Consider the following 56110-nt stretch of genomic DNA (forward strand, 5'->3'; position numbering starts at 1 on the left):
GGTCAGCCGGAAGGCGCCGCCGCGGTCGTCGAACATGACGGTGGCGACGGGAAGCCCGGCGGGCAGGGGCAGCGGGGGCCGCCCGCACAGGACCACCGGCGCGCCCGTCGCGGCCATCCGCGCCAGGCGGGCTGCGAGTGCGCGGGTGTGCTCGGGTTCCTCGACGGCGCCGCCGGTCAGGACCACCCCGCCGGCCCGCTGGCCCTCCAGGAGGGCCAGGTAGGCGAGCTCGGCGGCCGGATCCCCCTCGGTGTTGCAGACGACGGACAGACGGCGGGCATCGCCCCGGCCGCCGGGTGCCAGGGCGCGCTGGAAGGAACCGGCGAGGATGCCGAAGAAGCTGTCGGCGACGTCGTGGACGAGGACTCCGACGAGGTCCGAGGTGGCGGCGGCAAGGGCCCGCGCAGGGCCGTTGGCGATGTAGCCGAGGTCCTCGACCGCCTGCTCCACCCGTGTCCTGGTGGCGCCCGCCACCGGGTATCCGCCGTTGAGTACGCGCGAGACCGTCGCGGGCGAAACGCCCGCTTGTGCCGCGACTTCGGCGAGTGTCACCGCCATCTGAACCCCTCCTCCCGGTCTCTTCCCGTCCGTCCCGGGTCATCGTCTCATCCGGTGCGTGGAGCTCCATCTTCCCCGATCGTGCAAGCGCTTTCTATCACCCGTAAGATTCTTGTACCGCCGTGTTGTGCGGGCCTAGCCTGAAGGGAGTGAAAGCGCTTTCTATTGTGTCTCTCACGACGGGGACGGCGTAGGAGCACGCCCCGGCACCGACCGACCGCACACGAAGTGAAGGAGGGGGCACCGTGAAGCGCAGGACGATGAAGATCGCCATGAACGGCGTCACCGGGCGGATGGGATACCGCCAGCACCTGGTCCGCTCCCTGCTCGCGCTGCGCGAGCAAGGAGGGCTCGATCTCGGCGACGGCTCCGTGCTGTGGCCGGAGCCGGTGCTGGTCGGGCGCCGTGAGGCGGCCCTGCGGGCCATCGCCGAGCGGCACGGGCTGGAGCACGTCAGCACGGACCTGACCGCCGTGCTGGCCGATCCCGAGATCGAGATCTACTTCGACGCGCAGGTCACCAGCGCCCGCGAGGCGGCCGTCCGGCAGGCCGTGGCGGCCGGCAAGCACGTCTACTGCGAGAAGCCGACCGCCCTGACCTTCGCGTCCTCGCTGGAGCTGGCCCGGCTGGCCGCGGCGGCCGGGATCAAACACGGAGTGGTGCAGGACAAGCTGTTCCTGCCGGGCCTGCTGAAGCTCAAGAGACTTGTCGACGGCGGCTTCTTCGGCGAGATCCTCTCCGTGCGCGGGGAGTTCGGCTACTGGGTGTTCGAAGGCGACTGGCAGCCCGCCCAGCGGCCCTCGTGGAACTACCGGAGGCAGGACGGCGGCGGCATCGTCGCCGACATGTTCCCGCACTGGGACTACCTGCTCCACGAGCTGTTCGGCCGGGTCCGCAGCGTGCAGGCGCTGACGCGCACCCACATCGGCCGCCGCTGGGACGAGGAGGGCAAGCCCTACGAGGCCACCGCCGACGACGCGGCGTACGGGATCTTCGAACTGGAGGGCGGCGCGGTCGCTCAGATCAACTCCTCCTGGGCGGTCCGGGTCCACCGCGACGAGCTGGTGGAGTTCCAGGTCGACGGGACGCACGGCTCGGCGGTCGCCGGGCTGCGCGGATGCCGGATCCAGCACCGCACGGCGACGCCGAAACCGGTGTGGAATCCCGACCTGCCCCTGACCGAGCGGTTCCGCGACCAGTGGCAGGAGGTTCCGGACAACAGCCCCGCCGACAACGGATTCAAGGCCCAGTGGGAGCTGTTCCTGCGCCATGTCGTCCTGGACGAGCCCTGGCAGTGGGACCTGCTGGCGGGGGCCCGCGGGGTGCAGCTGGCCGACCTCGGGCTGCGCTCCAGCGCGCAGGGCCGCCGGCTCGCGGTACCGGAGGTGGCGCTGTGAGCATCCGGCTTCCGTCGGCAGAGGGCGGGTTCCGTCTCCACACCCCGGTCACCGCTCCGCTGGCGCCACTGGGCCGCGGTCCCGCCCGCAGCCGCGTCTTCTATGCCGCCGCGCACGTGGTCGCCGATCCGCTCGCCGCCTCCGCCGACGCGGGACCGGTGATCGACTGGGAGACCACACTGGCCTTCCGGCGCCGGCTGTGGGCCCAGGGCCTCGGGGTCGCCGAGGCCATGGACACGGCGCAGCGCGGGATGGGCCTGGACTGGCCGGCCGCCGCGGAGCTGATCCGCCGGTCGGCCGCCGAGGCCCGGTCGGTGGGCGGCCGGATCGTCAGCGGCGCGGGCAGCGACCAGCTGGCTCCGGACACGGTCCATTCCCTGGCCGCCGTCACCGCGGCGTACGAGGAGCAGCTGGCGCACGTCGAGGCCTGCGGGTCGGGGGCCGTGCTGATGGCCTCGCGCGCCCTGGCGGCGACGGCGCGCGGCCCGGAGGACTACCTCGAGGTCTACGGCGCCCTGCTGCGTCAGAGCGCGCGGCCGGTGGTGCTCCACTGGCTGGGCCCGATGTTCGACCCCGCCCTGGAGGGGTACTGGGGGCACGAGGACCCGGACGAGGCCACGGACGTCTTCCTGAAGATCGTCTCCGAGTGTCCGGAGAAGGTCGACGGAGTCAAGGTCTCGTTGCTCGACGCGGAGCGTGAGGTGGACATCCGGCGCCGGCTGCCGGCGGGCGTGCGCTGCTACACGGGCGACGACTTCCACTATCCGGAGCTGATCGCCGGGGACGGCGGGCTGTCCAGCGACGCCCTCCTGGGGATCTTCGATCCGATCGCCCCGATCGCGGCGCGGGCCGCGATCGCCCTCGACCGGGACGACCGCGCGGGGTTCCGGGAAGTCCTGGATCCCACCGTTGCACTCTCACGGCACCTGTTCGCACCGCCCACCCGGTTCTACAAGACGGGCGTCGTCCTGCTGGCCTGGCTGGCGGGCCACCAGGGGCACTTCACGATGGTGGGCGGCCTGCACTCGGCCCGGTCGCTCCCCCATCTGGCAACCGCCTACGAACTGGCCGACGACCTCGGCTTGTTCCCCGATCCGGAGCGCGCCGAGGCCCGGATGCGCCAGTTGCTCGCCCTGCACGGGGTGACGTCGTGAGCCGGGCTCCGGCGCCGGACCGGTTCAGCCTGAACCAGGAGACGATCCGTCAGTGGTCGCTGCCCGAGCTGGTCGCCGGGTGCACGGCGGCCGGAGTCGGCGCGGTCGGGCTGTGGCGCGATCCGGTGCGGCGGTTCGGGGTGCGGGAGAGCGCCAAGCTGGTGGCCGGGGCCGGTCTGCGGGTCAGCTCGCTGTGCCGAGGTGGCTTCTTCACCGCCGCGGACCCGGCGGGACGCACGGCCGCCCTGGAGGACAACCGCCGGGCCGTGGAGGAAGCCGCCGAGCTGGGGGCCGGGGCGCTGGTCCTGGTCTCGGGCGGTCTGCCGGACGGGGACCGGGATCTTCCGGGGGCCCGGCTGCGCATCGCCGACATCCTGGGCGAGCTGGCCCCGTACGCCGCGGCGCACGGGGTGCGTCTGGGGATCGAGCCCCTGCACCCGATGTACGCGGCGGACCGCTGTGTGGTCTCCACCCTCGGTCAGGCCCTGGACATCGCCGAGCTGTTCCCGGCGTCACAGGTGGGGGTCGTCGTCGACTCGTACCACCTGTGGTGGGACGAGCGGCTGCCCTCCGACGTACGGCGGGCGGGCCGGGCGGGGCGGATCGTGTCCGTCCAGGTCGCCGACTGGGTGACGCCGCTGCCCGAGGGCGTAGTGCTCGGCCGGGGACAGCTGGGTGACGGGTCGATCGACCTGCGGGCCTTCCGGGAACTGACCGATGCCGCCGGGTACCGGGGTCCGGTGGAAGTGGAGATCTTCCATCCGGGGCTCTGGGCCCGGGACGGCGAAGAGGTGCTGGGGGAGGTGATCGACCGCTACCGCGAGCACGTCGCTTGAGGGGGGACGCGGCAGCAGAGCGGTGCCCGAGGGCGGGCGCGGGGAAGCACGGGGCGGTGGAGAGGCACGGGGGCCGAGGGGAACCGGAAGCGTTTCGGTCGAAGGAGACTGCGATGACAGATGTGTGGAGCCGCCGCGCCTTTCTCACGGCGGTGGGCGGGGGTGTGGTTCTCATCGGCACACCGGCCTTCCAGGCGATCGCCGGGACGGTCACCCCGGTACACGACGCCATGCGCACGGTGTGGCGGGGCCTCGTCCTGGGGACCGCGTTCTCCGCCACCGCGGCGCCGTTCCGGACCCGGCTGGCGAAGCTCGGCGCACAGGCCGGCCAGTGGCGGTCCTCGATGGCTCCGGCCGCCGGTTCGCTCTGGCCCGACCAGGTCTTCACCACGGATCCCGAGTGGATGGCCCAGAGCTACTACCGGCTCAGAGGGATGGCGGAGGCGTACGTCCGGCCCGGTACCGGGCTCACCGGTGACGCCGGGCTGCGTACGGCCCTGCTGTCAGGGCTGGACCACATGCACGCCCAGGTCTACAACGCCTCCCGGGTGCGGTACGGAAACTGGTGGTGCTGGCAGATCGGCGCTCCGCAGGCCCTGCTCGACATCTGTGTCCTCCTGTACGGCGAGTTGCCGGCCGCCCGGCTCGCCGACTACTGCGCCGCCGTGGACCACTTCGTGCCGGACTCCGCCGTCGCCTCCTACACGGGGACCAGCACCGGAGCGAACCGGGTGGACCTCTGCCGGGTGCTGGCCCTGCGCGGGGTGGTCGGCGGGGACGACGCGAAGATCGCCCTGGCCAGGGACGCCCTCTCGCCGGTCTTCCCGTTCGTCACGGCCGGTGACGGGCTCTACCGTGACGGCTCCTTCATCCAGCACACCTACGTCGCCTACACCGGCTCGTACGGGTCGGTCATGCTGGGTGGCCTGGGCATGCTGTTCGGCCTGTTGAAGGGGACGGCCTGGGAGGTGACCGATCCGGGCTCCCGGATCGTCCTCGACGCCGTCGAGCACGCGTGGGCACCGTTCCTGTTCAACGGACTGGTGATGGACGCGGTGTCGGGCCGGGCCCCGAGCCGGGGCGTCCAAGTGGCCGATCCCCTGCGGGTGCAGCTGGACGACCACACCCGCGGGCACTCCGTACTCGCCGCGATCCTGCTGCTCTCCGAGGGCGCGAGCAGCGCCGAACGGATCCGCTGGCGAGGGCTGGTGAAGGGCTGGGCCGCTCGGGACTACTACAGCCCCCCGCTGGCCGACACCACGCAGCCCCTGTCCGCGCTGGCCCGGCTCGCCGCGGTCGCGGCGGACGCCTCGGTCGCGGCCGAGGCCGAGCCGGTAGCTCACCGGTTGTTCCCGTCGATGGACCGTGCCGTGCACCGGCGGCCGGGCTGGGCGGCCTCGCTGTCCATGGCATCGAAGCGGATCACCCACTACGAGACGGGCAACGGCGAGAACCTGCGCGGCTGGCACACCGGGAGCGGCATGCTCTGCTGGTGGGGTTCCGCCTCCGGCAACGGCCAGTACTCGGACGCCTTCTGGCCCACGGTCGATCCGTACCGGCTGCCCGGGACCACCGTCTCGCGCAAGGTGCTCGCCGACGGCGCGGGCGGCGACTGGGGGGCCTCACGGCCGGATGCGACGTGGGTGGGCGGCACGACCGACGGGGAGTTCGCCTCGGTGGGCCAGCACCTCAAGGGGCTGGGGAGCACGCTCACGGCGCGCAAGTCGTGGTTCTTCCTCGACGACACCGTGGTCTGCCTGGGCGCCGGGATCGGTGCCACGGACGGCGCGGCCGTCGACTCGGTCATCGACAACCGGAATCTGGGGGTGGCCGGCACCCACGCGCTGACCGTCGGCGGCACGCTCCAGCCGGGCACGCTGGGCTGGAGCGCGTCCTTCCCCGGCCCCGGCTGGGCCCATCTGGCGGGCTTCGGCGGGTATGTGATGTCGGGCCCGGGGACGTTCAGGGCACTGCGGGAGGCCCGCAGCGGCAGCTGGAGCGACATCAACCGGAGCGCTTCCACCACGGCCCTGACCCGGCGCTATCTGACCGTCTGGTACGACCACGGGACGGATCCGGCCGGCGGGAGTTACGTCTACCAGATGATGCCGGGAGCCACGGCGGCCCAGACCTCGGCCCGGGCCGCGGCGCCGGCATGGCTCACGGTGCTCGCCAACGGCACGACCGCCCAGGGTGTCGCGGTCGGCTCCCTCGGCTTCACCGGGGTCAACTTCTGGCAGGCCGGGACGGTCGGCACGCTGCAGGCGGGCGCGCCCTGTTCGGTGACGGTGCGCGAGCGGGGCGACGGAACGGCGGTGCTCTGCGTCGCGGACCCGACGCGGACGCTGACCTCGCTGACCGTGACGTGGAACAGACCCGTCACACACGTGCTGTCCCGGGCGGCGAGCGTGGTCTCGGAGTCCACGGGGTCACGGCTCCAGCTCGGGTTCGGCGATCTGAGCTCCCTGGCCGGAGCCTCCCAGGAGGTGGTGGTGCGGCCGGCGTGACCCCCGGGCCCGGCGCGGGGGCAGGGCGGTAGATGCACAGGCCATGGGGTGACATAACGTGCACTCCATGGATCAGGAGCACATTACCGGGGACGGCGAAGGCGCGGGCAGGAGGCGGTTCCTCGCCCTGGCGACGGGGGCGGCGGCCACCGCCGCGGGGCTGGCTGCCGTGGCCGGCTGCGCCGACGGGGACACCGGAAAGGCGGACGGGGCGGGTCCGGGCCAGAGCCCGAAGCCGTCCGGCTCGCCGGAGCAGGACGGGCCGCGCGGCTTCGACGTCAAGGCCGAGAACGCCCGGCCGGGACATGCCGACTGGCACGTGGCCAAGGCCGGGCCGGCGCGGGCCATCGAGGGGTTCGCCGACAAGGCCAGCGTCCTGCCCGGCGAGTCCTTCGGCCTGCACGTCTCCACCACCGCGCCCCGGTTCACCGTCTCCGCCTACCGCATGGGCTGGTACGGCGGCGCCCGCGCCCGCCTGGTCTGGCGTTCCGAAGCACTGCCCGGGGTACGCCAGCCCGACCACACCGTGGACGCGGCGACGCGCATGGTCCGCACCCGGTGGACCCGTAGCGCCACCGTCGAGACCAAGGACTGGCCCGAGGGCTGCTACCTGCTGCGGCTCGACGCGCAGGGCGGCGAGGGCCAGCGCTTCGTCCCCGTCACGGTGCGGTCCGCCGCCACGACGGGACGTACGGTCGTCGTCAACGCGGTGGCCACCTGGCAGGCGTACAACCGGTGGGGCGGCTACGGCAGCTACGACGGCCCCAGCGGCGGGTACGCCTCGCGCTCGCTGGCCGTGACCTTCGACCGGCCCTACGAGTACGACGACGGCGCCGGCCTGTTCCTCGTCTACGAGGCTCCGCTGCTCGCGCTCGCCGAGCGGCTCGGCATACCCCTCGCATACGCCACCACCACCGACGTGGCCCGTGAGAAGCGGCTGCTCGAGGGCGCGTCGGCGGTGCTTTCGCTCGGGCACGACGAATACTGGTCGCCGGAGCAGCGCGCCCACTTCACGGCCGCCCGGGACGCCGGCACCAACATCGCGATCCTCGGGGCGAACTGCTGCTACCGCCGGATCCGGCTGGAGGCCTCCGACCTCGGACCGGACCGCACCCTGGTCTGCTACAAGTCCTCCTACGACCAGGACCCCGCCTTCAAACGCGGTCACCCGGCCACGGTCGACTTCCGCTCGCCGCCCGCCGCGGACCCCGAAAGTTCCCTGCTCGGCGTGATCTACGACGGATACCCGGTGGACGCCCCGTACGTCGTGACCAACCCGGGCCACTGGCTCTTCGAAGGCACCGCGGCGAAGGCGGGCGACCGCTTCGCGCACCTCGTCGGCGTGGAATACGACAAGGTCGACACCGGATTCCCGACCCCTCGCCCGCTCGAGATCCTGGCCCACTCCCCCGTGGTCTGCGACGGCCGCCCCAGCCACCAGGACACGGCGTACTACACCGTGCCGAGCGGCGCGGGCGTCTTCGCCACCGGAACCATGCGCTGGGTGGAGGCCCTCGACGCGACGGGCGACGGCAGCAGCGGAGCCCATCACGGGCTGGACGCGCGCTCGGGCGCCCTGACCACCAAGGTGACGGAGAACCTGCTGCGCGTCTTCGCGGCCGGCCCGGCCGGGCGCACGCATCCGGCGCAGGACAACGTGAAGGCCGTCTACGGGAGTCCGGGCGCGGGCTCGTGAGGCCGACCGGGCCACCCTTACGCACTGGACTCCGCCCGTAAGGGGTGTTTAGGATCATGTCGCGGCATCGCGTGTCGGTCACCGACTGGGTGAGACATGGAGGTGCCGGGACATGCCTTTCGGAGGCATCCAACCATGGCGATACAGCTGAACCACACGATCATCCCCTCCCGTGACAACCGGGAGTCCGCCGAGTTCCTGGCCTACGTCCTGGGGCTCGAGGTCGGAGCCCCCTGGGGGCCCTTCATCCCCGTCGACACCGCCAACGGCGTCACCCTGGACTTCGCGACCGTCCCGGCCGAGTCCATCACCGCACAGCACTACGCGTTCCTGGTCTCCGAGGCCGAGTTCGACGAGGCCTTCGCGAAGATCGAACGGGCGAGGCTCACCTACTACGCCGACCCGCACGGCCTGCGTCCCGGCGAGATCAACCACAACGACGGCGGGCGCGGCGTCTACTTCGCGGACCCCTCGGGCCACGGGATGGAACTGATCACCCGCCCGTACGGCGGCTTCAAGGAATAGGCAGGACGGGGCGAGGACGCAGCGGGTGACCGCTGCGTCCTCGGCCCCGGCCCCGCCCCGGCCCCGGCCGCCCCGCCGTCAGTAACCCGGCCGTTTCCCGTCCCGCGGCAGGTAGACGATGTTCGGCGCACCCGTCGTGGGGTGGGGCCCGATGCGGGTGCGGACCCCGTACACCTCGGTCAGCAGGGGTTCCGTCAGTACCTCCGCGGGCGTGCCCGAGGCCGCGACACGGCCGCCCGCCAGGACGTACACGCGGTCGCAGTACAGCGCCGCGAGGTTGAGATCGTGCAGGACCAGGAGGGCGGTGGCGGGCAGGTCGCGGACCAGCCCCAGGATCTCCAACTGGTAGCGGATGTCCAGGTGGTTCGTCGGTTCGTCCAGGGCGAGGAGGACCGGGTCCTGGACGAGGGCGCGGGCCACCAGGGCGCGCTGGCGCTCGCCGCCCGAGAGCTCGTCGAACCGGCGTCCCGCCAGGGCGCCCGCGCCGAGGGTGTCCAGGGCCTCGGCGACGCGACGACCGTCCTCGGGGCCGTCCTGCTCCCAGAAACGCTTGTGCGGGCTCCGCCCCATGGCCACCACTTCGCGCACGGTCAGCCCGAAGGTGCCGGCGGCGTCCTGGGGCACGACCGCCACCCGCCGCGCGCGGTCCTTCACGCTGAGCGAGGCCGCGTCCGCCCCGTCGAGCACCACGCGCCCGCCGCTCGGACGCAGGGCGCCGTACACGCAGCGCAGCAGCGTCGTCTTGCCGCTGCCGTTGGGACCGACCACGCCGATCGTCTCGCCGGGGCGGGCGGTGAGGTCGATCCCGCGCAGCAGCGGCTGCCCGTCGATCTCGTAACGCACCGCCTCGACGGCGAGTTCCACCGGACGGGCCGTCATCCCGCGATCCCCTCGGTTCGGGTGGAGCGGCGCAGCATCCACAGGAAGAACGGCCCGCCGACCAGCGCCGTGACCACGCCGACAGGGATCTCCTCCGGCGCTGCCGCGGTACGGGCGGCCAGGTCGGCCAGGGTCAGGAACACCGCGCCGCCGAGCGCGGCGACGGGCAGCAGCGACCGGTGCCCGGCGCCGACGACCATCCGTGCGGCGTGCGGGACCATCAGCCCGACGAAGCCGATCGCCCCGCTGGAGGCCACCAGCACCCCGATGACGAGCGAGGCGAGGACGAACACGGCGGCCCGGAACCGGCCGGTGTCCAGGCCGAGCGTGTGCGCGCCCTCCTCCCCCGCGAGCAGCAGGTCGAGCGGCCGGGCCAGGGCGATGAGCAGGCCGGTGCCGACGAGCAGTGCGGCGGCGGGCAGGGCCAGTTCTTCCCAGCGGGCCCCGCCGAGGCCGCCCAGCGTCCAGAACAGCACGCTGCGCATCTGGTCGGGATGTGCGGCCAGCACCAGGACCAGGCTCGTCAGGGCGGAGAGGACGTACTGGACGGCGACTCCGGCGAGGATCAGCCGGCCCGTGGTCATCGCCCCACCGCGCCGGGCCATCGCGTGGACGGCGACGAGCGCGCCCGTCGACCCGGCGAAGGCGGCGAGCGGCAGGGCGGCCCCGCCCGCGAATCCGAGGACCCCGGCGCCGAAGACGATCACCAGCACCGCGCCGGCCGAGGCCCCGGAGGAGGCTCCGAGCAGGAAGGGGTCGGCGAGCGGGTTGCGGACGAGTGCCTGCAGCACGGTGCCGGAGACGGCGAGCCCGGCGCCGACGACGGCCCCGAGCAGCACGCGCGGCATCCGGACGTCCCACACGATGGCCGCGTAAGCTCCTCGGCCCGGTCCCGGTCCCGCCCCCGGTCCTGGCCCCTGGCCCGCGCCCGGTCCGCCGAGCACGATGTCGAGCACCTGGCCCGGGGGGATCCGGACCGGCCCCAGGGCCAGCCCGGCCACGGCCGACACCACCAGTGCGGCGGCGAGCACGGCCAGGACGACCGGCGTACGGGTGAGCGCGCGGGCGAGCCGGCGCCTCACGCGGCGTCGGGGTGCAGCTGGGCACCCAGGGATTCGACGGCGCCGGCCACGCGCACGCCGAGTACGGCGGAGGACAGCGGGAGCACGACGAACCGCCGGTTCTTGACGGCGGGAACCTGCGCGAGCGCCGGGTCGTTCAGCAGGCGCTGCTTCTTCGCTTCGACGGTGGTGCCGCCGTAGTCGTAGATGAGGACGACCTCGGGCTTCCGCTCGATGACCTTTTCCCACGACACGTCACCGAAGGTGTCCTGGAGGTCGGCGAACACGTTCGTCCCGCCCGCCAGCGAGACGATCTCGTTGCCGATGCCGTTTCCTCCCGAGGTGAAGGCGGAGGCATCGCCGGAGTCGTAGGCGAAGACCGTCGGCCTGGCCTTGTCCTTCACCCGTCCGGTGACGGCGTCGATGCGGCGCTGCTCCTGCGCGATGAGCTCCTCGCCGCGCTCGGGCACTCCGAAGGTCCGGGCCACCTCGGTGATCTCGGTCTTGAGCTGGTCCAGCCCGACGGGCCCTTCGGTGCAGTACTCCACGCTGAGGCGTGAGTTGATCCCGCTCTCGGCGAGCACCTGGCGGTCCCGGCCCTGCGCCTTGTCGAAGGCGCTGGAGTAACCCCCGTACACGAAATCGGGGTTGGCGCCGAGGAGGACTTCCTTGGAGGGATATTCCTTCGCCAGCACCTTGATCTTGTCGTACGCGGGCCGGTAGTCGGGCAGTACGGCGTCGTCGAGGTAGGCGGTCCCGGCCATCTTCTCCTCGAGCCCGAGGGCGAGGAGGAGCTCGGTGGCGTGCTGGTTCATCGCCACCGCGCGCCGCGGCGGCGCCTGGTAGGTGCTGCTGACACCGCAGTTGGTGACGGTGTACGGATACCCGGGTGCGGCGGGCGCCCCGGCCGCCGCGTCCTCCGCTCCGGGCGATCCTCCGCAGGCGGTCACGGACATCAGGAACGAGACGGGCACGAGCGCGCGCAGGAGGGCGCGGGGGTACGACGACATGACGAAGCCTCTCCGGGGGATCCGCGTCCCCTGGTCGAACGGAAAAGGCGGTGCGTCAGTGTCTGACTCCCGGATCCCCCGCGGGGGAGGTCCGGTCACAGTGGCGGGACCGCACCGGATTCGCACCGGTTTCCTGTCCTGCACCGCCTGAAGAGCTCATCCCAGTCTGCCAGACGGACGATCATCACCGGCCGGGAAGTCGCGTACCCGTTCTGCTGGCCGCCGCCGGCCCGTGGGCCTTCATTCGTGATGCGAGTGCAACTCCGTTACCACAAAGGCGGCTTCATCAGGCCGATACGTCCAACTGCTCGCGCCGGGGCCGCCCTCGAACCTCTCGGCACGGGGCTTCCCCGGGCGTAGGATGCGTCACGTCGCCTATCCCGGAGCAGCCGATGGCGTGCAACCCCCCGGCCCTCGATGTGCAGTCGGTCGCCGAGCTCTACTCGCAACTCTCCGGCGTGCTCGCTGGATTCGCGCTCACGGCGGTCTTCATCGTCATTTCCCACTATCTCGGCGAGGGCGTGCCGACGGGCCGACGGCAAGAGGCGCTCGACCAAGCCCTTCCCGCGCTCCTCGCGGCCCTGCTCGGGCTGATCTTCAGCTCGCTCACCTACTGCGCCGTCGCGGCCGATGGGGACAACCACGGCCGGGCGCTGTTCGAGCACGTCGTGGCCGGCGTCGGTTTCGCCGTCGCCGCGGCACTGCTCGTCCTGGCCACCGTCCTGCTCGTCGAGGGCGTCCTGCCCTACGACCCCGTCCACTACGCGCGGCGCCTCCTCGGGCAGTGCGCGCCCCTGCCGATCTTCGCGCTCCTGTCGAACGGCGCGTACGCCTACGGCAAGGCGTACAACGACGGGAAGGCCCCCGGCTGGCTGGGCGCCCTCATCGTCCTGCTGCTGTCCTTGGTGCTCGCCGCTTCCGTCCTGGGCTACGCGGCGTACGGCCGTCCCCGTCTGGACAGGATCCGCGTGACCGGTGGCGGGGTCACCCGGACGATCGCGGTGAGCGGACTGTCGATCGTGACCGTGTGCCTGCTGAGCGTCGTGACCACCATGGGCATCACCGGCACGGGCTGCTCCGTGCCCGTCGGTGCCGTCGTCGCCGCCCTGCTCGTCGGGTTCCTCGCCGCCCTCGGCCTGTCCATCTGGCTCTTCGTCACCCGCCCGGTCCGCCCCCCGGACCCGGCCCCGGCTCCCCCACAGACACCAGCGCCGACACCAGCACCTGGGCCTGGGCCTGCGTGATGCCGTGATGCCGTGATGGCCGTGATCAACGCCCCTGGAGCGCGACCCGGTAGAAGACCTTTCCGTCGTGGGGCACCGCACCCAGCGCCTCGTAGAACCCGAGAGCCGGCGGGTTGTCGGTGTCGGCCGTCCACTCGACCCGCGAGCAACCGGCCGCGACCGCCTCGTTCTTGAGGCCCGCCATGAGCGCTCCGGCCACGCCACGGCGACGGGCGGACTCCCGGACGTAGAGCTCCTTGAGGAACAGGGAGGTCCCGGCGCCGGACGCCGGCCACAGGAAGGTGTACGAGGCGAAGCCCAGGACGCCGTCGTCATCGCGGGCCAGGAGGACCGTCGCGGCCGGCCGGTCGCCGAACAGGGCGCGCCGGATCTGTCCGGGGTCGCCGGGAGTCGGCTTCCCGCCGTAATAGGCCGCTATCTCTCCGAGCACCACGGAGATGATGTCCACGTCCCGCTCGGTCGCCTGCTCGATCCGCACTGCTGCCCCTCTCGCCAAAGGGCAGCGCCAACACCCCGCGCAGCGCCCGTACCCACCTCCGACACCGTCCGTGCCTCGGGAACCCTAACCGTCGCCTCCCCCGGACGGTAGGTGATCAATGCAGGCCTGGGCAGGCCGGGCCGTCTGGCGGACACCGCCGCTGCCGGGACCACCGATCGATGCGACGGCCGCCGCGACCCTCCCCCACCCCTCGGTGATGGAGCCGTCGTGCCGCACCCCGGGGCGGCGAGGCCGCCACATGCGGAATCTTCGCTGTCATATGCCTATCGGCTCTCGGATCCGCGTGCCTATGGTGTGGCTCCGGAACCTCCCGGGCGCATCTCCCTCCCGGCTCCCCACGGGAGGGTTGCCGCGCGTCCGGGCCCGCGCGGGCCCGGACGGGGGCGGATCATCCCGGGCCGTGCACCGTCTGGAGGTGTCCGGTCTTGCCCACCGTGAGGACGACCCGCTCGGTCTTGCCCAGCGCCGCCAGGACCAGCCACACGACGCCCCAGAGCAGGCAGGTGAGGAAGGTCAGAAGGGCGTGCAGGACGTGATTGACCTCCTTGTCGCGCCTGAGCACAGCCTGCGACGGGGACCGTGACTCGACTTGCCAGCCGTTGGCGACGTACTGATTCACCGCCCAGTCGAGGATGACCGTCCGGCGTTCGTCGTCCAGCGGCCCGCAGGCCGGCGAGAAGAGCAGTTCGGGGGGCGGTCCCGAAGGCGGCCCCCAGCGCTGCCACCTGTCAAGCTTGCGCATCGGCCTCGCCTCCCCATTCGTCGGGTCCGCCGCCCACCCAGCGGACCGGCCCGTCCTCGGACAGGTCGACGCCCTCGAGGCCGGCGCGGCGCAGGAACTCGCTGACGTCCGCCGACGAGAAGGCGCGGCCGAGGTCCGCGTCCACGCCTAGCACGTGCGCGGAAACCTTCCGCCCGCCCTTCGGCGATACGGGATGGATGACGATCTCCGCCTCATCGGCCATACGTCCAGGGTGCGACGAGCCGGTCACTCCAGCACGCCGGGGGCCGGATCCGGCCAGCGGAACGAGGGCAGACAGCTGATCGGCCAGGCCGCGCAGGGCCGCGCGTCCGGGGCGGACCGGCGCCCCGGACGACCGCCGATCGATGTCGGAAAACAGCGATGCCCAGATGAGAGGAAGGCTCTCACCTGGGCGTTCTACAGATGTGGCTGTTCGACGTGGCAGGGGTGGCAGGAGTCGAACCTGCGGCATCTGGTTTTGGAGACCAGCGCTCTGACCAGCTGAGCTACACCCCTTCGGCGAGACCAACCATGTCACGGCGAGCGCCGAAGATCCACTGAATTCGGGGGTCAGTCGCGGGGAAATTCTTCGCGAATCAGGGCTCCGGAGGAACGGATCCAGTTGACGAGCGGACCTTCCCCGCTGGTCAGGGCGATATCGAGGGCGCTCGGTCCGTCACAGCCGATCCAGCGGATGTCCGTATCTTGAGACATGCGATATCGAGCAGTGGACAGTTGGGTGGGGGCGGGCGCCGGGTTCGAGCAGTCGGACCACTCCCGGTCGGCCGGAATGCCCGGGCGTACAAGGGAGTTGAGCAGGTCATGAATCAAGGCCCGGCACCCCGCTCCCTGTCCGACGACGCCCTCTCCGAACTGCTGAGCGCTCAGCAGTTCGGCATCCTCGCCACCAACAAGAGCAGTGGCCATCCTCATCTCACCACCATGCTCTACGCCTGGGACGCCGGCGCGCGCATCGTGCGGTTCTCCACCACCGCCGACCGCATCAAGGTCAGGCAACTCCGCCGTGACCCGCGCGCGGCCGTGCACGTCCAGGGCGGCGACGTGTGGTCGTTCGCCGTCGCCGAGGGCGAGGCCGACGTATCCGGGATCACGACCACACCGGGGGACGCTGTCGGGCGTGAGCTGCTCGCGATGGTGCCCCGGGCCGCGAGGCCGCAGGACGAGGACGCGTTCTTGGAGCAGCTGGTCGCCGAGCGCCGGGTGGTCATCCGGCTGAAGGTGTCCCGGCTGTACGGGACGGCACTCGACATCAACGGCTGAGGAGCCCTCTCACATGGCGGGCCGACGGGTAGGCGTCCGGTTCGGCACGTCCCGTTCGGCGCGCGGGAAGGAGCCGGGTGGCGACCGGGGGCAGGCTGATCCGGCGACCGAGCAAGGGCAAGCGGTCGCCCCCGCCCGGAACGCTCCGTAGCGCGGACCGGCGCCGCCGCCCCCTTGACCGAGCCTGGTCCAGACCAATAGTTTCCGCATGCACAGCGCACGCGCCCCGGCACCACTCACCGCATCCGTAAGGAAGCCCATGCGCCGCAGCATGCTCGGCAGGCTGGCCGTTGCCGCCTGCTCCCTCTCCCTGCTGACCGCCTTCGCTCCCGCCCACGAGGACTCCGGGCGCGAGGACTCCGGGCACGACCGCTCGTACAAGAAGGTCGGCTACTTCACCCAGTGGGGCGTCTACGGACGGGACTTCCAGGTCCAGGATCTGGAGAAGAACGGCAGCGCGAGCAAGCTCACGCACATCAACTACGCCTTCGGCAACATCGGTTCGGACGGGAAGTGCTTCACCGGGAACGTTCCCGGTGAAGCCGACGCGTGGGCCGACTACGTCCGTCCGCTGGACGCGGAGAACTCCGTGGACGGTGTCGCCGACGACTGGGTGCAGCCGCTCGCCGGCAACTTCAACCAGCTGCGCGAGCTGAAGGCCAAGCACCCAGGCCTCAAGGTGTTGCTCTCGCTGGGTGGTTGGAGCTGGTCCACGCACTTCTCCGACGCCGCACTCACCCCGGCCTCGCGCAAGGCGCTCGTCGCGTCCTGCATCGACCTGTACATCAAGGGAAATCTCCCGCAGGACGGCAGTCGCGGCGGCGCGGGTGCGGCTGCCGGGATCTTCGACGGGTTCGACATCGACTGGGAATGGCCCGGCTCGGCAGGTGACACCGACACCCCCTACCGTCCCGAGGACAAGAAGAATTTCGCGGCCCTGGTGAGCGAGTTCCGCACGCAGCTCGACGCCTACGCCCGGGGCCAGAAGCGCAAGTCCACGTACGAGCTGTCCGCCTTCGTCCCGACCGCCCCCGCCAAGATCGACGCGGGCTTCGACGTCCGCCGGATCATGCGCGACCTCGACTTCGTCACCCTCCAGGGGTACGACTTCCACGTCTCCGGAGAGCCGAAGACGTCTCAGCAGTCCGCGCTGCACGCCCGGGGCGACTTCAGTGTCGAGGGCACGGTGGAGGCCTGGGAGCGCCGCGGCGCGCCCGCCCACAAACTGGTGATGGGCATGCCGTTCTACGGGCAGGGCTGGACCGGCGTGAGCGGCGGCGGGGACGGCATGGGGCAGCCCGCGACGGGTCCGGCTCCGGCCGCGTGGGCGTCCGGGTACGCCGACTACAAGGAGTTGAAGCAGCTTGCGGGCAACGGGAGCTACCAACTCTTCCGCGACCGGCGCAATGGCCACGCCTGGCTGTTCGACGGCTCCACGCTCTGGACCTACGACGACCCGCAGGTGCTGCGCGCCAAGACCCGCTACATCCGTGAAGAGGGCCTCGGCGGCGCGATGTTCTGGTCCCTGGACGCGGACACCGCCGACGGCGAGCTGTTGACGGCCGTCGATCAGGGTCTGCGCGGCCACTGACCACAAACGGATCGTCCCGGCGGCGCTCCCACACGTACGCTCGCCCGCATGAAGAACTCGACGGTACGGGCCGTCAACGCGCTCACCACCCGCTGGGCCGGGCACGCGGTGGCGGAAGGCGCCGGCACCGTGTTCACGGCCGCCGGTGTCTGGCCGCTGCTGGCCCTCCTGGCCGACGGCGCCGACGGACCGGCCCGCGCCGAACTCTCACAGGCCCTCGGCATACCCGCCCCTGCGGCCGCCGAGGCCGCCCGTGAACTGCTGGCCGCACTGGGCGGCGTACGCGGCCTGAGCGCGGCCACGGGCCTGTGGGCGCGGCAGGACCTCCCGCTGGAGCAGACCTGGACGGCGCGACTCCCGGCCGGTACCCGAGGCGCCCTGAACGGCGACGGCGACACCGACCGCAAAGCCCTGGACGCCTGGGTCGCCGACCGCACCGGCGGGTTGATCGAGAGGATGCCGGTCCACCTCGACCAGGAAACCCTCCTCGTGCTCGCCTCCGCGCTGGCATTGCGCCTGCGCTGGATCCGGCCCTTCCACTCGTTCCCCACCCTGCCCGACGCGGGCCCCTGGGCCGATCGCCCGCTGCTCGGTCTGTACCGCAGCACGTCCATCCTGGACCGGGTCCGCGTCGCACACGCGCCGACCGGTCCGGTGACCCTGCTGGAAGTGGTGGGCGACGGCGGCGTGGACGTGCACCTGGTCCTGGGCGAGCCGCAGGCCCCGCCGGGCCAGACCCTTCAGGCCGGCGTCGCGGCCGTCACCCGGGCCATCGCCTCGACGGGCGCGAGCATGCTCCCCGAGGGGAACCCGGGACCGGGTCTGCACATCGGCACGATGGGCTCACCGGAACGCCAACACTGCCTGGACATCGAGACGGTGGCTTTCGCCGTGAGCGCGGAGCACGATCTCCTCTCCCCCGCCGAGCCGTTCGGCCTGGCGAGCGCCTCGGACAAGCGGACCGGGCACTTCCCCGGCATCAGCAGCGCGGACCTGGCCGTCGGGACGGCCCGGCAGTCGGCCGTGGCCCGCTTCCACGCGGAGGGCTTCGAGGCCGCCGCGGTGACGGCCGTGTCCGCGGCCGGGGCCGGCGGCGCCCCCCGCACGCGGTTCCGCGTCCGCCACGCCCAGGTGGCCTTTCTCCGCCCGTTCGGCTTCCTCGCGGTCCACCGTTCCTCCCGGCTGGTGCTCGCCGCGGGCTGGGTGACGGAACCCACCGCCCACGTCGAGGAGGAATACACGGAAGAGGAGAAGTACGCCGAGGAGAAGTACGCGGACGAGAACTACGCCGAGGACGGCTTCCGGGAGCCCGCTACCCTCACCGGATGACTTACGGGATGACTTCCTCCGACCGGATCACCGCCGCCGACTCCGGCAGCTGGCAGCTCGGTGACCTCACCGTCCGCCGCATCGGCTTCGGCGCGATGCGGCTCACGCACCTCGCCGACGGCTCCCCCAGCGACCGGGACCGGGTGACCGGGGTGCTGAGGCGGGCCGTCGAGCTCGGGGTCAACCACATCGACACCGCCGCGTTCTACTTCTCCGCGACCCGCTCCGCCAACGAGCTCGTCAACCGGGCCCTCGCCCCCTACGCCGACGACCTGGTCATCACCACCAAGGTCGGTCCGGGCCGCGATCCGTCCGGGGAGTGGTGGTGGGCCACGCCCGGGCAGCTGCGCGGGCAGGTCGAGGAGAACCTGCGCCAGTTGGGCCGCGACCACCTGGACGTCGTCAACCTGCGCGTCCCGCGTCAGGCGGAGACCGGTTCGATAGCCGAGCACTTCGGGGCACTCGCCGAGCTGCGCACCGCCGGTCTGATCCGTCATCTGGGCGTGTCCAACGTACGGCCGGACCACCTCGCCGAGGCCCGTGCCATCGCGCCCGTGGTGTGCGTGCAGAACGCCTACGGGATCGGCTCCCCGGCCGAGGAGCACGCCTTCCTCGACGCGTGCGGCGAGCAGGGCATCGCCTTCGTGCCGTTCTTCGCGATCGCGGGCGCGGGAAGGGAAGCCGGAGCGGTCGCGGAGGACGGCGAGACCGTACGCGAACTCGCCCTGGTCCACGGCGTGTCACCGGCCCAGCTGCGCCTCGCGTGGACGCTGAGCCGGGGATCGCACGTACTGGCCATCCCGGGCACCGGCAACCCTGGTCACCTGGTCGAGAACGTCGCCGCCGGCGCGCTGCGGCTGTCGGCCGAGGAGATCGCACGGCTCGAAGCGGCGTAGACCGGCGGTACGGAGCGCGCGCCGTCCTCGGGCAGGGCGACACCGCACCCTTGGCGCCGGGCCCGGACCCCGGCCTGGGACCGGGTCACCGTGGCGGCGGCCGGACCGCCGCACCCGTCCCTCCGCTCACGCCCTCACCTCTCCGGCGCCGGGGGCGTCGGCCCGGTGTGCGGCGGCCAGGGCCGCCGTCTCGGTGAAGGCGGGCACACATCCGGTGCCCCCTCGGCCGGACACGGAGAGGGAGGCGGCCGCCACGCCGTAGGCCACGGCGTCCGCGAGGGTGTCGCCCAAGGCGAGCCGGGCGGTGGCCGTGCCGGTGAAACAGTCACCGGCTCCGGTCGCATCGACCGGGTCCGGATTGGCGGGGACCGGGTGGTACGTCACGCCCGCGCCCTCGTCCACGAGCAGCCGGTCGGAGCCCGCCGTCACCACGACCGTACGGGCGCCCAGTGCCCGGTAGCGGACCGCGGCCTCGACCGGGTCGGTGGTGTCGACCATGGCCAGCGCGTCCGCCGGGCATGACGTCTTCAGCAGCCCGGTCAGCGGGGCGATGCGGGCGAGCAGGGCGCGGGCCTCGCTCCGACCGGTGAGCCGGGAGCGGAAGTTGGGGTCGTAGGAGAGGTGTCCGCCGGCCGCGTGCACGGTCCCGGCGGCGGCCAGCACGGCGTCACGGCTGCTCGACGACAGGGCGCCGGTGATCCCGCTGGTGATGAGGGCCTTGCATCCGGTGAGCAACTCCCCCCAGGAGTCGACGTGTTCGATGGAAAGGGTGGAACCGGCGCTGCCGGTGCGCCAGTACACGAACGCGCGGTCGCCCTCGGTGTCGGCGCACAAAAGATAGGCGCCGTTGGGACGCGGGGACCGGCGTACGTGGGAGACGTCCACACCGAGTCCGGCGGCGCGGGCCAGCAGCGGAGCGCTCAGCTCGTCGTCGCCCACGACGGCGAGCAGGGCGGTGCGGGCTCCGGCGGCGACGGCCGCGGCCGCGGCGTTGAGGGCGTCCCCGGAGTAGGAGATGCGGGCGGGCGTACCGTCGGCGGCGTCACGCAGGGCGGTCTCGGCGTGGATCTCGACGAGCACCTCCCCGAGGACGAGGACGTCGTACCCCTCGGGGGCGGGGGACAGGGCGGGCGGCGCGATCCGGGTCACGGCCGGCGCTCCTCGCCGGTACCGGCGACCGCGCCGGCGCTCAGGCCCGCACCCGCACCGGTGCCCGTACGCGCGCATGCCCCGCAGCAGGGCCCCGCCAGACCGGCGAAGACGGCCGCCAGTTCAACCGGGTCGGCCGGCAGGCCGTTGCCTATGCCGACGGCTGCGGCGCCGGCGGCGAGCCACTCGCGCACCTCACCCGGTCCGATGCCACCGGTCGGGACGATCAGGGCGTCGGGGAGGACGGCCTTGAGCGAGCGGATGAACCGCGGGCCGCCGACATGCGCGGGGAAGACCTTCGCGGCGCCCGAGGAGCGGACGGCGGAGGCGATCTCACCGGGTGTGAAGCCCCCTTCGATGAAGACGGCCCCGCGCTCCGACGCCACGGCGCGCACCTCCGGAGCGGGGTAGGGGGAGACGAGGAAGGCGGCGCCCGCGTCGAGGGCGGCCCTCGCGTCCTCGGCGGTGGTGACGGTGCCGAGGCCGATGAGGGCGGGACGGCCGTGCGCGTCGGAGAGCGGCGCCGTGCGGGCGACGGCCCCGGCCCATCCGGGGGTGGAGGTGGTGAGTTCGACCACGCGGCAACCGGCGGCGAGCAGGGCGGTGGTGTGGCGGACGGCCTCGTCGGCATCGGCGTCGCGAAGGACCGGCAGCAGGCGCTGCGCGGTGATGGCCGCGTACGGGTGACAGGACAAGGAGCCCTCCAATTGTTCCACGTAATGGAACTTGGTATCGTGTAACGGAACTTCCCTCGCAGACCCTACCCACCTTTGGAGAGCGCGCGCCCATGGACGGACGAAGCTCGCAGGACGTGGAGGCCGAGGGCGCCGTGCGGGGCGGCAGGACCTCCGCGGCCGGCTCGGCACTGGAGAAGTCGATGCGCATCCTCGAGGCGGTGGCCGCGCCCGGCGGCCCCCACCGCCTCACGGACGTGACGGCGGCGGCCGAGGTCCCGAAATCGAGCACCTTCCGCATCCTGGCCTCGCTGATCGAGCAGGGCTTCGTACGCTCCGAGGGCGAGAGCCGCTACGGGGTCGGCCCCCGGCTCCGGGGACTGTCCGCCCTGGTCACCGGCGGGGAGCCGGCCGGCATCGAACAGATCCTGCGGGAACTCCAGCAGGCCACGGGGCAGACGGTCCACCTGGCCCTGCACAGCGGGGAAACCATCACCTACATCCGGAAGCTGGAGGGCGACCAGCCCTTCCGGACCGCCTCGCGCATCGGCATGCGGATGCCGCTGCACACGACGGCGATCGGCAAGAGCGTCCTGGCCCACCTGCCGGACGACGAGGCAGGCGAGCTGCTCGCCGCCACCGGGCTGCCGCGCCGCACGCCGAGGACGCTGACGACGCGGCAGGCGCTGGACGCCGAGCTGGACGCCGTACGGGCGCAGGGGTTCGCGGTGGACGACGAGGAGAACGAGGCGACCATCCGCTGCATCGGCGCCGCGGTCCTGGGGCCAGGGGGCCGGCCGCTCGGCGGCGTCAGCGTCACCACGGTCACGTTCCTCGTCTCCCGCGAGGAGATCGAGACCTACGCGGCCCACCTGCGCGCGGCCGCACAGGCGCTGGCCCCGCTGCTCTGAACCCGCGAACAGCGGACCTCCGACCCCAGACCCGGCACCCGGCACCCGGCACCCATACACCCCTGCACCCCTGCACCCGACGTCACGGGTCCCGCGGTGACGCGTCCTCGCGTCCGGCCGGGCCGGCCGGCCGACCCGGGTCGGTCAGCCGCTCCCGGTCGGCGAGCCGCTCCCCGTCCACCGGCGCGGCCGCCTCCGTGGCCCGAGTCCCGTCCCCCGTCCCGGCCAGCAACGCGCGGGCGGTCCGCAGGTGCCGGTGTCCCGGTTCCAGGACGGACCGGGACCGCTCCAGCACACCGGTCAGGAGCGTGCGGGCCTCACCGGTCCGGCCCTGGGCGAGCAGGGCGCGGGCCCATTCCAGCCGGGAGTAGAACACGTGCGGGTGGTCCTCGCCGAGCACCCGCGTCCGGTCGGCCGTGAGCGCCGCCCAGGCCTCGGCCGCCTCGGCGCCGCGTCCGGCCCGTCCGGCCAGCGCGGCCAGGCTCCCGCGGACGGCGAGCGTGTGCGGATCGTCGGGCCCGATCCCCTCGGCGGACTCCGCCCCGGCCAGCAGCTGCGCCAGCTCCCGCTCGGCATCCGCCGGATCGCCCGGCCGGAACCAGATCAGGCTGCGCCGGGTCGCCAGCACCTGCGGGTGGTTCGGGCCGTGGACGCGCAGCCGGTCGGCCAGCAGTGCCTCCAACTGGACGGCCGCCGCGCGGGGATCGCCGCCCTCACCGGTGAAGTAGGCCAGCTGGTGCCGGGCCGCCAGGGTGTCCGGATGGTCGGGTCCCAGCACGTCGCGGGCGTCCGCGAGCAGCTCGGCGAACCGGGCGGCGGCCGCCCGGTGGTCCCCGGACTCACCGACGAAAAAGGCGAGTTGATGCCGGGCGGCCAGGGTCTCGGGGTGCCTGGGTCCGAGCCGGTCCGTACGCCGCCGGGCGATCCCGGCCAGGTCGGCAGCGGCCCGGCGCGGTTGCCCGGAGTCCCCGATGGCGATGGTCAGCGGCAGTTCGGCTCCGGGGACCCCGCCGCGCAGGGCGAGGCCGAGGGCTTCGACGGCGCGCGCGAGCCGGCCGTCCTGGTGGGCGACGAGCCCCATGTCGTAGGCGTCGGCGGGCTCCACCCGGGCGAGCAGCCCACGCCACAGGTGGTCGGGCACCGGGCCGTGACCCGGCGCGTTCAACAGGTAGTCGAACGCGGTGAACCCGGTGCCGTAGTTGCCGATGAGGAGCCCGCTCGTGGCGTAGGCGGCGGCGCAGGCCCAGTCCATCGCCTCCGCGAAGGGTTCGGGCTGGAGGTCTCCGCCGCCGCGGGCCTCCAGGTAGGGGACGTGCAGCGCGCGCAGCCATGCACGGCTCACCGGGCGCCGCAATCCGGCCCGGCGGCAGTCGACCGCCGCCGCGACCACGGCGGCGCCGCGCGGATTGGCTCCCGGCGCCCAGCCGTTCTCCCAGGAGGCCAGCAGTTCGGGCCCGGCCGCCAGCACCTCGGCGACCCCGAACCTCTCCCCCGCGCGCAGTGCGGCCCCGATCCGCGGATCGTCCTGGTGGGCCGCGGCCCGGCGGCGCTCGCCCGGGGACCAGTGCCGGGGCAGCCGGATCACGGCGGCCTGGTGGAGCAGGTCGCGCTGGGCCCGCCAGGCGTCCCGGTCGGAGCCGGTCAGCCGGCTCTCCTCGCGTGCGTCGTAGCGCCGGAATTCCTGGACCCGCATCGTGGCGATGACCACCGCCGTGCGCAGGGAGGCGAGTTGTACGGCGGTGAGGCCGCCCGCGCCGAGGTAGTCCTCCAGGTCGTCGAGCCAGAGCACGGCGCGCCGTCGTCGCAGGCAGATCCGTACCGCCTCGGGCAGTGCGGCGCGGGAGAGGGGACGGACGAACGCGGACCGGGGGTAGCGGGTGCGTGCCACCTCGTAGGCGAGCCGGGTCTTGCCCGCCGTGGACTCCCCGACCACCAGGACGAAGCGGGCTTCCTCGAGTGCGGCGTGCAGCCGCGGTTCGGCGTCGCGTTCTATGTACGCGGGCGGCGTGGGCGATGCCTCGGCCGGGTGGGATCCGGCCAGTTCGGGCCGGTCCACGTGGCGCAGCAGCGGAATGCGGCCGCCGGCCGTGCGCAGCACCTCCGCGACGCCCTGCGCGTCGGCGCCCTCCTCGGGCGGTCGCATCCGCTCGGCCACCAGCCCGGACAAGGTGGTGACGGCCGCGCCGATCCCGGCGGCCCAGGGCCCCGAGGTCCACACCGTCGCCAGGGCCACCGCACCCGCGCCGAGCCCGACCGCGCCGAGGTATCCGACCCAGCCCCGCGCCCGGCCGGATCCCCATAAGAGCAACGCCGACATGACCGCCCCCCAGCCGTCCCGCGGGAGTCCCATTGTCCTCGCGAACCGGCATCCCGGTAACCCGGGGGACGTACTGCGGTGCGGTGTCCGACAGGGGCGCCGGTCCGCGGCGCACCCGAGCCCTGCGGCGGGTTCCGTACGGTCCGGGGGTCAGTAGGTGACGAAGACACGGCGGGCCGGGCCGTCCACCCGGATGCGGCCACCGACCGGGATCACGAGTTGCGGATCGGTGTGGCCCAGGTCGACGTCGAACACGGCCATGATGTCGGGTGCGTACGCGCGCAGGACCCGCAGGACGGCCTCGCGCTGCTCGCCGCGGAAGCGCTCGCGCTCCTCGGCGCCGAGCCGGTTCTCGAACGACCAGCTCTTCGCGCGGCCCATGAGGAGGGCGGGGAACTGGCGCAGGAGCCCGCGCTCGCCCATGCAGCGCAGGATCCGGTAGACCTCCTGGGCGCTCGGCATCTCCTCGGAGGTCTCCAGGAAGAGCACGTCGCCGGCGTGGGCGTCGGCGTCCCGCGCGACCCGGCCGGCCATCAGGAGCCAGGAAAGGATCTCCAGGTTGCCGCCCCAGCTGATGCCCTCGACCACCCGGTCGGGCTGGTGCCAGGTCCAGCCGGCCGCCGGCACCAGTTCCGGTTCGGCGTCGAAGGTGCGCGGGTCGTCCCAGGGGCCGTTGACGTCGCCGCTGGTTCCGGCCGCGGTGAGCTCGTACTCCCCCGAGGTGAACAGCGCCTTGCGCAGGGACTCCTCGGTCATCGGGTGCATCGCGCCGGGCCGGCCGAACTCGACCATCACCGAGCCGCCGTGGTAGCCGACGATCCCCAGGTCCCGGAGGAACAGCAGCAGGTTGGTGTTGTCGCTGTGGCCGAAGAAGGGCTTCGGGTTGGCGCGCAGGAGTGCGCCGTCGAGGTGCGGGAGGACGGTGATCTGGTCGTCGCCGCCGATGGTGGCCAGCACCGCTTTGATGTCGGGATCCGCGAAGGCCTCGTGGATGTCGGCGGCCCGCTCCTCGGGCGTCGCGCCCGTCTTCCGGGTCGTCGGGTACTCCACCACCCGCAGCCCGAACTCCTCCCGGAGCCTGCGCAGTCCCAGCTCGTAGGGCTGCGGGAACAGCCCGGGCAGCCCTGCGGAAGGCGAGAGCACGGCCACCCTGTCACCGGGTCGGGGCTTGGCCGGACTGCGGGGAGGGAGTGCGGGTGCGGGAGTCATTCCGCGAGCGTAGGAGACCGGCGGCCGCCGCCGAAACGGTTTACGGCGGCGGCCGGCGCGGGCGGTGTCAGACCGCGGCGATCGGTCCCCGCGCCGCCTTGACCCGCTGCATCGCGGTCAGCTTGCGCACGAAGAGGACGGCGAGCACGGCGGCTCCGAAGGTCGTCAGGTCCGCCATCGCCGCGAAGAGGTCGGCGTCACGGACCGCCTCGGCCGTCTCGGCGGCCAGGGACTTCCGGGAGGAGAGGAAGTCGAGCGTCCGGCCGCCGACGAAGGTCAGCCACCAGGCGATCACCAGGGCGCCCGAGGTCGGGCGGTACGAGCCGTCGGGCGCGTGCTGGGTGCTGGCGTCCCAGATCTCCCGCGCCGTCCGGTACGGGAAGAAGAGGTTCGCGAGCGGAACGAACCAGCCGCCGACGGCCCAGCCGGTGGACTGGCTGAAGCCGTCGGGGCGGAACACCTGGCCGTTGCAGCGGACCCGGTAGAACCAGACGAGGAAGACCACGGCCGTCGCCAGGCCGGTGAGGAGCTGCCAGGCACCGATCGGAACGAGGGAGGAGTCGGCCACTTCGAGGCTTTCCCTCACGGAGTCCCGGGGATCGGCCACGAGGTCGCCCCTCAGCTTCCAGGCGTACAGCCCGATCCCTGACGCGGCGAGGGCAAGTGCGGCGCACACGCAGAGCAGCGCGGTCAGGGCCGTCGCCAGACCCTGCGGTGAACGCAGGACGTCGATGAACTGCGGCGGCTGTGGCTGCGTGTACGGGTGCGGCTGCGGGTGCGGCTGCGGGCGTGAAGACGGGCTCGCGGATGGACCGGGCGCGTTGAAAGACATGACGAAGTACCCCCCACGGGAACGTTTGCGGCCGTGTGCCACGGCTACGGGCCCGTCGGGGGCGACCCCGGCCGAGCCGCCCCAAGGTATGTCATGCCCCTGCTGGAAGCCCGACACCTGTCGGTTGCGGAAGCGAACGGCTCCCCTGTGTCCCGACGCACGGCGACCGGGCGTGCACCCTCGATGGCTCCCTATACTTCCCTATCAATCCTTAACCGCACCTTCTTGGGGTAGTGTTCGTCGGTATGGAGAACGATGGAGGGACCGGATCCGAGCTCTATTCGGTCGGTGAGGTCGCCGAGCGGCTGGGGCTGCACGTGCGGACCGTGCGGGGTTACGTCCGCGACGGCCGGCTGAAGGCCGTCCGCATCGGCAAGCAGTACCGGATCAGCCGCGCGGACTTCGAAGCCCTGACCAGCCTGCCGTCCGAGGGTCCCGGCGCCGGGGGCGGGGCCGGGGGCGGCCCGGGGGCCGGCGCGCCGCTGGGCCAGGTGGAGGTGTCGAGCATCGTGCAGATCGACACGATCGACCCGGACGCCGCGAGCCGGCTCGCCACCCTCGTCACGGCGAGCGCCCAGTCACCACGGGACACTCCGACACCACTGCGCGTCCAGACCCTCTACGACAAGGAGCGCGCCCGCATGAAGATCGTGATCCTCGGCGATGCCGTCACTTCCGCCGAGTTGCTCCATCTGATCGACGGCCTGCTCGGACCGGGCAACGGCATGGGCGGGGCGGCCCGCCGTGGCTGACCTCCTCGTGGAGCACCACGGCGTTCCGGTGATCGTCTGCGCCGCCGACGGCCCGCCCGTCGCCACCGTGCAGGACGCCCTCGACCAGCTGATCGGCAGTGCCTTCCACCGGGCCGAGGTGGTCGCCGTCCCCGCGGAGCGGTTCGACGACGCGTTCTTCGACCTCAGCAGCGGCCTGGCCGGGGCGATCATGCAGAAGTGCGTGAACTACCGGATCCGCCTGGTGGTCCTCGGCGACATCACGCACCGCCTGCGGGCCGGCTCCGCCCTCTCCGACCTCGTCCGCGAAGCGAACCGGGGCCGGCACGTCTGGTTCCTCCCCGACGTCGAATCGCTCGTCGTTCGACTGGCCCCGGAGGCACCCGGGAGTTCATACTCCGGATAAGTGTTATCGGGGTCCCTCTCGACGGTCTCCCAGGTATTGGGCATCATCGACCGCCGGTACGGACAGGGACTTCCACTATGAGCACTCAGCACACGGCAGAGCTGGTCGCCGCGGCCCGCGCGGGCGATCCCCGCGCGCAGGACGACCTCGTCAGCGCGCATCTGCCGCTCGTCTACAACATCGTCGGGCGGGCCCTGAACGGGTCCGTCGACGTGGACGACGTGGTCCAGGACACCATGCTCCGCGCACTCGACGGACTGGGCGGCCTGCGCGACGACCACAGCTTCCGGTCCTGGCTGGTCGCCATCGCCATGAACCGCGTGCGCGCCCACTGGCAGGCCCGCAGGAGCGCGCCGGGCGAGAGCGGCCTGGAGGCCGCCTGGGACCTGGCCGATCCGGGCGCCGACTTCGTGGACCTGACGGTCGTACGGCTCCAGCTGGAGGGCCAGCGGCGCGAGACGGCCCGCGCCACGCGCTGGCTGGAACCCGAGGACCGGGCGCTGCTGTCCCTGTGGTGGCTGGAGTGCGCCGGGGAGCTGACGCGTGCGGACGTGGCGGCGGCCCTGGAGCTGTCCCCGCAGCACACCGCGGTACGGGTGCAGCGGATGAAGGCGCAGCTGGAGTCGGCCCGGGTGGTGGAGCGGGCGCTCGCCACGCAGCCGCCGTGTGAGGGTCTGCGGTCCGTGGCCGCGGGCTGGGACGGCCTGCCCTCTGCTCTGTGGCGCAAGCGAATAGCCCGGCACGCCCGCGAGTGCCTGCGGTGCTCGGGGCTGTGGAACGGTCTGCTGCCGGCCGAGGGCCTGCTGGCCGGGCTGGCGCTGGTACCGGTCTCGATGGCTCTCCTCGCGGGCGTACGGTCGGCCGCCGCGGCCGGTTTCGCGCCCGTGGGCCTGGCCTCCGCCCTACCGGGTGACGTCTCGGGCTCCGCGGGCCCGGCAGGTTCGGGCGATCCCGTCGTGGGCTTCCAGGCCGAGGCGGGCACCGGCCCGGACGCCGGCGCGGGCGCCGACACGGGCGGGGAGGCGAGCCGCGCCTCGTTGCGCAAGCAGCGCCGCACCCGCGGCCGCCGCCGGGTGGTCGGCGGTGCGGTGCTCGCCGCCTGTGTGGTGGGCGGCGGACTGACGTACCTCGGCACGCGGCCCGGCACCGCGGCCCCCGAGGCGCCGCCGGCCGCGCTCGTAGCGCCCGAGTCGGGCATCGCGCTGCCCCCCGAGTCACCCTCGCCCGCGGCGAGCCCGTCGGAATCCGCCTCCCCCAGCCCGAGCGCCAGCCCGAGTCCGGCGCCGAGCCCCACGCCGACACCCACCCCCAGTGCGAAGCCGACCCCGAAGTCGACTCCGCCCAAGCCCCCGGCGCCCGCGCCCGCTCCGGGCGGCGGCGGCCAGGCGGCCCAGGTGATCGCGCTGGTCAACTCCGAGCGCGCCGCCGCCGGCTGCGGGCCGCTCAAGGAGGACGCGCAGCTGCGTACGGCCGCCCAGGGCCACTCCGACGACATGGCGAGCCGGGACTTCTTCTCGCACACCAACCCCGACGGCGCCGACCCGGGGAAGCGGACGACCGCCGCCGGGTACCGCTGGTCCACGTACGGCGAGAACATCGCTCGGGGCCAGCAGACCCCGCAGCAGGTCATGGACTCATGGATGAAGAGCCAGGGACACCGCGAGAACATACTCAACTGCTCGTTCAAGGACATCGGCGTGGGCATCCACCAGGGCCCCGGAGGTCCGTGGTGGACGCAGAACTTCGGAGCCCGGATGTAGCGCCGCGCACCGTGCGCACTCGAGCCCGCCTCGAGTCCCCCTCGCGTCCCGCCCACACTCCCGCTCGGGCGCCCGTACTCCCGCCCGTCCGCCGCGCGGACGAATCCCCCGCCTGATTCAAAACCGGGGCAAGATAGGGGCTGGAACCAAACGGGCAGATCAGGGGGAGGTGACGCGCATGGCCAGGAAGAAGCTCCGCCCGCACCAGCGCGAGGCCGTCGACGCCGTGGTGCGGGCGCTGGAGCTGGCCGCCGGGCGCCTGGTCCCCCAGTCCGGGCTCCGGACCCAGGTCATCATGGCGACGGGCTCCGGCAAGTCGCTGGTCGCCGTGCACGCGGCGGAGGAGCTGCGGACCGGACGGGTGCTGGTCCTGGTCCCCTCCCTCGACCTGCTCGTGCAGACCGCGGCGGCCTGGCGCGAGGGTGGCCGGACCGGACGCGCCTTCGCCGTGTGCTCCCTGCGCGGCGAGGACGCCGGGGTGCCCACCACCACCGATCCGGCCGAACTCGCCCGCTGGGCGGGCCTCCCGGTGGACCGGGTGACGGTGTTCGCCACGTACGCCTCGCTGGGTCTGGGCACCATCGAGCGCGCCCACCGGGAGGGCCTGCCGGGCTGGGACCTGATCGTGGTCGACGAGGCGCACCGGACCTCCGGGCGGATCGGCAAGCCGTGGGCGGTGGTGCACGACAACACCCGGATCCCGGCCGTCCGGCGGCTGTACATGACGGCCACCCCGCGGGTCTGGCAGGACGGTGAGGACGCGGACTACCCGGAGGACACCGCGGGCGCCGCGGGTACCGCGGGCGGCGCGGCGGCCGAGGGCGGAGCGCAGGCCGAGGGCGGAGCGGCCAGGACGCGCGGCCGGGGCGATCTGGTCGCCTCCATGGAGGACGACCCGGCCGGGCCGTTCGGCGCCCGCTGCTACACCCTCACCCTCTCGGAGGCCATCGACCGGGGCATCTGCGCGCCGTACCGGGTGGTCTGCGTGGACGTCAGCGATCCCGAGTTCCAGGCGGCCGTACTGCTCGGCCCGGACGGGCGCTCCGACGCGGTGCGGGGGGTCCGGCTCGCGGCCCTGCAGACGGCGCTGGTGAAGGCGGCCGTCGACCAGGGCTTCCGGCGCACCCTCGTCTTCCACCACCTGACCAAGGAGGCCGAGGCCTTCGCGGCCGGGCTGCCCGCGGTGGCCGCGCGGCTGCGGGCCACGAGCTGGGCGCCCCGGCCGGTGTACCCCCGTACCGTCTGGGCGGACTGGCTGTGCGGGCAGCACACCGCGGCGCACCGGCGCCGGGTCCTGGGCGCCTTCGCGGACGACAAGATCGCCGACAAGGCGTTCCTCGGCAGTGTCCGGGTGCTGGGCGAGGGAGTGGACACCAAGGAATGCGACTCGGTCTTCTGGGCCGACGTACGGGGTTCCATGCCCGACCTGGTCCAGGCGGTCGGCAGGGCGCTGCGCGTACGGCCCGGCGAGGGCAAGGTCGCGTCCCTGGTGGTGCCGGTGCTGCTGGGGCCGGGCGAGTCCCCCGAGACGATGCTGTCCTCACGGGCGTACGGGGACCTCGCACGGCTGCTGGAGGCCCTGCGCGCCCACGACACGCGGCTCGTCGAGGCCCTGGCGCAGCCTCAGGCGCAGAGCCGTCGCGCGGCGCAGGGCGCGGGCGGGGTGGGGACCGCGGGCGCCTCCGGTCTGCGCGGCGGCGCCGAGGCGCTGCTCAGCTTCTCCGTGCCGCGCGATCCGGCGCTGCTGGCGGCCTTCGTCCGGCTGCGCGTCCTGCACCCGGAACACGAGCACTGGCGGCGGGGCGTGGAAGCGGCCCGGCTGTACGCGGCGGCGAACGGGGACCTGAAGGTGCCGTTCGCGTTCAAGGTGCCCGCGGCCGGCGGAGCCGTGGATACCGGCCGGGCTGTCGGCGCGGCCGGGGCGGCCGGAGCTCCGGGGACGGTCGGGGCTGCCGGGACGGAAGGGGTTGTTGAGGCCGCCGCAGTCGGGGGCGCCGGACCGCGGTGGCCGCCCGGGCTCGCCCGGTTCCCCCTCGGCCAGTGGATCGCGGACGTGCGACGTACGTACCGGCGCGGCGCGCTGGGCCGGGAACGGGCGGCCCAGCTCGACGCTCTGGGCATGGTGTGGAACCACTTCGACGTGGCCTTCGAGGAGGGCCTCGCGGCGGCCCGGGGCTGGGCGGAGGAACACGGGCACCTGCTGCCCCCGGTGGACGCCGTCTGGCGGGGCGCCCCGGTCGGGGTCTGGGTCAAGAACCAGCGGGCGGCGGCCCGCCGCGAAGGGCCCGGCGCCCTGTCGGAGGAGCGCCGGGAGGCGCTGGAGGCCATCGACGCGTCCTGGTGCCCGGCCTGGGAGATCTCCTGGCAGCGGGCCTTCCACCTGACCCGCGTGCACCTGGACGCGGGCGGCCGGCTGCCGGAGGGACCCGGCGAGGCCGTCGTCCAGGGGGAGGACCTCGGCGTGTGGCTGCGCGGGCAGCGGCAGTCCTGGGAGCGGCTGAGCTGGTCCCAGCGGTGGTTGCTGGAACACGCCCTCGGGGTGACTCCGGCCGGGGACGCGGACCGGCCACGGCCCCGGGTGGGCCATGCCGCGGCGTGGGCGGCCCATCTGGAGGCGGCCCGGCAGTTCCACGGCCGCGAGCGGCACCTGCGGGTGCCCCGGAACCATGTCGAGCGGGTCGGCGACCGGGAGCTGCGCCTCGGCGCCTGGATCGCCAACCAGCGCTCCCGCGCCGCCTCCCTCACCGAGGCGCGGGCGCGGGCGCTCACCGAGCTGGGGATGCGCTGGTCGGCGCCGTCGGCCCGGGCGTCCTGACGCACGCGCTTCCCGAGGCCCGGACGCCACGCCGCCCCGCCACCCGCACCGTCTCTTCCGGACCTTGCCCGCGGCGCCTGGCACCGCCGACAAGGCCGGCAAGGCCGGCAAGATCCGAAGGGGACGGCCTGTGGCGGTCCGGTCAGTGGTGGAAACCGGACCGGGGCTCGGTGGCCGGTACCGGCTGCGGGGTCGCCGTCAGGTGCTCCACGGCCCGGCGCAGGTCGGAGACGAGCAGGGCGATCTGGTCCCGGGTCACCCCGTGCCGGACCAGGACGCGTTGGATGACCGTGTCCTCCTGGTCCGCCGGCAGCGGGTACGAGGGCACCTGCCAGCCCCGCATCCGCAGCCGGTCGGAGAGGTCGTACAGGCTGAAGCCGGCGCCCGCCGGGTCGGCGAGCCGGTACGACACGGCGGGCAGCGCGCCCTGGCCGTCGTACAGGAGGGTGAAGGGACCCATCGCCTCGATCTCGCGGGCCAGGTACTGGGCGGTGTCGGCGCAGGCCTGCTGGACCCTGCGGTAGCCGCCCTTGCCCAGGCGCAGGAACAGGTAGTACTGGGCGATGATCTCGCCGCCGGGGCGGGAGAAGTTGAGGGCGAAGGTCGGCATGTCCCCGCCGAGGTAGTCCACGGAGAAGACCAGGTCGGCCGGGAGCAGGTCGGCGGTGCGCCAGACGATCCAGCCGACGCCGAGCGGGGCGAGGCCGTACTTGTGCCCGGAGGTGTTGACGGAGGCCACGCGCGGCAGCCGGAAGTCCCAGACCACGTCCGGGTGGAGGAAGGGCGCGACGAGGCCGCCGCTGGCCGCGTCCACGTGGATCGGCACGTCCCAGCCCTGCTCGGCCTGGATCCGGTCGAGCTCGGCGGCGATCTCGGCCACGGGCTCGTAGACACAGGTGTAGGTGACGCCGAGGATGGCGACGACGCCGATGGTGTTCTCGTCCACGTGGGCGGCGAGCTGCTCGGGGCGCAGGCCGGTGGCGCCGGGCTCCAGGGGGATCTGACGGAGCTCGACGTCGAAGTAGCGGGCGAACTTCTCCCAGCAGATCTGGACCGGCCCGCACACCAGGTTGGGCCGGTCGGTCGACAGGCCGGCGGCGCGGCGGCGTTCCCGCCAGCGCCATTTGAGGGCGAGGCCGCCGAGCATCGCCGCCTCGCTGGAACCGGTGGTGGAGCAGCCGGTGCCGGTGGTACCGGCCGGGGCGTTCCACAGGTCCGCGAGGATGTTGACGCAGCGGGCCTCGATCTCGGCGGTCTGCGGGTACTCGTCCTTGTCGATCATGTTCTTGTCGAGGCACTCGTTCATCAGCCGGTGGACGCCGTCGTCCGACCAGGTGGTGCAGAACGTGGCCAGGTTCTGGGCCGCGTTGCCGTCGAGGAGCAGTTCGTTGTGCAGGAGCTGGTAGACCACCTCGGAGGGTGAGTGGTCGTCAGGCATCCGGTACTTGGGGAGGATTTCGTCGCTGAGTGCGGACGCGAAGACGTCCGTATCGGCGTCGTGGGCACGTGCGTCCTTCGTCTCATGCAGGGCCATACGGGGACTATAAGGGACATAACCCTCCGAAGTGAGATGCGATGGTGCGGGCGGGACGCGGGGGGCGGCCGCGGGAAGGGGCAGGGGGAGCCGCGGACGCCGGCACGGGCGGTTGGTGGACGGGGGTCCCGGAAGGATCGGTTCCGGCCGCGCCTTCCGGCCGACTCCGCGGTGTGACCCCCTCCACGCGTCCCCGGCATGCCCGAAAGATCTTTTGTCAGTTAAGCTTTTCGGCGTAGGTCTTCCCGTTCGGGCCACTGGAGCCGGTCCGGACGGGAAGATCATCCAACTGGTTCGACAGGCAACTTATCCGCGCATGTCCGGATAGCGGCTGTCGGCTCTCCGCGCCCTGATACCTCTCGGGCCATGAACAAGATCACCCGCCGGCAGGCCTTGAGTGCCACTGCCGGCGCACTCAGCCTCCTCGGCCTCGCCGGCGCCACCGCGCACGCGGCCGTCACCGACTCCCGTCCCGCCGCCCCCGCCACCCCCACGGGAACGGTCGACGAGGTCTACCTGGGCCGCCGCATCCGCATAACCCCCGCCTCGGGCGGCGGTGGCCACCACGGCGGACACCACTCCGCCGGCCTGCCGACCGTCTCCATAGACGGCCGCGAACTGCACGTGATGCGGAACGCCGACGGCACGTGGATCAGCGTGGTCAACCACTACGAGACGTTCTCCGACCCGCTCCCGCTCGCCCGCGCCGCGGTGCGCGAACTCCAGGGCGCCGCACTCGTCCCGATGGGCGGCATGTGATGACGATCCGCAAGAACCAGGCCTCGCTCACCTCCGAGGAGAAGCGGGCCTTCACCGACGCACTGCTGGAACTGAAGCGCACCGGCCGCTACGACCGCTTCGTCACGACCCACAACGGCTTCATCATGGGGGACACCGACTCCGGCGACCGGGTCGGCCACCGCTCCCCCTCCTTCCTGCCCTGGCACCGCCGGTTTCTGCTGGAGTTCGAGGCGGCTCTGCAGGCGGTGGATCCGACGGTGGCCCTTCCGTACTGGGACTGGACCGTGGACCGGACCGCCCGCTCCTCCCTCTGGGCCGCCGACTTCCTCGGCGGCACCGGGCGGGCCCGCGACGGACAGGTGCTCGACGGGCCGTTCGCGTACGCGACGGGCAAGTGGGAGGTAGTTGTACGGGTCGACGGGCGCTCCTACCTGCGGCGCGCGCTCGGCACCGGCGTGGCCCAGCTGCCGACCCGCGCCGAGGTGGACGCCGTCCTCGCGATGCCGGTCTACGACGCGGCGCCCTGGAACAGCTCCTCGAGCGGTTTCCGCAACCACCTCGAGGGCTGGCGCGGGGCCAACCTGCACAACCGGGTCCACGTGTGGGTGGGCGGCCAGATGGCCACCGGGGTCTCCCCCAACGACCCGGTGTTCTGGATGCACCACGCCTACATCGACAAGCTGTGGGCCGAATGGCAGGCGCTGCACCCGCAGTCCACGTACCTGCCCGCCGCCGGCACCCCGAACGTGGTGGACCTCCACGACACCATGCGGCCGTGGAACGACGTGACCCCGGCCGACATGCTGGACCACCGCAAGTTCTACACCTTCGACACCGAGCCGGCCCCGGCCGGAGCCGCCGCCAGCCAGCGGTAGTGCAGTTCGGGGCGGCCGACCTGGCCGTACCGGGGGGCCCGGGCCGCACGGCCCGTGTCCACCAGGTGCTCCAGGTACCGGCGGGCGGTGATCCGGGAGATCCCGGCCGCCTCGGCCGCCCCGGCCGCGGTCAGCCCCTCGGGGGCCGCCCGCAGCAGCGCGGCGACCCGGTCCAGGGTCGGTGCGCCGATCCCCTTGGGCAGCTCGGCCGGGCCGGGTGCGCGCAGGGCCGCCATGGTCCGGTCCACATCGTCCTGACCGGCCGCCTCGCCCGCCGCCGACGCCCGGAACTCGGCGTAGCGCAGCAGCCGTTCGCGCAGGGTCGGGAAGGCGAAGGGCTTCAGCACGTACTGCACCACCCCGAGCGAGACGCTCTCGCGGACCACGGCCAGGTCCCGCGCCGAGGTCACCACGATCACGTCGGCCGGATGGCCCGCGGCCCGCAGGCCGCGCGCGAAGCGCAGCCCGTGGCCGTCGGGCAGGGTGAGGTCGAGCAGCAGCAGGTCGATCCGGGTCCGTTCCAGCACGCGGGTGGCCCCGGCGAGCGAGTGGACCGCCGCGACGGCCGTGAATCCGGGCACCCGGGCGACGTACAGCGCGTGCGCGTCGGCGGCGACGGGGTCGTCCTCCACCACCAGGACCCGCACCTCGGACGTGCTCACGCGTCCGCCTCCTCTCGCGCCGGTAGCCTCACGGTGAACCGCACGCCTCCGTCCGGCAGTTGCTCGGCCACGGCGCTGCCGCCGTGCCGGTGGGCCACCTGGCGCACCAGGGCGAGGCCGAGGCCGCGCCCCTCGCCCTTGCCGGACCAGCCGCGCCGGAACACGTCCACCCCTTCGGGGAGCCCGGGGCCGTTGTCGGCCACCCGGAGCAGCAGCCCCCGGCCGCCGGGTCCGTCGGGGCGGACGGTGACGGCGATGCGGCCGCCGGGAACGCCGGTGAGCGCGTCGGCCGCGTTGTCGACGAGGTTGCCGAGGACGGTGACGAGGTCCCGCGCGGGCGGGCCGCCGGGTCCGGCCTCGATCACCCCGCTGTCCGGGGTGACGACGAGCTCCACGCCCCGTTCGTGGGCCTGGGCGGCCTTGCCGAGCAGCAGGGCCACGAGCACGGGCTCGCCGACGGCGGCCATCACCTCGTCCGTGAGGGCCTGCGCCAGGGTGAGTTCGGCGGTGGCGAACTCCACCGCTTCCCCGCTGCGGCCGAGTTCGATGAGCGAGACCACGGTGTGCAGCCGGTTGGCCGCCTCGTGGGCCTGCGCGCGCAGTGCCTGGGTGAATTCCCGCTCGTGGTCCAACTCCCCTGTCAGCGCCTGGAGTTCGGTGTGGTCGCGCAGGGTGACCACGGTGCCCCGGCGGCCGCCGCCCGCGACGGGCGCGCTGTTGACCACGAGCACCCGGTCGGCGGTCAGGTGCACCTCGTCCACCCGGGGGCGGTCGGCGAGCAGGGCCCCGGTGAGCGGGGCGGGCAGGCCGAGGTCGGCGATGCCGGTTCCCTTGATCTCACCGGGCAGGCCGAGGAGTTCGCGCCCCGCGTCGTTGACGAGGGTGATCCTGCGCTGACCGTCGAGCATCAGCAGCCCTTCGCGGACTCCGTGCAGGGCCGCCTGGTGGTAGTCGTACATCCGGCTCAGCTCGCCGGCGTTCATCCCGTGGGTGTGGCGGCGCAGCCGGGCGTTGACCACGTACGTGCCCGCCCCGCCCAGCGCGAGGGCTCCGCCGGCCACCCAGGCGAGGGCGGAGAGCTGTGCGGCGAGCCGGGCGCTGACCGCGCGGACGGTGATCCCGGCGGCGACCAGGCCGACGACCCGGCCCCCGTCCACGAGCGGGGTGACCACGCGGATGGAGGGCCCGAGGGTCCCGGTGTAGGTCTCGCTGAAGGTCTCGCCGCGCAGGGCGGGGGCGGTGTTGCCGAGGAAGCGCTCGCCGATGCGGCGGGGATCGGGATGGGTCCAGCGCCGGCCGTCCGGGGCCATGATCGTCACGAAGTCCACGCCGGCATCGGCTCGGACCTGCTCCGCATAGGGCTGCAGGGCCGCGGAGGGCTGCGGGGCCGCGGAGGGCCACGTCGACGCGGAGGGGCCTGCTCCGGCCCCCTGCCCCGTCGCCGCCCGCACGGCGTCGCGCACCGACGGGGAGTCGGCGACCGCGCGGGCCACGGCGCCGGCCTGGCGCCGGGCCGCGTCCTCGGCCTGGCCTCGGGCGGTCGCGTACGCGAAGACGGCGCACCCGGCGACGACCACGGCGACCAGCACCACCTGCATGGCGAAGAGCTGGCCGGCGAGGCTGCGCGGCGGCCGGGGGAAGCGGAACATGGCGCTCAGTGTGCACCCGGGCGTGAACTCTATGAACGCAAGGGTGACCGGGGTCACAGCGGTGCGCGATGGTCCTCCCGGGACGCCTTCACCACCGGGAGGCGAAGAGCACCATCAGGAGGCATCGTGGCCGCCAGGCGCGACAAGACGCACTATCTGTACATCGCGGTGATCGGCGCGGTGCTGCTCGGCATCGCCGTCGGCTTCGCCGCTCCCGGCGTGGCCGTGGAGCTGAAGCCGCTGGGCACCGGCTTCGTCAACCTCATCAAGATGATGATCTCGCCCGTGATCTTCTGCACGATCGTGCTCGGCATCGGCTCGGTCCGCAAGGCCGCCAAGGTCGGCGCGGTGGGCGGACTGGCGCTCGGTTACTTCATGGTCATGTCGACGGTGGCACTGGCGATCGGACTGCTGGTCGGTAACCTCCTGGATCCGGGCAGCGGGCTGCACCTGACGGAGGCCGCCCGTCATGCGGGTGAGCTCCAGGCGAAGGCGGGCGGCGCGAAGAGCACTCCCGAGTTCCTGCTGGGGATCATCCCGACCACCATGGTGTCGGCCTTCACCGGCGGCGAGGTGCTCCAGACCCTGCTGGTGGCGCTGCTGTGCGGGTTCGCGCTCCAGGCGATGGGCAAGGCCGGCGAGCCGGTGCTGCGAGGGATCGGACACCTGCAGAAGCTGGTGTTCCGGGTGCTCGCGATGATCATGTGGGCGGCGCCGGTGGGTGCCTTCGGCGCGATCGCGGCGGTGGTCGGCGCCACCGGCATGGACGCCCTGAAGTCCCTGGCCGTCATCATGATCGGCTTCTACACGACGTGCCTGCTCTTCGTGTTCGTGGTGCTGGGCACGCTGCTCAGGGTGTGTACGGGGATCAGTGTCTTCTCCCTGCTGCGCTACCTGGGCCGGGAGTTCCTGCTGATCCTGTCCACCTCCTCCTCGGAGTCGGCGCTGCCGAGGCTGATCGCGAAGATGGAACACGTCGGGGTGTCGCGGCCGGTGGTCGGGATCACGGTCCCGACGGGCTACTCCTTCAACCTGGACGGGACCGCGATCTACCTGACGATGTCCTCGCTCTTCGTCGCGGAGGCGATGGGCAAACCCCTCGCACTGGGCGAGCAGGTCTCGCTGCTCCTGTTCATGATCGTGGCCTCCAAGGGCGCGGCCGGGGTGACGGGCGCCGGTCTGGCCACGCTCGCCGGCGGACTGCAGTCGCACCGGCCTGAACTCGTCGACGGCGTCGGCCTGATCGTGGGCATCGACCGCTTCATGAGCGAGGCGCGGGCCATGACGAACTTCGCGGGCAACGCGATCGCAACCGTGCTGATCGGGACCTGGACGAAGGAGTTCGACCGGGCCCGCGCCACCGAAGTCCTCGCGGGCCGCTTGCCGTTCGACGAGACCACGCTCACCGACGAAGGGCACGGGGAGACGACCACCGTCCCCGCCCAGCCGGAAGGCGTCAAGGACGGCGTACCCGCCTAGCGGTCGCGTCCGGAAGGACGGCCGGGCCGGGCTCGCCCCCACGGTGCCCAGCCCGGCCGCTGTCGACACCTCGATCACATAGGTGATTTCCGGCCAACCGTCGATGACCGGTCGTGCGGTAAAAGGTACTTCCGTACCGGGGCAGGCTTCTGACATCTTGCGTCCACCACTCGTTTCGTACGGCCCTGTAGGTGCCACCCGCACCGCGGGGCCGTCTTCGGAGGACGCATTGATACCCCACATATCCAGCCGACCTCGACGCACCCTCGTGCTGGCCGCCGCCCTCGGCGCCCTGGCCTTCGGCGCACCGGCGGCGCTCGCCGGCACGGCGCCCGTCTCCCCGGCCGGCGTCCCGGTCACCTCCGCACCCGCCAAGGCCCAGGCCGCGGCGCCGACTTCCCAGAGTGCGACCTGGGCTGCCGGCACCCGCGCCTACCTGGTGATCACCGCCGCCGGTGACAGCTCCGCCGTCCGCTCCGCGGTCGCGGCGAACGGCGGCACCGTCTTCTCGTACTTCGACTCCATCGGCGTGATCGTCGCCCACTCGTCCTCCTCAGCCTTCGCCACCACCATGCGCGGGGTCAGCGGGGTCCAGAAGGTCGGCGCGACGCGCACCTCGGACGTCCCGGCCGATGCCTACAACCCGGCGCTGCCCGCCAACCCGGCGCAGTCGACGACCCCTACGGGCGAGCCCGTACGCGTCGACATGAGCCAGATCAAGGCCGACCAGGCCTGGGCCGTGACCACCGGCTCGGCCTCCGTCAAGGTCGGCATCCTGGACACCGGTGTGGACGACCAGCACCAGGACCTGGCGCCGAACTTCGACGCCGCCGACTCCGCGTCCTGCGCGTACGGCAAGCCGGACACCCGGGTCGGCGCCTGGCGTGACGTGGACACCCACGGCACGCACGTCGCGGGCACGGTGGCCGCCGCCAAGAACGGCAAGGGCGTCGTGGGCGTGGCCCCGGGCGTGAAGATCGCCTCGGTCCGTGTGGCCGAGCCGGGCAACTCCTTCTTCTTCGCCGAGAACACCATCTGCGCCTTCGTGTGGTCCGGCGACCACGGCTTCAAGGTCACCAACAACAGCTATTACACGGACCCGTGGCAGTTCAACTGCCCGGACAACATCGACCAGGCCGCCATCATCGAGGGCGTCAAGCGCGCCCAGGAGTACGCGGAGAGCAAGGGCTCGCTCCAGGTCGCCGCGGCGGGCAACGAGGACTACGACCTCGCCCACAAGACCACCGACTCCGCGAGCCCCAACGACTCGACCCCGACCACCCGCACCATCACCAACGCCTGCCTCGACATCCCGACCGAGCTCCCGGGCGTGGTCACGGTCGCGGCCAACGGCACCGGTGTCACCAAGGCCTCGTTCTCCAACTTCGGCCAGGGCGTCATCGACGTCGCGGCGCCGGGCAGCAACGTCTACTCGACCGCTCCGGGCGGCGGGTACAGCACCAAGAGCGGTACCTCGATGGCCACCCCGCACGTCGTGGGCGTCGCGGCACTCGTCGCCAGTGCCAACCCGGGCATCACCCCGGCGCAGATCCGCGACAAGCTGGCCACCCAGGCCAACGACATCGCGTGCCCGTCGGACACCCGGTGCACCGGGACGACGGCCAACAACGGCTTCTTCGGCGAGGGCCAGGTCGACGCCCTGAAGGCCGTCGGCGCCACCCCGCCGCCCGGCAAGTACTTCGAGAACCTCGGTGACGTCGCGATCGGCGACAACACCACCGTGGAGAGCCCGATCACCGTCAGCGGCGTGACGGGCAACGCGCCGGCCACGCTCAAGGTGGGCGTGGACATCAAGCACACCTACATCGGTGACCTCAAGGTCGACCTCGTGGCTCCGGACGGCAGCGTCTACGTCCTGAGCAACCGGGCCGGCGGCGGCACGGACAACATCATCCAGACCTTCACCGTCAACGCCTCCTCCGAGGTCGCGAACGGCGTCTGGAAGCTGCGTGTGAACGACAACGCGAACCAGGACACCGGCAAGATCGACGCCTGGAACCTGACCTTCTAGGCGAGCTCACCGGCGCCGGCCGCGTCATCCGCGGTGCAGGACGTCGGCCAGCCAGTCGAAGACGACGTCGCAGTGCTGTTGCGGAGCCATCGGGGAGCAGTGCAACTGCGCCCCGGTGGCCCCGGTCAGTTTCACGTACTCGCGCCGCGAGCGGAGCAGGTCGTACATCCGCTTCGGCTGGCCGGGGTAGAACTCCTCGAAGTCGTAGTCCAGGACCAGCGTCGGAGCCTTGATCTTCGGGACGACGGCGCTGACGTCGAGGCTCATGGCCAGTTGTGCCGGGGTCCACAGATCGGTGAAGACCCGGCCCGCGCGGGCCGCCCGCAGGGCCTCCTTCGAGAAGATCTCGAACCGCTTCTTCACGGTGAAGGCGAGCTGCGGTGTGAGCTCCGGGACCACCTCCTCGTTCCACACCCGGTTGGTCCGCGCCTTGTCGGCGGTGACGACGTCGCGGAGCGACTGGTCGAAGCCGAGCCACGGGCTGACGCAGCCGGGCTGGCAGACCAGGGCCGCGATGCGCGGTTCGAAGGCGGCGGCGCGGGCGACCAGGTTGCCGCCCATGCTGAGGCCCGTGAGCGCGATGCGAGCGCTGTCCACGTCCTTTCGGTGGTCCAGCCAGTCGATCAGCGGGCCGACCACGTCCTCCCAGCGCGGGGTGAAGGGCAGCTCCTGGACGAAGAGCAGCTCGCCCTGCCCGGGACCGTCGTAGACGAGGGCGTTCCAGCCCCGGTCCAGGGCGGCGGACACCCCGTAGGTCCACATGTCGACGTTCTGGCCGTCGCTGCCGTTGGTGAGGATGACGGTGGGCCGGGGTTCGGACGGGTCGTGTCCGTCGGGACGGAAGAACCAGACCGGCAGGTAGGTCTTCCCGTACGGGACCTTCGCCCGGACGGCGGCCGGGGAGCAGAGCTGGGTGAAGGTGTCCCATGCACGCCGCCCGGCGAGGTAGACCTCCTTCTCGTCCGCCGGGCGGTCGGTGCCCAGGACGTAGAAGAGCGCCTGCGCGTAGTACTGGGCGGCCCGCAGCGAGCGGAACCTGCGGGTCTGTGAGGGCGTTTCACGGCCGTGCCGGCCGGCGGGCGGGGGCGCGGCGAGGCGGTCGCCCCAGGCGCGGAAGGTATCGGTGTACGTCTGCTCGGACAGACCGGCCGCGTTGATGGCGTTGACGGCGGTGAGGACCTCGCCGACCTCGGAGGCACGCATGCCGGCGGCGCCCAGGGCGAGCAGGCCGGCGAAGTTGAAGCCCGGGTCGGCGAAGAGCTCCATGGCTCCGGGCGCCGGGTCGGGAGCGGCGGCCCGGGCGGGCCCGGGAGCCCGCGGGGCGAGCGCCGGTGCGGCCGCGGCGGCCCGGGCCCCCGCTCCGGCCGCGACGGCGCCGACACCGGCGGCCAGGCCGGCGAGCGCCGCGCGGCGGGAGAGTCCGGACGGATCGCGGTGTGCGGCGCGGGCGCGCCCGTCGTCAGGGAGATCGCGGGAGGCGGCGTGGGTGGGGGTCATGTCAGGGAAGGTAGGAGCGAGTCCCGGCGCGGCGCCGTCCGCCACACCTCCGATGCTCCGAACGGCCCCGCACCGCTACCTGGTGCGCAGTACGCAGTCCCCGCAGAGCCCGCCTCCGGGAATCTTGTAGTACAGACAGCAGCTGCGGCGTACGAAGGCCACCCCGAGACCGGGCTCGTGGAGGAAGGTGCCGGTTCCGCCGAGGCGCCCGCCGTCCGCGAGCAGCTCGGCCGTGAGGGACACCGCCGCCTCCCCCGGGACCCGGTCGGCCAGCACCCGTAGCGCGCCGACCAGGCCGGAGGCGGCGTTGCCGCGCAGGACCCGCGGCGAGACGCCGAACCGCTCGCGCAGCGCCGCGTCCAGCTCGGCCACGTTGCCGAGCACGGCGTCCGCCAGGGCCTCCCCGGGTGTTGCCCCCGGCTGGTGGACGGGGTGCGGCAGCCACAGCTCCAGCGAACCCGCCTCGGGCAGTCGCCACCACACGCGGTCGGGTCCGAGGTCCGGCACCCGCCCTGACAGGGCCGCGCAGCCGAGCGCGAGCGACCAGAGCCGCGAGACGATCCCGAACTGCGCGGTCGAGGCCGCCACCCGCCCCGGCCCGCTGCCGATCCGCCGGCCGACCTCGTCGACGTAGGGTGCGAGTCGCTCCCCGTACAGCTCGGCGAGGGGCCGGAAGCCGGGACCGGGCGGCTCCGTGCCGGTGGCCACGGTGAAGAACGGCCCGACGGAGCCCAGTCGGCGCAGTACGTTGTCCATTCCCGGATGATCTCAGGTGGCCGCTCCGGGACGACTCGTGCCTCCGGGCGGGAGGTGCACGACGGGGTCAGCCTGCCGCACGTCCTCTCGGGCGCCGGCCGCGCGGCGACCTGACACCCGCCAACCGCCCTTGTGAGGGCGCGGCTTGGTCATGCGATCATACGAGCGACTCTCGGGGGACCGGTGCACGGTCGGCCGATCAGGCGGCCGGGCCAGGGGACATCGAGCACATCGAGCGAGAACGGGGATGCGCTGTGAGCGGGGCTGGGGGGCAGGACGGGGGGTCCGTGTCCGAGGAGGAATGGGATCGGTTCCTGCGTGAAACGGTGACGGGTGCGGCGGGGGCTCCCGTGGAGCCGTCGGCGCGCGCCCGTGAGGTGGAGCGGCGACTGCGGGAGCGCTCCGGGCAGCCGCCGGAAGGCTGGCGCACGTACGCGCCGGCCCGGCCCCGGCGCAGGACGGGCTGGTACGTGACCGGGATGATCGCGGTCGTGGCCCTCCTGGTCGTGGGGCTCTTCCCGGAGCAGGTCGTCGGCTGGTTCGGTGGCGACGACGGCGGGCGGGGCGGGGCCCCGTCGGCGGCCGAGTCGCAGAGCCCGCGGAAGGCTCCCGGCGCCGGGCCGGCTCTGCGCCCGACCCTCGCCGAACCCTTCCGGGGTTCGCCCGCCGCCGACTGGGCCGACGGCGCGGCCGGGATCACGGTGCCGCCGGCCGAGGCGACCGGCTGGATGGACGCCGCCCAGGTCGAGCGGGCCCTGCGGCAGAGCCGGGACTTCCTGGTGGCCGCGGGGCTCGACTCCCGCGTGCTGCGCGGCGAGCGGCCCACGGAGGCGATCGCGCTGTTGAACCCGCACCAGGCGGACATCCAGGAGTATCTCCGTACCGCCCTGTCGTCGGCGGCGCCCACGGACAAGACCGACCCGCTGCTGCTGTTCAGCCGCTTCCGGCCGGATCAGTCCCGGCTGGTGGGCGACGTGGTCAAGACCCGCGGTCGGCTCACGTACCGGGAGGGGAAACAGGGGGCGGTCGAGGTGACGGCGGACGTCACCTTCGTGTACCCGGTCACCCCCGCGGCCGAGGGCGGGCAGGACGCGGAGGTGGTCCGTACGATCGTGCGGCGCGCGGTGGTGATGAGCTGGGACGACCCGGCCGAGGTCGTGACCGAACCGGGCACGCTGTCCCTCGTCTCGTACGCGCTCGACATGACCAACGGCGGCTGCTCCGCCCCGACCGGCTACTTCGTGCCGCCCTTCGGCGCGGCCGACGAGCCCGTCGACGAAGCCCACCGGATCGATCCGTACGACCGCAGCAAGCCGCTCGACACGGGCAACGGCACGACGTCCACGGGCGACAGCTGCGCGAGCGCGACCCGCTCCTAGGCGCGGGTCGCGGCCCGGCAGGATCCGGAAGCTCGGCGTAAGGCCGCGCCCTCGAAGTCGGACAGGTCGAGGCCGCCCTGCTTGGTGTCGTCGTTGGCGAAGACGAAGGACTCGATCGGCACGTCGCGCTCGGCGCTGAGCTGGGCGACGAGCTCCTGCAGGACGACCGTTTCCAGGACCACCCGGACCGCGTCGGCGACCCGGGGCAGCCGGACGACCGCCAGGCTGTCCGCCGGCTCCACCTCGGCGGCCGTGATCAGCAGCGTGAGGTGGCCGGCGCCCGCCAGTGAGCGGGCGAGCGCGATCTCGCGGCCGTCGCCGTGGACGAGGTGGAGGGTGTTGCCGGCCGACTCCATCGCGCCGTGGAGGTAGTTGCGGGTCGCCGAGGCGGCCGCGGGCATCCGCACCACCTCGCGCAGCAGCAGCGCGCCCTCTTCGGCGGAGGCCCGGGAGGCGCCGGCCGCCACCGCGTCGGAGGCGATGCAGCGGGCGCCGCGCTCCCGCAGGCCGGCGACGATCCCGGTGGCCTGCGCGTGGACGGCCCGGGTCCGCTCGGCGATGCCGTCCCACGGATCGCCCTCGCGGCCCGCCACGGCTCCGGCGATCAGGTCGAGCGCGACGACGGTGCCGGTGTAGCCGATGGTCGAGGCGTACGAGTCGGGCTCGTTGCCGAGGCCCACGGTGAGGTCGGCGAGGTCGCCGAGCGGTGAGGGGGCCACGTTGAGCAACGCGGTCCTCGTGATGCCCGGGGCGGCGCGCTCGACGGCGGCGATGGTCTCGGAACTGCGGCCGCCCTGGGAGACGGCGACCAGGCAGTCGGTGTCGAAGCCGGCGGTGCCGGTGCCGATCTCGCTGGACAGCACGCGCTGGGTGACGATCCCGGCCTCGCGCAGGTGCTGCACGGGGACGGCGAGGGCGGCGTACGAGGCGCCGATGCCGGTGAAGAGGGGACGTTCGGCGGCGCGCAGCCGGGCCAGCTCCGGGGAGGCGAGCTGGGTGCGGACGCGGTCGGCGATCCGGGCGAGGGCTGCGCCCTGGCCGGCCTGGCCTTCGAGGAAGGTGATGCGGGATCCGGGCATGGGAGGGGTCCTTGGGGAGTCCGGGGAAGCCTGTGCGGGCGGTACGGGGAGAACGAGCGGGAGCGGGACGAGGGCCCGGCCGGGCGGCCCTGCGACCGCCGGGACCGTCTCGGGTCAGGCGGCCTCCCGACCCGCCGGCACCGCCTCGCCGCTCCGGGAGCCCCGCGCCAGCCGCACGGCCGGCCCCATCCCGTACGAGGCCCCCAGCAGGAGCGCTCCGAGGAGCAGCCAGCCGGGGATCCCCCAGAGCAGGATCAGCGAGGTCAGCACGAGCGGCCCCAGGGTCCGGGCGACGGGCACCCCGGTGCCGAAGAAGCCCTGGTACTGGCCGATCCGCTCGGCAGGCGCCAGCTCGAAGCCGATCTGCCAGGAGCCGGCGGACTGCCGCATCTCGGCGTCCACCTGAAGCACGGCGCCCGCCACGAGCAGCGCCGCGGCCGCCCATCCCGCCCGGGGCAGCGCGGAGAGGGCGAACACCCCGCACGAGGCGGCCACCACCAGCCCGGAGGCGCGCACCGCCCGCCCCGCGCTCTCCAGGTCGGTCACCGGCCGGGCCGTCCGCACCTGGAACAGCATCACGGCGACGGTGTTGAGCACGAAGAGCGCCGACACCAGCCAGCCGGGGGCGTGCGTGCGCTCCACGATCCACAGCGGGATCGCGAGGCTCAGCAGCGGCATCCGCAGCAGCAGGATCGCGTTGAGCAGCGTGACCAGTGCGTACGGCCGGTCGCGGAGCACGGCCAGGCGCGGTTCCCCCGCCGCGCGGTCCGCCACGGGCGCCACCCCGGGCAGCCGCAGCAGTACGGCGGCGCAGAGCAGGAAGGCCACCGCGTCGAGCGCGAAGACGGCCAGGTAGGCGCGTTCGGTGCCGACGCCGAGCGCGAGTCCGCCGAGGGCCGCGCCGATCGCGAGGCCCGCGTTGAGCACCGCCTGCAGGTGGGCCAGTGTCCCGGTGCGCTCCTCGGGGGTGACCAGCCCGGCGAGGAGGGCCTGGCGGGCGGCGGCGAGTCCGCACTGGGCGGTGGCGTAGAGGATGACGGCGGCCAGGAAGGCCCAGAAGGAGCGGACGAAGAGGAAGGAGGAGACGGAGGCGGCCGTGGCGACGGCCAGCACCACGGAGGTGCCGCGGGGGCCCCGCCGGTCGGCGAGCGCCCCCAGCGGGACGCCCGCGACCGAGCCGACCGCCCAGGCGAGGGTGAGGCCGACGCCGATCTGGGCCGGCGAGAGGCCCACCACCCGGGTGAAGAAGAGCGCCGAACACACGTAGTAGGCGCCGTCGCCCACGGAGTTGCACAGTTGGGCGGCGGCCAGGCGGCGCGGCGCTCCGGGCGGGGGAAGGATCCGTATCGTCACCGGCTGATTGCATCAGCTGAACGGCCCGTTCCGCCGGTCCATTCAAGACCGCTGTTGCCGGGCCACTCGGGTCACAGTCCCGCGAGGAACTCCAGCAGGACCCGGTTGAAGGCCTCCGGCTGTTCCACACCGGGCAGGTGTCCGGCCCGCTCGACGACGGCGAGCACCGAGTGCGGGGCCAGGGCGTGCAGGGACTCGGCCTCGGCGACGGGGGTGTAGACGTCGTCCCGGCCGACCACGATCAGGCAGGGCACGTCGGCCGGCAGCTCGGCGAGCACGGGCCGGTAGTCCGGTCGCTCGGCCCGTCCGCGCAGCGCGGCGGCGGCGCCCCGCGGGTCGGTCGCGTACATCATGGCGGTGATCCGGGCCGCGGCCCCGGGCATGCCCGTCACGTTGTAGGGCGCGAGCATCTTGTCGATGACCTCGTCGGTGTAGGGCTTCATCCCTTCCGCGAGGAGCCGCTCGGCGAGCTCGCGGCGGGCGGTCCTGCCCTCCTGCGTCTCCGGTGCGGCGGAGGTGTCGCTGAGTACGAGGGCCCGTATCCGGCCCGGGTGGCGCAGCCGCATCTCCATGGCGATCTGGCCGCCCATGGACACACCGCCGACGACCGCCTGTTCGATGCCCAGGGCGTCGAGCAGGGCGGCCAGGTCGTCGGCGAGGCCGGCGAGCGGCGCCGTGCCCGCGATCACCGGACTTCGGCCGTATCCGCGCAGGTCAGGGGTGATCACACGGTAACCGGCGGTGGTCAGCGCGGCCGTCTGGGGGGCCCACATCGTGTGGTTGAAGGGATGTCCGTGGACAAGGATCACGGGGGCTCCTTCCCGGGGACCGGAGTCCTCGAAAAAGAGTGCCGCGCCATTGCCGATCAGGGGGTTCATGAGAGGACTTTAAGGGGCTACATTGAGCCACTCGCGTTCACCTGACAGCCCGTTGCCTTTCACCCGTGTTTTGCACGGGGGGCGACGTCAGGGACGCAGACTGTGCAACCACCCCACCGCCCAGAAGGACCGAAGGCTCCGTGCCCGTACCCGTACTCCTCGCCGGCCGCTCCGTGCGGCTCGAGCCCCTCGCCCCCCACCACACCGAGGCCTTGGCCATGGCCGGGGCCGAGGATCGTACGACTTACGCCTTCACTCCCGTACCGCACGGGTTGCAGGCGTCCCACGAGTACATCGACCGTGCCCTCGCCGATCAGGCGGCGGGTCGATCGCTCCCGTTCGCGGTGGTCAGAGCCACCGACGGCCGGGTGGTCGGTTCGACACGGTTCCTGGAACTCGACTACTGGCAGGGGCCCCTGGTGTGGCCCGCCGTGCCGGGGGTCCCGTTCGGCGATCCGGCGACGGCGATCCCCGATGCCGCCGAGATCGGCAATACCTGGCTGTCCCCGGCGGCCCAGGGCACCGGCATCAACACCGAGGCGAAGCTGCTGCTGCTCCGCCACGCCTTCGAGACGTGGGGGGTCCGGCGCGTCTCGTTGCGCGCCGACGCCCGCAACGGTCGCTCGCGCGCCGCGATGGAACGGCTCGGGTTCACCAGCGAGGGGGTCCGCCGGGCCCATTCGCGGGGCCTCGACGGCGCGGTCCGCAGTACGGCGTTCTACTCCGTCCTCGACGAGGAGTGGCCGACCGTGCGCTCGGTCATCGAGCTGCGGATGTCGGCGGCCGCCCAGCGCAAGCGCCGCCGCAAGACGCTCATCCCGGCGTAACGGTCTTCCGTCGCGCGGCCCGCCGTCCCGGCCCTCGTTCCCCCTCCCGGTGTCAGCCGAGGAAGGCGGGGGCGAGGGCCGAGGTCATGAGCCGCGCCGGGGCCCCGCCGCCGTCGGCGGGCAGGGAGTAGAGGTCCGCGCCGAAGTCGCCGGGCAGCGAGTAGACGACGCTCTTGTCGTCGGTCCACACCACCTGGTCGTCGACGCTGCGCTCCTCGGCGAGCGGGGTCTCCGCCATCGAGGCCAGGTCCAGGACGTACAGCCGCCACGGCGCGTCCGGCGACAGGCCGGGCACCCGCTTCTTGAACACCAGCCGCGTCCCGTCGGGCGACAGCGACGGGCATTCCAGGTTCTCGCGCAGTGTGGTCACCGTGCGCGCCGCGAGGTCGCCGCGGACCAGATAGGTCTGGCCGCCGGTCGCCAGCGTCGCGTAGAAGGTCCGCTCGTCGGCGGCGAAGGTGACCCCCCAGAAGTTGACGTCCGCCGCGCGGTAGCCCTTGCCGTCCTTCTGGATGGCGAAGTCCTCCAGCGTGGCGTCGAACCTTCCCGTCCGCAGGTCCAGCAGCGAGGTCCGGGTCGAGAAGTTCGTACCGGCGTACGAGTCCCCGCCCACGAAGACCGTCCACGCCACCAGGTGGCCGCCGGGTGATACCCGGGCCCGGGTGGGGATCCCGGCCAGCGGGCGGGCGGCGACCTCCTTGAGGCGGGCGTCGAGGACCACGGCCTCGTAGCTGTCCTGCACCCCGCCCTTGTCGGCCTTCAGGCAGATCCCGGTGCCGCCGGCGGAGTGGAAGCGCAGGCAGCTGATCCCGGAGGCGGTACGGGGGCCTTCGGGCGCGGTGGCCGGCGCGGTGGCGAGCTCGTCGCGGTGCGGCCCCCACGCCATGTTCCGGAACACGATCCGCCGGCCGCCCTCGCCGGGGGTGAGGGAGACCTCGCCCCGGGTGACCGGCGGGCCGCCGGCCCGGGCCTGGTTCTTCTCCTCGGCGCGCGAGGAGGCCCGTACGACGGCGAGCGCGCCGATGGCGGCGAGCAGGACGACGGCGGAGACGAGGATCAGGATCCGGCGCTGGAGGGGCATGTGGGGGGCCTTTCGCGGACTACGGGGAGGGGTTCAGGCGGCCTGGGCGGCCGGGTCGGCCGGATCGCCCCGGGGGCGGGCGGGGCCGTCCGCCGGGGTGTCCCCCGGCCGGAGCCACAGGCAGAGTCCGACGGCGGCGGCCAGCAGCACGGCGGCGACGGCCAGCGCGGGGCGGGCGCCCCAGAAGGTCCAGGCGGCGCCGAAGCCCAGCGACGCGGCGAACCGGGCGAGGGCCTGGCCGGTCTGGACGAGGGCGAGTCCCCCGCCGCGGTGCTCCGCGGGGACGGCGCCCGCGGCCGCGGCCATGAGCACCCCGTCGGTCGCGGCGTAGAAGCCGCCGTGCAGCAGGAGGACGGCGTACGGCAGGGCCGGATTCCGTCCGCCCGCGAGGAGGATCCCGTACGCGGCGAGCAGCGCGAGGTGGCCGCCGAGGAAGACCCGGCCGCGGCCGATCCGGTCGGCGAGCCGGCCGAGCGGCAGCGCGAGCAGGAAGAACGCGGCCGCGGTCCCCAGCGGCAGCAGCGCGAACCAGCGGTCGGCGATGCCGGTGGCGTGCTGGAGCAGGAGGAAGACGAAGGCGTCGCTGACGGTGCACAGGCCCAGCAGCACCGCGCACAGGCTGATCCGGCGCAGGTCCCGGCGGCCCAGCAGTCCGAAGGAGGACCGCAGCGAGACGGGGGCCCGGGTGGCGGCGGGCCCGGTGCGCCGGCCCGGTACGAACAGGACGAGGACCATGACGCCGAGCGCGGCCACGCAGGCACTGACGGTGAAGACGGCGTCGTATCCCTCGGCGGCGCCGCGCAGGATCGAGAACGCCAGGATCGGCCCGATCAGCGCGCCGGCGGTGTCCATGGCGCGGTGGACGCCGAAGGCCCGGCCGTGTTCCCCGGGGGCGGCCGACAGCGAGATCAGCGCGTCGCGCGGAGCGGTGCGCAGCCCCTTGCCGGTGCGGTCGAGGGCGAGGACCGCACCGATCGCGGGCAGGGTGTGGGCGATCAGCAGCAGCGGCTTGCACAGGGCGGAGAGCCCGTAGCCGATGCCGGCCAGCGTCTTGTGGCGGCCGAAGCGGTCGCCGAGGTGGCCACCGGTCAGCCGGACGAGGGCACTGACGCCGTTGTAGAGGCCGTCGAGCAGGCCGAAGCCCAGGGGCGTCAGCCCGAGGGTGGCGACGAGGTAGAGCGGCAGCACGGCCGTGACCATCTCGGAGGAGATGTCGGTGACGAGGCTGACCGTGCCGAGGGCGAGCACCGTGGGGGCGAGCGCGGCGCGCCGCCCCGGGCGTGTGCCCGGGGCGACGGCCTGCGGCTCGGGGGTCACGGCGGACGCGGGGGTGCCGCGACTGTCCGCAACGTACATGGTCAGGAAGCCCAGATCCCCGTGATGTCCTTGGCGGTGGCCGCGTTCCCCGCGTGGGCGGTCAGGCCGGAGAGGCCCTCGAGGGTCCGCAGCATGTCGTAGTGGTTGTAGGTGGTGGAGCCGGTGGAGCCCGGGATGACGGGCTGGCCGTAGAGCACCGTGGGGATCTTGTTGCCGGCGAGCCGGTTGTCCTCGTCGAAGGTGACGACGAGCAGGCTGTTGTGGGTCTTGGCCCAGTCCGCGTAGGCCTTGAGGTTGTTCTTGAGCCAGGTGTCGCCGGTCCCGACGGAGCAGTCGTGCATGTCGTTGCAGAGGTTCGGGACGACGAACGAGGTCTTGGGGAGGGTGGTGAAGTCCGTGGGGAACTGGGTCATCGTCTTCGCGGTGCTGGTGGGCACGTTGGAGAAGGCGAACCAGGGGTTGTGCTTGCGGGCGTACGAGCCGCTGGAGCAGGTGGTGGAGCCCTGGCTGGGCAGGGTCTCGTTGTAGCTGGCCCAGGTCTTGCCCGCGGCGATGAGCTCGGACGCCAGGTTGGGCGCGGAGCTGAACCCGGGGGTGTAGCAGCTGTCGCCGGTCACGCCCTGGTGGGAGCCGGAGAAGAGCTGCAGGTAGTTGGGCTGGCTCGGGTGCGTGATGCCGTACGAGTTGGTGAGGTTGGCTCCCCCGGTCTTGAGGGAGTTGATGTACGGGGCGCTGGAGCTGCCGATGACCTGGTTGTAGGCGTGGTTCTCGAAGACCACGACCACTATGTGGTCGGGTGCGGGCAGGCCTGCCGCGTGTGCGGGCTGTGCGGTGCCGAGGCCCGTCCACAGCGCGGCGCCGACGGCGGTGACGCCGAAGGCGGTGGCGAGGGCGGTCTTGCGACGGGACCGGAGAAGTGGCATGCCGAACACGGGAATACCTCCGAGCAGGGGCGGTTTGGGGGCGGCGCGGACGTACCGTACCGATCGGCATGTGCAGGGGCCAGAGATACTCGGCGAACAGAACGGGAACGGCGCGGGCCGATTGGGCGTCGGGCAACGTGCTTCTCTGCGGAAGCCCAAAAGAGGTAAAAATCCGGAACCTCGGAGCCCGTACGCTCATCCTCCGATCGAAAGCAGTTCCACCCCGCCCCCACGGGGCAGCACCAGCCGGAGAGCACCCGCACATGTCGCACTCACCCGACGACGGACAGCACCAGCCGTACCGGTCGGAAGGGCCGTACCAGCAGCAGCCGTACCCGCCCCAGGGGCAGGGGCAGCAGCCGTACCCGCCGCAGGGTCCCGGTTACGGCCAGCAGCCTCCCTACGGACAGGAGGAGCATTCGTACCGTGACGGTGACACGCAGCGGTGGTACGGCGAGCCGTACGAGCTCCAGGAGCGGCGTCGGCCGTCGCGGGTGCGGCGCTGGGTGATCGCGGGAGCCTCCGTCCTCGCCCTCGCGGGTGTGGCGGCGCTCGTGATGGCCCACTACGAGATACCGCCCTTCACCGACAAGGGGCGGGCCGTCTCCTTCGGGACGTCCCCCGCCGGCTCCGGGGGCGGCGGTACGGGTGCCAAACCGCCGGCGAACTCGAAGATGTCGATGCCGACGGGCCCGACGGCCGACTTCAAGAACGCGATGACCCTGCCCGACGGCACCCACGTGGCCGTCACCACGCTCGACGGCAAGAAGTCGGGCTTCAAGGGCAAGGTCTGGGTCTGGGCCCCCAAGGAGTACAACGACCCGAAGTTCGCCAAGAGCGGCTTCCCGGTGATGATCGCGCTGCCGGGCGGCGCCGGCTACCCGAGCAACTACTGGATGGGCACCGACCTCGGCCTCCAGACCAGCATCAGCAAGTGGTACGGCGAGGGGAAGAGCAAGCCCTTCATCCTGGCCATGCCCGTGCTGAACCCCGGTCCGGACGACAAGGGCGTCTACTGGGACGGATCCGACATCCCGGGCCAGCCCAAGATGGGCACCTGGCTGACCGACGACGTCCCGGACCTGATGCGGGAGAACTTCCGCACCGTCAAGTCCCGCGACGGCTGGGCCTACATGGGCTCCTCCACCGGCGGCTTCGCCGGGCTGAAGGCCGTACTGAAGTACCCGGAGAAGTTCAAGGCCGCGATCTGCTCCGGCCCGGACATCGTCCCCGACTCCTCGCTGTGGAAGGGCCACGACAAGGAGAAGGCGGAGAACAACCCGGAGCTGCTGGCGAAGGAGCTGATCGACAAGAAGGGCCCGGACGTCTACCTCGCCTTCCAGGTGGGCACCAACGAGAGCAACAAGAACACCTTGCCGAACGTGCAGAAGTTCATCGCGACCTACGGCAAGGGACCGGTCCACACCGAACTGAAGGTCATCCAGGGCGGCCAGCACAACGCCAAGACCTACGTGCCCAACATGGGCGAGGGCCCGGTCCAGTTCATCAGCAAGGTCATGGAAGGACCCGTGGAGTAGCTGCGGTGTCGCTCGGTGCGACCACCCGCAGCGCTCCCCCCGGCTCCGGCCCGCCGAACACCTTCGGCGGGCCGTCGCCGTTCCAGGCGGCCCAGCCCGGGTCCCCCTCGACGGCGAACCGCACCCAGGCCGCGTGCATCTCCCGGGCCAGTTCCCCGGGGGCGTCCGGCCCTGCCAGCCAGGTCGTCTCGGAGACCGTCAGGGTGTCGAAGACGAAGCCCAGTTCCAGCGCGTGACAGGACCCGAGGCCGGGCACCCCGGACGACCACGCGAACTCGTACACGAAGCTCGGGGCGGCCCGCCCCGCGCCCGCCAGGCGGCGCAGCGGGTCGCGCAGCAGCCGGTCGGCGAGCAGGTGCCCGACGAGGTCGGCCGGGCCCGCGCCGGGCCGCTCCTCGCGCAGCGCCCGTACGGCGGCCTGGTCCTTGCCGCCGCGGATGCGTCCCAGGGTCACGGACAGCGGGCCCAGCCGGTCCAGCAGCCGCATACCGCCGGTCGGGGCCAGCCAGAGCCGGTACTCCTCGGCGGTCCAGCCCATCAGCAGCGGCACCTCGCTGGCGGCCGCCGCTTCGAGGGGGTCGAGCGGCAGCGTGTCGGGGTCGGTGACCAGGCCGAAGGCGGGGCCGCCGATCAACGGCGAGGAGCGGCGCAGTACGGCCGCCTGGGCGGCGAGCAGATCGGGCAGGGCAACGGCGGTGAAGGCCTCGGCGGTGGCGGGCACCTTCAGCAGCCCGGCCATCCTGCGGGCCATGGCGCGAACCCGGTCGCGCGCCAGCGCCTCCGGGGCCCCGCTCTGCAGGACGGCCCGGTGGAAGAGCCCGGCGGCGCGGGGGGACGCGAGGAGCGCGCCGACGCTGATGGCCCCGGCGGACTCGCCGAAGACGGTGACCCGGGCGGGGTCGCCGCCGAAAGACGCGATGTTCCGTCTGACCCAGGTGAGGGCGGCGATCTGGTCGAGCAGGCCTCGGTTGGCGGGGGCATCGGGGAACAGCCCGTAGCCGAGGACGCCGAGGCGGTAGTTCAGGGAGACGAGCACGATGCCGTCGCGGGCGAAGGCGGAGCCGTCGTAGACGGAGACGGCCGAGGAGCCCCGGGTGAGCGCGCCTCCGTGGATCCACACCATGACGGGCAGCCCCGCCCCGGGCTCCTCACCGGTCACGGTCACAGGGGCCGGGGTCCACACGTTGAGGTTCAGGCAGTCGTCACCGGGGATCTCCGGGTCGGGCAGCAGTGCGGCGAAGGCCTCGGAGTAGGGCACCTTGGGCGCGGTGGGGCCGTACGCGCCGGCGTCGCGCACGCCGTCCCACGCCTCGGGGGGTGCGGGCGCGGCGAAGCGGCGGGTGCCGACGGGCGGGGCGGCGTAGGGGATGCCCCGGAAGACGGCGATGCCGCCGGGGCCGCTCCGGCCCTCGACCACTCCGTACTCGGTCCGGGCCCGGGGCCGGGCGCCGTACTCGGCTTCTCCCGCCGCTTCGGTCATCGATTCCTCCTGAGTGGATCCGGCGTTCCGCGTTCCGCGTTCCGCGTGCCGCGTGCCGCGTGCCGTGGTCCGTACGGCCTGTCGCGATCGCCCGTCACGTCCTCCCCGCGCCATTGGCCCGCACCGTCGCACGGGCGTGCTGCGGGTGACAGGCCGTGACCCCGCGCCGGTCGCACCGGGTTGGTCGGGCATGCGATCCCCTTCACTTCACCACGCCGTGCGGTGCCTCGTCCGGTCCGGCGCGGTCCCGGTCCTGCTGATGGCGGCCACCGCCGGAGCGGTGGCGGGCGGCAGCGCGTACGCGGCCGACGGCCCGACCGCCGCCCTCGGCACGCCGACGGCCGTCGGGCCCGACTTCCAGTATCTGGGCACGGACGACAAGCCGCACGGATTCACCGCCGCCAAGGGCTGCCAGAAGGCCGTGGGCGGCGGTGGACGGGCGGTGACGAACAAGACCCGCGGGTCCGTGGCCCTCTACCGGGAGCCCGGCTGTGCGGGAGCCCCGGTGGAGGTGCTGCGGCCGGGCGCGGTGATGCCGGTGCGTCCGTACTTCGCCTCGGCGCGATTCGGGATCACCGGGTAGGCCCAGCGGCCGTGACCCTTGGGCGCCCCCCGCGTTGTATGCCATGTCGAACGCCGCAGTCTCAGCTTCTGCGGCACCCCATTTCTCACGAGGAGATCTTGATGTCGCGTATCGCGAAGGCATTCGTCATCACCGCTGCCGCCGGTAGCGCCCTGGCCGCCGGTGCGGGTCTGGCTGCTGCCGATGCCGGAGCGCACGGTGCGGCTGTCGGCTCCCCCGGCGTCCTGTCGGGCAACCTCGTCCAGGTTCCGGTGCACGTCCCGGTCAACGTCTGCGGTAACACCGTCAACGTGATCGGCCTGCTGAACCCGGCGTTCGGCAACACCTGCGTCAACGCCTCGGGCCACGACGGCGGCCACCACACCGAGGGCAACTACGGCGGCTGATCCGTCCGGTGACCCGAAGGGCCCCCGCCGTACGGCGGGGGCCCTTTCCCGT

At 73.0% G+C, this 56110-nt stretch carries 50 protein-coding genes, 1 tRNA gene and 1 riboswitch (1 of these 52 only partly in view); of the genes, 25 read left to right on the plus strand and 26 right to left on the minus strand.

The annotated features are described in order from the left end of the window. Positions 1–558 carry the 5' portion of a LacI family DNA-binding transcriptional regulator gene (locus ABZY44_RS06875; protein ID WP_356650680.1) on the minus strand. 525 nt of this gene lie to the left of the window's left edge, so only the first 558 of its 1083 coding nucleotides appear in the window; its start codon is at positions 556–558; its stop codon lies off the left edge, out of view. A 245-nt stretch (positions 559–803) separates the two neighbouring features. Between ABZY44_RS06875 and ABZY44_RS06880 the strand changes: the two genes are divergently transcribed. The 6 genes from ABZY44_RS06880 (at position 804) to ABZY44_RS06905 (ending at position 8673) form a co-directional block, all read left to right on the plus strand. After that, entirely contained in the window at positions 804–1955 is a 1152-nt protein-coding gene (locus tag ABZY44_RS06880; RefSeq protein ID WP_356650682.1) for a Gfo/Idh/MocA family oxidoreductase, read from the plus strand. Continuing rightward, on the plus strand, positions 1952–3109 hold the full coding sequence (locus tag ABZY44_RS06885) for a dihydrodipicolinate synthase family protein (RefSeq protein WP_356650684.1): 1158 nt from the start codon (positions 1952–1954) through the stop codon (positions 3107–3109). Before ABZY44_RS06880 ends, ABZY44_RS06885 begins: the two co-directional genes overlap by 4 nt. Further along, a complete protein-coding gene (locus ABZY44_RS06890) occupies positions 3106–3945 on the plus strand; it encodes a sugar phosphate isomerase/epimerase family protein (RefSeq protein WP_356650686.1) in 840 nt (279 codons plus the stop codon). Before ABZY44_RS06885 ends, ABZY44_RS06890 begins: the two co-directional genes overlap by 4 nt. Positions 3946–4058: 113 nt before the next feature. Next, positions 4059–6452: a polysaccharide lyase 8 family protein gene (locus ABZY44_RS06895; RefSeq protein WP_356650688.1), complete on the plus strand. Its 2394-nt coding sequence runs from the start codon at positions 4059–4061 to the stop codon at positions 6450–6452. A gap of 67 nt (positions 6453–6519) precedes the next feature. Further along, the gene (locus tag ABZY44_RS06900; RefSeq protein WP_356650690.1) at positions 6520–8148 is read left to right on the plus strand and encodes a N,N-dimethylformamidase beta subunit family domain-containing protein; all 1629 of its coding nucleotides are present in this window, start codon (positions 6520–6522) and stop codon (positions 8146–8148) included. A 135-nt stretch (positions 8149–8283) separates the two neighbouring features. Further along, on the plus strand, positions 8284–8673 hold the full coding sequence (locus ABZY44_RS06905) for a VOC family protein (RefSeq protein ID WP_356650692.1): 390 nt from the start codon (positions 8284–8286) through the stop codon (positions 8671–8673). 78 nt (positions 8674–8751) lie between these two features. Here the strand turns inward: ABZY44_RS06905 and ABZY44_RS06910 are convergent, their stop codons facing one another. The 3 genes from ABZY44_RS06910 to ABZY44_RS06920 are packed head-to-tail and all read right to left on the minus strand — an operon-like array spanning position 8752 to position 11623. Beyond that, positions 8752–9552, minus strand: a complete 801-nt coding sequence (locus ABZY44_RS06910) for an ABC transporter ATP-binding protein (protein ID WP_356650694.1) — start codon at positions 9550–9552, stop codon at positions 8752–8754. After that, positions 9549–10634, minus strand: a complete 1086-nt coding sequence (locus tag ABZY44_RS06915; RefSeq protein ID WP_356650696.1) for an iron ABC transporter permease — start codon at positions 10632–10634, stop codon at positions 9549–9551. Before ABZY44_RS06915 ends, ABZY44_RS06910 begins: the two co-directional genes overlap by 4 nt. Then, entirely contained in the window at positions 10631–11623 is a 993-nt protein-coding gene (locus tag ABZY44_RS06920; RefSeq protein WP_356650698.1) for an ABC transporter substrate-binding protein, read from the minus strand. Before ABZY44_RS06920 ends, ABZY44_RS06915 begins: the two co-directional genes overlap by 4 nt. A 35-nt stretch (positions 11624–11658) precedes the next feature. Further along, positions 11659–11798, minus strand: a riboswitch (cobalamin riboswitch). A 217-nt stretch (positions 11799–12015) separates the two neighbouring features. Here ABZY44_RS06920 and ABZY44_RS06925 point away from each other — a divergent pair. After that, the gene (locus tag ABZY44_RS06925) at positions 12016–12867 is read left to right on the plus strand and encodes a hypothetical protein (protein WP_356650700.1); all 852 of its coding nucleotides are present in this window, start codon (positions 12016–12018) and stop codon (positions 12865–12867) included. A 25-nt stretch (positions 12868–12892) separates the two neighbouring features. Here ABZY44_RS06925 and ABZY44_RS06930 read toward each other — a convergent pair whose 3' ends face one another. The 5 genes from ABZY44_RS06930 to ABZY44_RS06950 form a co-directional block, all read right to left on the minus strand. Beyond that, positions 12893–13345 carry a GNAT family N-acetyltransferase gene (locus tag ABZY44_RS06930; RefSeq protein WP_356650702.1) on the minus strand — a complete coding sequence of 151 codons (453 nt, stop codon included), beginning with the start codon at positions 13343–13345 and terminating at the stop codon, positions 12893–12895. Between the two features lie 409 nt (positions 13346–13754). Further along, positions 13755–14108 carry a hypothetical protein gene (locus ABZY44_RS06935; RefSeq protein ID WP_356650704.1) on the minus strand — a complete coding sequence of 118 codons (354 nt, stop codon included), beginning with the start codon at positions 14106–14108 and terminating at the stop codon, positions 13755–13757. Then, on the minus strand, positions 14095–14331 hold the full coding sequence (locus ABZY44_RS06940) for a hypothetical protein (protein ID WP_356650706.1): 237 nt from the start codon (positions 14329–14331) through the stop codon (positions 14095–14097). The genes ABZY44_RS06935 and ABZY44_RS06940 overlap by 14 nt, the downstream gene beginning before the upstream one ends. A gap of 216 nt (positions 14332–14547) precedes the next feature. Further along, positions 14548–14624 (minus strand) — tRNA-Trp (locus tag ABZY44_RS06945). Positions 14625–14678: 54 nt separating this feature from the next. After that, positions 14679–14939, minus strand: coding sequence for a hypothetical protein (locus ABZY44_RS06950; RefSeq protein ID WP_356650708.1), 261 nt, complete (start codon positions 14937–14939; stop codon positions 14679–14681). Here ABZY44_RS06950 and ABZY44_RS06955 point away from each other — a divergent pair. The 4 genes from ABZY44_RS06955 to ABZY44_RS06970 all read left to right on the plus strand — a co-directional run bounded on the left by ABZY44_RS06955 (position 14931) and on the right by ABZY44_RS06970 (position 19205). Continuing rightward, positions 14931–15389 (plus strand): PPOX class F420-dependent oxidoreductase, encoded by a 459-nt coding sequence (locus ABZY44_RS06955; protein ID WP_356650710.1) that lies wholly within the window; start codon positions 14931–14933, stop codon positions 15387–15389. The genes ABZY44_RS06950 and ABZY44_RS06955 overlap by 9 nt on opposite strands. 259 nt (positions 15390–15648) lie before the next feature. Then, positions 15649–16980, plus strand: a complete 1332-nt coding sequence (locus ABZY44_RS06960) for a glycoside hydrolase family 18 protein (RefSeq protein ID WP_356650712.1) — start codon at positions 15649–15651, stop codon at positions 16978–16980. A gap of 48 nt (positions 16981–17028) precedes the next feature. After that, positions 17029–18309: a serpin family protein gene (locus ABZY44_RS06965; RefSeq protein WP_356650714.1), complete on the plus strand. Its 1281-nt coding sequence runs from the start codon at positions 17029–17031 to the stop codon at positions 18307–18309. Next, positions 18306–19205, plus strand: a complete 900-nt coding sequence (locus tag ABZY44_RS06970) for an aldo/keto reductase (protein ID WP_356650716.1) — start codon at positions 18306–18308, stop codon at positions 19203–19205. Before ABZY44_RS06965 ends, ABZY44_RS06970 begins: the two co-directional genes overlap by 4 nt. A gap of 126 nt (positions 19206–19331) precedes the next feature. Here ABZY44_RS06970 and ABZY44_RS06975 read toward each other — a convergent pair whose 3' ends face one another. After that, the gene (locus ABZY44_RS06975) at positions 19332–20354 is read right to left on the minus strand and encodes a sugar kinase (protein ID WP_356650718.1); all 1023 of its coding nucleotides are present in this window, start codon (positions 20352–20354) and stop codon (positions 19332–19334) included. Beyond that, positions 20351–21070, minus strand: a complete 720-nt coding sequence (locus ABZY44_RS06980; RefSeq protein ID WP_356650720.1) for a bifunctional 4-hydroxy-2-oxoglutarate aldolase/2-dehydro-3-deoxy-phosphogluconate aldolase — start codon at positions 21068–21070, stop codon at positions 20351–20353. The genes ABZY44_RS06975 and ABZY44_RS06980 overlap by 4 nt, the downstream gene beginning before the upstream one ends. A 71-nt stretch (positions 21071–21141) precedes the next feature. On the opposite strand from ABZY44_RS06980, the gene ABZY44_RS06985 reads away from it, so the two are divergent. Then, the gene (locus ABZY44_RS06985; RefSeq protein WP_356650722.1) at positions 21142–21939 is read left to right on the plus strand and encodes an IclR family transcriptional regulator; all 798 of its coding nucleotides are present in this window, start codon (positions 21142–21144) and stop codon (positions 21937–21939) included. A gap of 82 nt (positions 21940–22021) precedes the next feature. Here the strand turns inward: ABZY44_RS06985 and ABZY44_RS06990 are convergent, their stop codons facing one another. The 3 genes from ABZY44_RS06990 to ABZY44_RS07000 form a co-directional block, all read right to left on the minus strand. Continuing rightward, positions 22022–24256, minus strand: a complete 2235-nt coding sequence (locus ABZY44_RS06990; RefSeq protein ID WP_356650724.1) for a tetratricopeptide repeat protein — start codon at positions 24254–24256, stop codon at positions 22022–22024. Positions 24257–24406: 150 nt separating this feature from the next. Then, the gene (locus ABZY44_RS06995) at positions 24407–25465 is read right to left on the minus strand and encodes a S66 peptidase family protein (protein ID WP_356650726.1); all 1059 of its coding nucleotides are present in this window, start codon (positions 25463–25465) and stop codon (positions 24407–24409) included. A 67-nt stretch (positions 25466–25532) separates the two neighbouring features. After that, the gene (locus ABZY44_RS07000) at positions 25533–26297 is read right to left on the minus strand and encodes a DUF4328 domain-containing protein (protein WP_356650728.1); all 765 of its coding nucleotides are present in this window, start codon (positions 26295–26297) and stop codon (positions 25533–25535) included. Positions 26298–26542: 245 nt separating this feature from the next. Between ABZY44_RS07000 and ABZY44_RS07005 the strand changes: the two genes are divergently transcribed. From ABZY44_RS07005 to ABZY44_RS07020, 4 genes are all read left to right on the plus strand, one after another. After that, positions 26543–27049: a helix-turn-helix domain-containing protein gene (locus tag ABZY44_RS07005; protein ID WP_356650730.1), complete on the plus strand. Its 507-nt coding sequence runs from the start codon at positions 26543–26545 to the stop codon at positions 27047–27049. Then, on the plus strand, positions 27042–27434 hold the full coding sequence (locus ABZY44_RS07010) for a DUF4180 domain-containing protein (RefSeq protein WP_356650732.1): 393 nt from the start codon (positions 27042–27044) through the stop codon (positions 27432–27434). The genes ABZY44_RS07005 and ABZY44_RS07010 overlap by 8 nt, the downstream gene beginning before the upstream one ends. A gap of 77 nt (positions 27435–27511) precedes the next feature. After that, positions 27512–29194, plus strand: coding sequence for a sigma-70 family RNA polymerase sigma factor (locus tag ABZY44_RS07015; RefSeq protein WP_356650734.1), 1683 nt, complete (start codon positions 27512–27514; stop codon positions 29192–29194). 178 nt (positions 29195–29372) lie between these two features. Continuing rightward, positions 29373–32009 carry a Helicase associated domain protein gene (locus tag ABZY44_RS07020; RefSeq protein ID WP_356650736.1) on the plus strand — a complete coding sequence of 879 codons (2637 nt, stop codon included), beginning with the start codon at positions 29373–29375 and terminating at the stop codon, positions 32007–32009. 142 nt (positions 32010–32151) lie between these two features. Here ABZY44_RS07020 and ABZY44_RS07025 read toward each other — a convergent pair whose 3' ends face one another. Further along, a complete protein-coding gene (locus tag ABZY44_RS07025; RefSeq protein ID WP_356650738.1) occupies positions 32152–33543 on the minus strand; it encodes a glutamate decarboxylase in 1392 nt (463 codons plus the stop codon). 366 nt (positions 33544–33909) lie between these two features. Between ABZY44_RS07025 and ABZY44_RS07030 the strand changes: the two genes are divergently transcribed. Beyond that, the gene (locus tag ABZY44_RS07030) at positions 33910–34302 is read left to right on the plus strand and encodes a tyrosinase cofactor (RefSeq protein ID WP_356650740.1); all 393 of its coding nucleotides are present in this window, start codon (positions 33910–33912) and stop codon (positions 34300–34302) included. Further along, positions 34302–35159, plus strand: coding sequence for a tyrosinase family protein (locus tag ABZY44_RS07035; RefSeq protein ID WP_356650742.1), 858 nt, complete (start codon positions 34302–34304; stop codon positions 35157–35159). The genes ABZY44_RS07030 and ABZY44_RS07035 overlap by 1 nt, the downstream gene beginning before the upstream one ends. On the opposite strand, the gene ABZY44_RS07040 is transcribed toward ABZY44_RS07035, so the two are convergent. Together ABZY44_RS07040 and ABZY44_RS07045 are read right to left on the minus strand one after the other, a co-directional pair. Then, a complete protein-coding gene (locus ABZY44_RS07040; protein WP_356650744.1) occupies positions 35105–35821 on the minus strand; it encodes a response regulator in 717 nt (238 codons plus the stop codon). The genes ABZY44_RS07035 and ABZY44_RS07040 overlap by 55 nt on opposite strands. Next, positions 35818–37470 carry a sensor histidine kinase gene (locus ABZY44_RS07045; protein WP_356650746.1) on the minus strand — a complete coding sequence of 551 codons (1653 nt, stop codon included), beginning with the start codon at positions 37468–37470 and terminating at the stop codon, positions 35818–35820. Before ABZY44_RS07045 ends, ABZY44_RS07040 begins: the two co-directional genes overlap by 4 nt. A 126-nt stretch (positions 37471–37596) precedes the next feature. On the opposite strand from ABZY44_RS07045, the gene ABZY44_RS07050 reads away from it, so the two are divergent. Then, positions 37597–38949: a cation:dicarboxylase symporter family transporter gene (locus tag ABZY44_RS07050; protein WP_356650749.1), complete on the plus strand. Its 1353-nt coding sequence runs from the start codon at positions 37597–37599 to the stop codon at positions 38947–38949. A 268-nt stretch (positions 38950–39217) separates the two neighbouring features. Further along, positions 39218–40981, plus strand: coding sequence for a S8 family serine peptidase (locus ABZY44_RS07055; RefSeq protein WP_356650824.1), 1764 nt, complete (start codon positions 39218–39220; stop codon positions 40979–40981). Positions 40982–41005: 24 nt separating this feature from the next. Here the strand turns inward: ABZY44_RS07055 and ABZY44_RS07060 are convergent, their stop codons facing one another. Beyond that, positions 41006–42478, minus strand: coding sequence for an alpha/beta hydrolase (locus tag ABZY44_RS07060; protein WP_356650751.1), 1473 nt, complete (start codon positions 42476–42478; stop codon positions 41006–41008). 75 nt (positions 42479–42553) lie between these two features. Then, on the minus strand, positions 42554–43234 hold the full coding sequence (locus tag ABZY44_RS07065; RefSeq protein WP_356650753.1) for a (2Fe-2S)-binding protein: 681 nt from the start codon (positions 43232–43234) through the stop codon (positions 42554–42556). Positions 43235–43521: 287 nt separating this feature from the next. Here ABZY44_RS07065 and ABZY44_RS07070 point away from each other — a divergent pair, with 287 nt between their 5' ends. After that, positions 43522–44613 carry a hypothetical protein gene (locus tag ABZY44_RS07070; RefSeq protein ID WP_356650755.1) on the plus strand — a complete coding sequence of 364 codons (1092 nt, stop codon included), beginning with the start codon at positions 43522–43524 and terminating at the stop codon, positions 44611–44613. Here ABZY44_RS07070 and ABZY44_RS07075 read toward each other — a convergent pair. The 3 genes from ABZY44_RS07075 to ABZY44_RS07085 form a co-directional block, all read right to left on the minus strand. After that, complete coding sequence (locus ABZY44_RS07075) at positions 44610–45692, minus strand: hypothetical protein (protein ID WP_356650757.1); 1083 nt, start codon at positions 45690–45692, stop codon at positions 44610–44612. The two genes, ABZY44_RS07070 and ABZY44_RS07075, sit on opposite strands and share 4 nt — an antisense overlap. A gap of 114 nt (positions 45693–45806) precedes the next feature. Further along, positions 45807–47045: an MFS transporter gene (locus ABZY44_RS07080; RefSeq protein ID WP_356650759.1), complete on the minus strand. Its 1239-nt coding sequence runs from the start codon at positions 47043–47045 to the stop codon at positions 45807–45809. Positions 47046–47116: 71 nt separating this feature from the next. Further along, a complete protein-coding gene (locus tag ABZY44_RS07085) occupies positions 47117–47923 on the minus strand; it encodes an alpha/beta fold hydrolase (protein WP_356650761.1) in 807 nt (268 codons plus the stop codon). A gap of 140 nt (positions 47924–48063) precedes the next feature. On the opposite strand from ABZY44_RS07085, the gene ABZY44_RS07090 reads away from it, so the two are divergent. Beyond that, complete coding sequence (locus tag ABZY44_RS07090) at positions 48064–48750, plus strand: GNAT family protein (protein ID WP_356650763.1); 687 nt, start codon at positions 48064–48066, stop codon at positions 48748–48750. A gap of 52 nt (positions 48751–48802) precedes the next feature. Here the strand turns inward: ABZY44_RS07090 and ABZY44_RS07095 are convergent, their stop codons facing one another. The 3 genes from ABZY44_RS07095 to ABZY44_RS07105 are packed head-to-tail and all read right to left on the minus strand — an operon-like array spanning position 48803 to position 52071. Beyond that, complete coding sequence (locus tag ABZY44_RS07095; protein WP_356650765.1) at positions 48803–49831, minus strand: hypothetical protein; 1029 nt, start codon at positions 49829–49831, stop codon at positions 48803–48805. A gap of 33 nt (positions 49832–49864) precedes the next feature. Further along, positions 49865–51187, minus strand: coding sequence for an MFS transporter (locus ABZY44_RS07100; RefSeq protein WP_356650767.1), 1323 nt, complete (start codon positions 51185–51187; stop codon positions 49865–49867). 2 nt (positions 51188–51189) lie between these two features. Continuing rightward, positions 51190–52071, minus strand: a complete 882-nt coding sequence (locus tag ABZY44_RS07105) for an alkaline phosphatase family protein (RefSeq protein WP_356650769.1) — start codon at positions 52069–52071, stop codon at positions 51190–51192. Between the two features lie 263 nt (positions 52072–52334). On the opposite strand from ABZY44_RS07105, the gene ABZY44_RS07110 reads away from it, so the two are divergent. Beyond that, positions 52335–53609, plus strand: a complete 1275-nt coding sequence (locus ABZY44_RS07110) for an alpha/beta hydrolase-fold protein (RefSeq protein WP_356650771.1) — start codon at positions 52335–52337, stop codon at positions 53607–53609. Here the strand turns inward: ABZY44_RS07110 and ABZY44_RS07115 are convergent. Beyond that, entirely contained in the window at positions 53587–55089 is a 1503-nt protein-coding gene (locus ABZY44_RS07115) for a carboxylesterase family protein (protein WP_356650773.1), read from the minus strand. The two genes, ABZY44_RS07110 and ABZY44_RS07115, sit on opposite strands and share 23 nt — an antisense overlap. Positions 55090–55306: 217 nt before the next feature. Between ABZY44_RS07115 and ABZY44_RS07120 the strand changes: the two genes are divergently transcribed. Together ABZY44_RS07120 and ABZY44_RS07125 are read left to right on the plus strand one after the other, a co-directional pair. Further along, a complete protein-coding gene (locus ABZY44_RS07120; RefSeq protein ID WP_356650775.1) occupies positions 55307–55672 on the plus strand; it encodes a hypothetical protein in 366 nt (121 codons plus the stop codon). 101 nt (positions 55673–55773) lie between these two features. Next, positions 55774–56058, plus strand: coding sequence for a chaplin (locus ABZY44_RS07125; RefSeq protein WP_356650777.1), 285 nt, complete (start codon positions 55774–55776; stop codon positions 56056–56058). The last annotated feature ends 52 nt before the right edge of the window (positions 56059–56110 follow it).

Source organism: Streptomyces sp. NPDC006544, from assembly GCF_040611715.1.
In the GTDB taxonomy this organism is placed as follows: domain Bacteria; phylum Actinomycetota; class Actinomycetes; order Streptomycetales; family Streptomycetaceae; genus Streptomyces.

Excerpts from the sequence above, each read along its gene's own strand:
- ABZY44_RS06895 (WP_356650688.1), top strand. The coding sequence starts at position 4,059 with ATGACAGATGTGTGGAGCCGCCGCGCCTTTCTCACGGCGGTGGGCGGG.
- ABZY44_RS06900 (WP_356650690.1), top strand. The coding sequence starts at position 6,520 with ATGGATCAGGAGCACATTACCGGGGACGGCGAAGGCGCGGGCAGGAGG.
- ABZY44_RS06905 (WP_356650692.1), top strand. The coding sequence starts at position 8,284 with ATGGCGATACAGCTGAACCACACGATCATCCCCTCCCGTGACAACCGG.
- ABZY44_RS06910 (WP_356650694.1), bottom strand. The coding sequence starts at position 9,552 with ATGACGGCCCGTCCGGTGGAACTCGCCGTCGAGGCGGTGCGTTACGAG.
- ABZY44_RS06920 (WP_356650698.1), bottom strand. The coding sequence starts at position 11,623 with ATGTCGTCGTACCCCCGCGCCCTCCTGCGCGCGCTCGTGCCCGTCTCG.
- ABZY44_RS06925 (WP_356650700.1), top strand. The coding sequence starts at position 12,016 with ATGGCGTGCAACCCCCCGGCCCTCGATGTGCAGTCGGTCGCCGAGCTC.
- ABZY44_RS06935 (WP_356650704.1), bottom strand. The coding sequence starts at position 14,108 with ATGCGCAAGCTTGACAGGTGGCAGCGCTGGGGGCCGCCTTCGGGACCG.
- ABZY44_RS06940 (WP_356650706.1), bottom strand. The coding sequence starts at position 14,331 with ATGGCCGATGAGGCGGAGATCGTCATCCATCCCGTATCGCCGAAGGGC.
- ABZY44_RS06955 (WP_356650710.1), top strand. The coding sequence starts at position 14,931 with ATGAATCAAGGCCCGGCACCCCGCTCCCTGTCCGACGACGCCCTCTCC.
- ABZY44_RS06960 (WP_356650712.1), top strand. The coding sequence starts at position 15,649 with ATGCGCCGCAGCATGCTCGGCAGGCTGGCCGTTGCCGCCTGCTCCCTC.
- ABZY44_RS06965 (WP_356650714.1), top strand. The coding sequence starts at position 17,029 with ATGAAGAACTCGACGGTACGGGCCGTCAACGCGCTCACCACCCGCTGG.
- ABZY44_RS06970 (WP_356650716.1), top strand. The coding sequence starts at position 18,306 with ATGACTTACGGGATGACTTCCTCCGACCGGATCACCGCCGCCGACTCC.
- ABZY44_RS06985 (WP_356650722.1), top strand. The coding sequence starts at position 21,142 with ATGGACGGACGAAGCTCGCAGGACGTGGAGGCCGAGGGCGCCGTGCGG.
- ABZY44_RS06990 (WP_356650724.1), bottom strand. The coding sequence starts at position 24,256 with ATGTCGGCGTTGCTCTTATGGGGATCCGGCCGGGCGCGGGGCTGGGTC.
- ABZY44_RS06995 (WP_356650726.1), bottom strand. The coding sequence starts at position 25,465 with ATGACTCCCGCACCCGCACTCCCTCCCCGCAGTCCGGCCAAGCCCCGA.
- ABZY44_RS07000 (WP_356650728.1), bottom strand. The coding sequence starts at position 26,297 with ATGTCTTTCAACGCGCCCGGTCCATCCGCGAGCCCGTCTTCACGCCCG.
- ABZY44_RS07005 (WP_356650730.1), top strand. The coding sequence starts at position 26,543 with ATGGAGAACGATGGAGGGACCGGATCCGAGCTCTATTCGGTCGGTGAG.
- ABZY44_RS07015 (WP_356650734.1), top strand. The coding sequence starts at position 27,512 with ATGAGCACTCAGCACACGGCAGAGCTGGTCGCCGCGGCCCGCGCGGGC.
- ABZY44_RS07020 (WP_356650736.1), top strand. The coding sequence starts at position 29,373 with ATGGCCAGGAAGAAGCTCCGCCCGCACCAGCGCGAGGCCGTCGACGCC.
- ABZY44_RS07025 (WP_356650738.1), bottom strand. The coding sequence starts at position 33,543 with ATGGCCCTGCATGAGACGAAGGACGCACGTGCCCACGACGCCGATACG.
- ABZY44_RS07030 (WP_356650740.1), top strand. The coding sequence starts at position 33,910 with ATGAACAAGATCACCCGCCGGCAGGCCTTGAGTGCCACTGCCGGCGCA.
- ABZY44_RS07035 (WP_356650742.1), top strand. The coding sequence starts at position 34,302 with ATGACGATCCGCAAGAACCAGGCCTCGCTCACCTCCGAGGAGAAGCGG.
- ABZY44_RS07045 (WP_356650746.1), bottom strand. The coding sequence starts at position 37,470 with ATGTTCCGCTTCCCCCGGCCGCCGCGCAGCCTCGCCGGCCAGCTCTTC.
- ABZY44_RS07060 (WP_356650751.1), bottom strand. The coding sequence starts at position 42,478 with ATGACCCCCACCCACGCCGCCTCCCGCGATCTCCCTGACGACGGGCGC.
- ABZY44_RS07065 (WP_356650753.1), bottom strand. The coding sequence starts at position 43,234 with ATGGACAACGTACTGCGCCGACTGGGCTCCGTCGGGCCGTTCTTCACC.
- ABZY44_RS07075 (WP_356650757.1), bottom strand. The coding sequence starts at position 45,692 with ATGCCCGGATCCCGCATCACCTTCCTCGAAGGCCAGGCCGGCCAGGGC.
- ABZY44_RS07085 (WP_356650761.1), bottom strand. The coding sequence starts at position 47,923 with ATGAACCCCCTGATCGGCAATGGCGCGGCACTCTTTTTCGAGGACTCC.
- ABZY44_RS07095 (WP_356650765.1), bottom strand. The coding sequence starts at position 49,831 with ATGCCCCTCCAGCGCCGGATCCTGATCCTCGTCTCCGCCGTCGTCCTG.
- ABZY44_RS07100 (WP_356650767.1), bottom strand. The coding sequence starts at position 51,187 with ATGTACGTTGCGGACAGTCGCGGCACCCCCGCGTCCGCCGTGACCCCC.
- ABZY44_RS07105 (WP_356650769.1), bottom strand. The coding sequence starts at position 52,071 with ATGCCACTTCTCCGGTCCCGTCGCAAGACCGCCCTCGCCACCGCCTTC.
- ABZY44_RS07110 (WP_356650771.1), top strand. The coding sequence starts at position 52,335 with ATGTCGCACTCACCCGACGACGGACAGCACCAGCCGTACCGGTCGGAA.
- ABZY44_RS07115 (WP_356650773.1), bottom strand. The coding sequence starts at position 55,089 with ATGACCGAAGCGGCGGGAGAAGCCGAGTACGGCGCCCGGCCCCGGGCC.
- ABZY44_RS07125 (WP_356650777.1), top strand. The coding sequence starts at position 55,774 with ATGTCGCGTATCGCGAAGGCATTCGTCATCACCGCTGCCGCCGGTAGC.